Origin of the sequence: Streptomyces lydicus (assembly GCF_000717345.1) — a bacterium.
GTDB classification, from domain to species: Bacteria; Actinomycetota; Actinomycetes; order Streptomycetales; family Streptomycetaceae; genus Streptomyces; species Streptomyces lydicus.
Window position 1 is genome coordinate 113,216 of record NZ_JNZA01000031.1, and the last position, 53,312, is coordinate 166,527.

The following is a 53,312-nucleotide window of genomic DNA, read 5'->3' on the forward strand; positions in this document are numbered from 1 at the left end:
CGCTGGTACTGCACTACCTGGAGGACTGGGGGCCGGCGCTGGCCGAGCTACGGCGAGTGCTCAGGCCCGGCGGCCGGCTGATCGCGTCGGTGGAGCACCCTTTCGTGGCCTACACGATCGAGGATCCCCGGCCCGACTACTTCGCGACCACCAGCTATACCTTCGACTGGACGTTCAACGGGCAGTCCGTCCCGATGCGGTTCTGGCGCAAGCCGTTGCACGCGATGACCGATGCCTTCACCACCGCCGGCTTCCGCCTCTCTGTCCTCAGCGAGCCGCAGCCGGACCCGGCCGCCCGTGAACTGTTCCCCGACGGCTTCGATGACCTTTCGACCAAGACCTGCTTCCTGTTCTTCGTCGTCGAGGTACCGCCGTCGGCCGCGGGCTAGGGGCTGTCGTTTGGATCATGCCGGGCTCGCGGGGTCTGGCACCGCACCTCGCCGCGTTGTCGTCGGTCGCCAGGGCTCCGCCCTGACTCCCTTCACGGCAGGCGGCTGCTGGTCGAACGTGTCCGTTGCGGACGGCCTGTGGCCCACGTCGCCGCCGAAATGGGCGTATCGTGGCCCACGGCCCACAAGTGGATGCGACGGTGGCTGGCAGAAGGCGACGCCGGCCTGCAAGACCGCTCCAGCCGACCGCATAAGACCCCACACCGCACGGCGCCTGACGTCGAAGACCGTATCTGCACGCTGCGACAAACCCGCAAGTTGGGTCCGGCCAGGATCGGCCCGATCCTCGGTCTGCCGGCCTCGACCGTGCATCGGGTCCTGACCCGCCGTGGCCTGCACCGGCTGGCCTGGCTCGACCGGCCCACCGGCGAGCCGATCCGTCGCTACGAACGAGCCCGGCCCGGCGAGATGGTCCACGTCGACATCAAGAAACTCGGCAACATCCCCGAGGGAGGCGGCTGGCGCACGGTCGGCAGGACCGCGGGCGCCCACAACAAGCAGGCCACCACCGACCAGCGCAAGGGCTGCAAGCCGGTGATCGGCTACAGCTACATCCACTCCGCCGTCGACGACCACTCCCGCCTGGCCTACAGCGAAGTCCACATCGACGAACGCAAGGAAACCGCGATCGCCTTCTGGCGCCGGGCCCAAGCCTTCTTCGCCTCGCATGGGATATCCGTCGAGCGCGTCCTGACCGACAACGGCTCCTGCTACAAGTCCAAGCTGTTCACCCGGACCCTCACCGCGGCCGGCATCGCCCACAAGCGCATCCGGCCCTACCGGCCACAGACCAACGGCAAAGTGGAACGCTTCAACCGCATCCTGCTCGACGAATGGGCCTACATCCGGCCCTACACCAGCAACACCGAACGCACCGCAGCCCTGACAGACTTCCTCCACACCTACAACCACCACCGCAGCCACACCGCACTCGGCGGCAAGCCACCCATCACCCGCGTGAACAACCCTGCGTGTCAATACACCTAGGGCTCGTTGCGGGGCCGGGGGCGCGAGCGGGGGTGGTCCTGGTCTTCGGCGAAGGAGAGGCCCTCGGCTTTCAGGGCGTCGTGCAGGATGTGCAGGGCCTTGGGGCCCATGCCGTGCAGCTGGCGCAGTTCGGATTCGCTGACGCCGGCCAGCTGGGAGAGGCGTAGATAGCCGGCCCGTTCCAGCGCCCGGCGGGCGGGGGCGCCGATCCGCGGGGGGATGCCGTCCGAGGGTTCGCCCGTCTCCGCGCCGTCCGCCGTCACAGGGCCTCCTCGTCGTCCGTCCGCGCGCCCCCGCCTTCAGCCTGACACCCCCGCGGCGGCGCCGCGCGCAGGGGAACGCTCATGGGACGTTCTCCGGCTGGAAAGATCCCCTTGGCTCCCTGAACGCACGGCACGCCGACAACAGCGGTATGCGTGTCGTCATCGTCACCGAATCCTTCCCGCCCGATGTCAACGGCGTCGCCCACTGCGCCCTGGAAACCGCCCGGCACCTCGTACGGCGCGGGCACGAACCGCTCGTCATCGCACCGCTCGGTGGCGGCGCGCCCGGCGCCGCGACGTGGGAGAGCCCCTGCCCCGTCGTCCGGGTGCCCTCGATGCCGCTGCCCGGATACCCGCAGGTGCGGATCGCGCTCCCCGGGCGCCGGCTCTCCGGGGCACTCGCCGAGCACCGTCCCGACGTGGTGCACCTCGCCAGCCCCTTCGTCCTCGGAGCCCGCGGCATGGCGGCCGCGGCCCGGCGCCGGGTGCCCGCGATCGCCGTCTACCAGACCGATCTGGGCCGCTACGCCCGTACCTACCTGGGAGGCGGCGCGGCCACGGCCTGGCGGCGCATCCGGGCGGTGCACGCGGCCGCCGACCGCACCCTCGCGCCCTCCAGCGCGGCGCTGCTGGACCTGAGCGAGCACGGGGTGCCGCGGGTCCACCTCTGGCCGCGCGGCGTCGACTCCCGGCGGTTCCACCCGGGGCGGCGGGACCCCGTGCTGCGCAGTTCGCTGGCCGCGGGGCGAGAGTTGCTGGTGGGGTACGTGGGACGACTGGCGCCGGAGAAGGACGTCCGGCTGCTGGCCGAGACCTCCCGGCTCCCCGGCGTGCGCACCGTCGTCATCGGTGAGGGGCCCAGCGCCGCCGGGCTGCGCGCCGCGCTGCCCGAGGTCCGCTTCCTCGGCCGCCGCACCGGCGACGAACTCGCCCGCCTCTACGCCTCGTTGGACGTCTTCGTGCACACCGGGCCGTACGAGACCTTCTGCCAGACCGTGCAGGAGGCGATGGCCTCCGGCGTGCCGGTGGTCGCGCCGCGGGCCGGCGGACCGGTCGACCTGGTCGACCACGGGCGTACCGGCCTGCTGGTGACACCCGGCGACGGCGGCGCCTTCCGGGACGCGGTGCGCTTCCTCGGGGGCAGCGCGGAGCTGCGCGCCCGCTACGGCGCCGCGGGCCGCCGGGCCGTCGCCGACCGCACCTGGGAGGCGGTCGGCGACCAGCTCCTGGGCCACTACCAGGCCGTGCTCGCCGACCGGACGGCGGTGGCGGCATGAACCGGCGGGAAGAGGCCGGCGCGGGCCTGCGGATCGTCCGGATCGCCAACTTCGTCACCCCGGCCTCCGGCGGGCTGCGCACCGCCCTGCGGGAGCTCGGCGCCGGCTACCGGGCCGCCGGGCACGAACCGGTGCTGATCGTGCCCGGACCGCCGGGCCGCACCGGGACCGGCGGCGCGGGCGGGATACGCGACGAACTCACCGCGCAGGGACGGGTGATCACCCTGCCCGGGCCGGAGCTGCCCGGCAGCGGCGGCTACCGCATGCTGACCGACCGGCGGCAGCTGCAGCGCCTGCTGGCGGCGCTCGCCCCCGACCGGCTGGAGGTCTCCGACCGGACGACGCTGCGCTGGACCGGCGAGTGGGCCCGCCGGGCCCGGGTGCCCGCCGTGATGGTCTCGCACGAGAGCGTCGACGGGGTGCTGCGCACCTGGGGCGTGCCGCAGCCGCTCGCCCGGGCCGCCGCCGACCGGCTCAACCGCCGTACCGCGCACGCCTACAGCCGGGTGGTGTGCACGACCGAGTGGGCGGCGGCGGAGTTCACCCGGGCCGGTGCGCGCAACGTCGTACGGGCGCCGCTCGGCGTCGACCTCGCCGCCTGGCACCCGGACTGCCGCAGCGCGGAACTGCGCCGCCGCTGCGCGGGCCGGGCCGAGCACCTGCTGCTGATGTGCTCCCGGCTGTCGCAGGAGAAGCGGCCCGGGCGGGCGCTGGACGCCCTGGCCGAGCTGCGCCGGCGCGGCGTCGACGCGGCGCTGGTGGTGGTCGGTGACGGGCCGCTGCGGTCCCGTCTGGAGGCGCGGGCGCGCGCCGAGCGGCTGCCCGCGGCGTTCCTCGGGCACCTCGCCGACCGCGCCCGGGTCGCCGCGCTCCAGGCCAGCGCCGACCTCGCGCTGGCGCCCGGACCGGCCGAGACGTTCGGGCTGGCCGCCCTCGAGGCACTGGCCTGCGGCACCCCGGTCGTCGCCAGCGCGGCCTCGGCGCTGGCCGGACTCGTCGGCAGCGGCGGCGACACCGCGCTGGACGACGGGCCCTCGTTCGCCGACGCCGTCCAGCGGGTGCTCGCGCGGCCCGGGCCCGCGCGGCGCGGCGCCGCCCGCCGGCGTGCGGAGGGGTACGGCTGGCAGCCGGCCGTCGAGGCGTTCCTCGCGGCGCACGACGCGCCCGTGGCGCTCGGCCGGCCGGCTGCCGCGCCGGTCCCGCCGCACCCGGCCGGCCCCCGGAGCGGGAGGTGACCATGGCGTCCGAGGGAGTGGCGGCACCCGACTCCGGGGCGGCCGGTGGCGCCGCGGGCCCGTACCGCTTCGTCGCGCTCGGCGATTCGCTGACCGAGGGGCTGGGCGATCCCGTACGGGGCGGCGGCTGGCGCGGCTGGGCGGCCCTGCTCGCCGACGCGCTCGGCGAGACGCCCGGCAGCGTCGCGCTGGTCAACCTGGCGCGGAGCGGGGCGCTGGCGGCGGACATCGCCGAACGGCAGCTGCCCGCCGCGCGCGAGCTGACGCCGCGGTACGTCTCGCTGGTCGTCGGCGCGAACGACACCCTGCGGGACGCCTTCGCCATCGAACGCGTCGCGGCCGCCCTGGACCTGGCGCACGGCGCGCTGAGCGCCGACGGGGCCGTGGTGCTGACCGCGTGCCTGCCCGATCCGGGGCGGATGCTCGGGCTGCCCGCGCCGCTGGCCCGTCCGCTGGCGCGCCGGATGCGGGCCGTCAACACCGTGGTCCACGCCGTCTCCGCCCGCTACGGGGGCGTGCATCTGCACCTGGCCGACCACCCCTGGGTCACCGACCGCGGCTCGTGGAGCGTGGACCGGCTGCATCCCAGCGAGCGTGGCCACCGGCTGCTGGCCCGCGCCTTCCACGCGGCGCTCGCCGACACCGGCCTGCCCGTCGGGCGGCCGCCCGCCCTCACCCTCGACGGCCGGCCCCCGAGCCGCGCCGGGTCCGCCCTGTGGATGGCGACCAGGGGCACGCGCTGGGTCGCCGCCCGGTGCACGGATCTGCTGCCCGGCCTGCTCGCCCTGGCCGTCAAGGAGTGCCGGCACGGTCTGGCGGGCACCGGGCGGCTGCTGGACGCCGCCGCCGACCAGGCCACCCGCGGCGCGCTCACCGCACTCGGCGCGGACCGCCTGCCGAAGGACCCCGCCACCCCGCCGGCCGCCGACCGTGTGCCCGAAGACATCGCCACCGCGCCGGGCGCTGCGACAATGACAGGGTGACGACCGGACGCTGGGAGTTCTGGATCGACCGCGGCGGCACCTTCACGGACGTCGTCGGCCGGCGCCCGGACGGGCGGCTGGTCACCGGCAAGCTGCTCTCCCATCACCCCGAGCGCTATCGGGACGCGGCGGTGGCCGGCATCCGGATGATGCTGGGCCTCGGGCCCGACGAACCGGTGCCCGCCGAGCGGGTCTCCGTCGTCAAGATGGGCACCACCGTCGCCACCAACGCCCTCCTGGAACGCACCGGCGAACCGACCGTACTGCTGATCACCGAGGGCTTCCGGGACGCGCTGCGGATCGCGTACCAGAACCGGCCGCGGATCTTCGACCGGCACATCGTGCTGCCCGAGGCGCTCTACGACCGGGTGATCGAAGTGCCGGAGCGGATCGGCGCACACGGCGAGCCGGTCCGGCCGCTGGACCCCGAACGGGTCCGTGCGGCGCTGCTGCGGGCCCGGGCCGACGGGCTGCGCAGCGCCGCCGTCGTCCTGCTGCACGGCTACCGCCACGCCGACCACGAACGGGCCGTCGCCGAGCTGGCCAGGCGCGCCGGCTTCACACAGGTCAGCTGCTCGCACGAGGTCAGCCCGCTGATGAAGCTGGTACCGCGCGGCGACACCACCGTCGTCGACGCCTACCTTTCCCCGATCCTGCGCCGCTACGTCGACGAGATCGCCGCCCAACTCCCCGGCATCCGGCTGATGTTCATGCAGTCCAACGGCGGGCTGCGGCAGGCCGCGCACTTCCGCGGCAAGGACGCCGTGCTGTCCGGGCCGGCCGGCGGCGTCGTCGGCATGGTCCGCACCGCCGCCGAGGCCGGCGACGGCCACGACCGGGTGATCGGCTTCGACATGGGCGGCACCTCCACCGACGTGTCGCACTACGCCGGCGAGTTCGAGCGGGTCTTCGGCAACGAGGTCGCCGGCGTGCGGATGCGCGCCCCCATGATGAACATCCACACCGTCGCGGCGGGCGGCGGCTCCGTCCTGCACTTCGACGGCCGCCGCTACCGGGTCGGCCCCGACTCGGCCGGCGCCGACCCCGGACCGGCCTGCTACCGGCGCGGCGGCCCGCTCACCGTCACCGACGCCAATGTGATGCTCGGCCGCATCCAGCCCGCCCACTTTCCCGCGGTGTTCGGGCCGGACGGCGACCGGCCGCTGGACGACCGGACGGTCCGCGACCGGTTCACCGAGCTGGCCGCCCGGGCCGCCGCCGAGACCGGCGACGACCGCGGCCCCGAGGAGGTCGCCGCCGGGTTCCTGGAGATCGCGGTGCTCAACATGGCCAACGCGGTCAAGAAGATCTCCGTCCAGCGCGGCCACGACATCACCCGCTACGCCCTCACCAGCTTCGGCGGCGCCGGCGGCCAGCACGCCTGCGCGGTCGCCGACGCCCTGGGCATCGACACGGTCCTGGTGCCGCCGCTGGCCGGGGTGCTCTCCGCGTACGGCATCGGTGTCGCCGACGCCACCGCGATGCGCGAGCAGGCGGTCGAGGCCGAGTTCACCGACCCCGCGGCCGTCGACCGGGTACACGAGGTGTGCCGCACGCTCGCCGGGCAGACCCGCCGCGAACTCCTCGACGACGGCGTGCCCGACGCCTCCGTCACCACCCGCGCCCGGGTGCTGGTCCGCTACGCCGGCACCGACGCCACGCTCGGCGTGCCGCTCGCCGACGCCGAGGCCATGGCCGCCGCCTTCGAGGAGGCGCACCGTGAGCGCTACGCCTTCACCATGGACAAGCCGCTGGTCGCCGAGGCGGTCTCGGTCGAGGCGCGAGGCGAGGCCGGCGGGGCCCGCGGCTACGAGGTGCCCTCCGGCGGCCGGGAGGGCGAGCTGCGGCCCGCGGCGACGGTCCGGATGTACGCGGGCGGCCGCTGGCGGGACACCGGCCTCTACCGGCGTACCGACCTGCGCCCCGGCGACACCCTCACCGGCCCGGCGGTCATCGCCGAGGAGGACGCGACCACGGTCCTCGACCCCGACTGGCAGGCGGCCATGGGCGACCGCGGCCACCTCGTCCTGACCCGGACCGAGCCGCGCACCGGCCGGGTCGCGGTGGGCACCGAGGCCGACCCGGTGATGCTGGAGGTCTTCAACAGCCTCTTCATGGCCATCGCCGAGCAGATGGGCGTCCGCCTGGAGAACACCGCACACTCGGTCAACATCAAGGAGCGCCTCGACTTCTCCTGCGCGCTCTTCGACGCCGAGGGCAATCTGATCGCCAACGCCCCGCACATCCCGGTGCACCTGGGCTCCATGGGGGAGTCCATCAAGGAGGTGCTCAGGCGGCGCCGCGACGACATGCGGCCGGGCGATGTGTACGCGGTCAACGACCCCTACCACGGGGGCACCCACCTCCCGGACGTCACGGTCGTCACCCCCGTGTTCACCGCCGAGGGCGACGAACTGCTCTTTCTGGTGGCCTCGCGCGGCCACCACGCCGAGATCGGCGGCATCACCCCCGGCTCGATGCCCGCCTTCAGCCGGACGATCGAGGAGGAGGGCGTCCTCTTCGACAACTGGCTGCTGGTCCGTGACGGGAAACTGCGCGAGCAGGAGACCCGCGCCCTGCTCGCCGCCGGCCCGTACCCCTCCCGCGCGCCGGACGCCAACCTCGCCGACCTGCGCGCCCAGATCGCCGCCAACGAGAAGGGCATCCACGAACTCCGCCGGATGACCGAGCAGTTCGGCCTGGACGTGGTGCGCGCCTACATGGGGCACGTCCAGGACAACGCCGAGGAATCCGTACGCCGGATCCTCGCCGGGCTGTCCGACGGCAGCTGCCGCTACGAGACCGACAGCGGCGCGGAGATCCACGTCGCGCTGACCGTCGACCGCGCCGCCCGCAGCGCCGTGCTGGACTTCGCCGGCACCTCCCCGCAGACGCCGGGCAACGCCAACGCGCCCAGCTCGGTGGTGATGGCGGCCGTGCTGTACGTCTTCCGCACGCTGGTCGGTGAGGACATCCCGCTCAACAGCGGCTGCCTCAAGCCCCTCCAGGTCCGCATCCCGGAGGGCTCGATGCTCGCCCCCGCCTACCCGGCGGCCACCGTCGCAGGAAATGTGGAGACCTCCCAGGCGGTCACCGGCGCGCTCTACGCCGCCCTCGGCGTCCAGGCGGAGGGCTCCGGCACGATGAACAACCTGACCTTCGGCAACGACCGGGTGCAGTACTACGAGACCGTCGCCAGCGGCTCGGGTGCCGGAGACGGCTTCGACGGCGCGGACGCCGTGCAGACCCACATGACCAACTCCCGGCTGACCGACCCCGAAGTGCTGGAGTGGCGCTACCCCGTCCGCGTCGACAGCTTCGCCATCCGGGACGGCAGCGGCGGCCGCGGCCGCTGGCACGGCGGCTGCGGCGTCGAACGCCGGCTGCGCTTCCTGGAGCCGATGACCCTGGCCCTGCTGACCAACCACCGCCGGGTCCCGCCGTACGGCATGGCGGGCGGCGCCCCGGGTGCGCTCGGCGCCAACTCCCTGGAACGGGCGGACGGTTCGCACGAGGAGCTGCGGGGCTGCGACACCGCGGAGGCGGGCGTGGACGACGTCCTGGTGATGCGCACCCCGGGCGGCGGGGGGTACGGGGCGCCGGACACGCCCTAGGTCTGTCCGCCCTGCCGCAGGCGCAGGAACCGTACCGGGGTGCCCGGCACCGCCTGCGCCGCGGGCGCCAGGAAGCGTTCGGGGACGACGCCGACGACCGGGTAGCCTCCGGTGGTGGGGTGGTCGTGCAGGAACAGCACCGGCTGGCCGTTGGGCGGGACCTGAAGGGCGCCCAACGGCATTCCCTCGCTGGGGAGTTCACCGGGGCGGGCGCGTTCCAGCGGCGGGCCCTCGGTGCGCAGCCCGATGCGGTTGCCGGCCGGGGAGACCCGGAAGCGGCCGGTGGTGAGGGTGCGCAGGCCGGCCTCGGTGAACCACGCGTCGCGCGGGCCGGGCAGGAACGGCAGGAGCAGCTCGGTGACCGGGCCGGCGTGCGGGACGGCGTCGGCGGCGGCGGGCGGGCCGTGCGGCGCGCCCAGCGGCAGCACGGCACCGTCGGTGAGCGGGTCGGGGCCCAGCCCGGAGAGCAGGTCGGTGGAGCGGCTGCCGAGCACCTCCTCGGCCTCGATGCCGCCGGCGAAGGCGAGATAGGAGCGCAGCCCGTGGGTGGCGGGTCCGGCGTCCAGGACGGCGCCCGCCGGGACGTGGCACGGGGCGCCCCAGGGGGCGGGGCGGCCGTCGACGGTCACCGGGCAGGGGGCGCCGGTGACCGCGACGGTGGTGGCCCGGCGGACCCGTACGGCGCAGCCCGTCAGCATCGTCTCCAGCGTGGCGGCCGACTCGGGGTTGCCGACCAGGCGGTTGCCGAGGCGGTGCGCGGGCGCGTCGAGGGCGCCGGAGCGCGGCACCCCGAGGTGGGCGTGGCCGGGCCGGCCGAGGTCCTGGACGATGGTGAGCGCGCCGGCCCGCACCACCGAGAAGGCGCGGTCGCTCACCGGGCGGTCTCCACGGGGACGAAGCGGACGCGGGTGCCGGGCGCGAGCAGTGCCGCGGGTTCGCGGCGCGGGTCCCACAGCACGGCGTCGGTGGTGCCGATCAGCTGCCAGCCACCGGGGGAGGAGCGCGGGTAGACCCCGGTGTACGGGCCGGCCAGCCCGACGGAGCCGACCGGGACCTTGGTACGGGGGGTGTCCCGGCGCGGTACGTGCAGCGGCTCGGGCAGCCCGGTCAGATAGCCGAAGCCGGGCGCGAACCCGCAGAAGGCGACGTGGAACGCGGTGCCGGAGTGCCGCCGGACCACCTCGTCGGGGGTGCTGCCCCACAGGGCGGCGACGTCGGCGAGGTCCGGGCCGTCGTAGCGCACCGGGATCTCCACGGTGGGCCGGCCGGCGGCGGTCAGCGGCGGGATGTCCCAGGTGGCGAGCTCGGCGATCAGTCCGCGGGGGTCGGCCAGACCGTCGAGGAAGACCGTGCGGGCGGCCGGCACGATCTCGCCGCGTCGCTCCGACGGGGCACCGCCGCCGGCCCACGGCAGGGCGTCGGCCGCGGCCCGGCGCAGCAGCTCGGCGTGCAGCGCCTCGACCTCCTCGGCGTCGTCCAGTTCGATCAGCAGCCCGTGTTCGCCGACCGGCAGCGGCCTCATGCGAAGCTCCGCAGGCGCACCCCGGCCGCGGTCAGCTCGGACCGCACCCGCCGGGCGAGGCCGGCCGCGCCGGGGGTGTCGCCGTGCAGGCACAGTGAGCGCGCGGCGACCGCGATCCGCCGGCCGCCGAGGGAGGTGACGGCCCGGTCGCGGGCCATGCCGACGGCGCGCTTGACCACCTCGTCCGGGTCGTGGACCACCGCGCCCGGATCCCGGCGCGGGACGAGGGTGCCCTGGTCGGTGTAGGCGCGGTCGGCGAACGCCTCGGCGACGACGGGGAGTTGTGCGTTCCGGGCGGCCTCGTGCAGCCGCGAACCGGGCAGGCCGAGGACCGGCAGCGCGCCGCCCGCGGCACGGACGCCGGCGACGACCGCACCGGCCTGCTCCGCGTCGTGCGCACAGCGGTTGTAGAGCGCGCCGTGCGGTTTGACGTAGGCGACGCGGGTGCCGGCGGCGCGGGCGAAGACCTCCAGCGCGCCGATCTGGTAGGTGATCTCGTCGGCCAGCTCGTCCGGCGGGACGTCCATGGCGCGGCGGCCGAAGCCGGCCAGATCGCGGTAGGAGACCTGGGCGCCGACGACCACGCCGCGCTCGGCGGCCAGCTCGCACACCCGGCGCATCGTGGCGGGGTCGCCGGCGTGGAAGCCGCAGGCGACGTTGGCGCTGGTGACGACGGACAGCAGGGCCTCGTCGTCGGTGAGCTGCCAGCGGCCGAAGCCCTCGCCGAGGTCGGCGTTGAGGTCGATGACGGGAGCATCCGCACAGTCCACGGCGTCCACCGCGTCGGTCATGTCGGTCCGTTCCAGAAGTGCTCGGTGCCGGGCGGGCGGGCCGGGTGCGGGGCACCGCGGCCCGGGTTTTCGGGCGGGGGCGGACGGGAACGTTCGGGCCGGCCGGCCCTATCCGTAGTGACTCTCCCCCGAGGGCCATCGAGCCGACCGGCGTTGGGGACAACGTAGAGGATCGTTCAACGATCCGACAAGAGGTCTGCGCCGTTCGGTGGGAGCTCCGTTGTTTTGTCCCCTCAGGTGGGATTGACTTCCGCTCGATACGGCACCCGGACGGCCCGACCCGGCCGCCCGGCACGGTACGAGAGCGGGGAGCGGCGGCATGGCCGGCGGAGTGGCGAAGAACGATCAGCGGCGGCTCGCCGAGGTCGCGGGACTGGAACGGGACCGCGCCCTGCTGGGCCGCGCCAGCACCGCCGAGCGGGTCGCCGACATCCTGCGCGACCGGATCGCCGAGGGCTACTTCGCGCCCGGCGCCCGGCTCTCCGAGGAGAGCATCGGCGGGGCGCTGGGCGTCTCGCGCAACACCCTGCGGGAGGCGTTCCGGCTGCTGACGCACGAGCGGCTGCTGGTGCACGAGCTGAACCGCGGGGTCTTCGTGCGGGTGGTGACCGTCGAGGACCTGGACGACATCTACCGGGTGCGCATGCTGGTGGAGTGCGCGGCGGTCCGGGGCCTGGGGAAGGGGCCGTACGACGACCGCGTGCGCGAGGCCCTCGCGGCGATCGAGGCCGCGGTGCAGGCCGGTGAGGCCGCCTCCGGTGAGCGGGCCTGGCAGGACCTCTCGACCGCCAACATCCGCTTCCATCAGGGCATCGTGGCCCTGGCGGGCAGCCCGCGCACCGACGAGCTGATGCGCGGCGTGCTGGCCGAGCTCCGGCTGGTCTTCCACGTCATGGCCGACCCCCGGCGGTTCCACGCGCCCTATCTCACCCGCAACCGCCAGATCGTCGAGGCGCTGCAGGCGGGCGATGCCGCCGAGGCCGAACGGCTGCTGGGGTCCTACCTGGAGGACTCGCGGGTCCAGTTGTCCGGGGCGTACGCCCAGCGCATCGCGGAGCAGTGACCGGGGTTCCGGGGAGCGGATGCGGAAGGTTTCAGGATTCCCCTTGGCAGACCTCTTGTCGGATCGTTGAACAATCGCCTAGCCTCCGCTGCATCTCCTCACCCCTCTCCCCGGACCCGTAGGGGTCCCGTACGCGGAAGGCGGATCCATGATCGTCCTCCTCGGCGTGCTCGTGGTCGTGCTCGGCTTCGCCACGAAACGCAATCCCCTCCTGGTCGTGGGGGTGGCGGGCATCGCCACCGGCCTCCTGGGCGGACTCTCACCCGGCAAGGTGCTCGCCGCCTTCGGCGAGGGCTTCGCCGGCAGCCGGGCGGTGACCATCTTCGCGATCACCCTGCCGGTCATCGGCCTCCTGGAGCGCTACGGCCTCCAGGAGCAGGCCCGCAACCTCATCGCCCGGTTCGGCCGGCTCACCACCGGCCGCTTCCTGGCGCTCTATCTGGGCCTGCGGCAGATCGGCGCCGCGGTCGGACTGACCAACGTCTTCGGGCACGCCCAGACCGTCCGGCCGCTCGCCGTCCCGATGGCCGAGGGCGCCGCCGAGCGCAAGTACGGGGCCCTGCCGGACCGCACCCGCGAGAAGGTCCGGTCGTTCTCCGCCAGCGCGGACAACATCGGCCTGTTCTTCGGGGAGGACGTCTTCCTCGCCGTCGGCTCGATCCTGCTGATCACCGGCTTCGTCAACACCACCTACGGCACCCACCTCGAACCGCTGCACCTCGCGCTGTGGGCGATCCCCACCGCCGTGTGCGCCTTCGTGGTCCACGGCTGGCGACTGCTGCGCCTGGACCGCCAGTTGGAGCGCGAGCTGCTCACCGCCGACGTCCAGCCCAGTGCCGCAGTGGAGGCAGCCCAGTGATCAAGGCAGAGTGGTTCTACTGGCTGGTCGGCCTCAGCTTCCTGGTGATGGCCTCTCAGATGGTCACCGACCGCAGCAACCCCAAGCGCTACGGCACCGGCGCCTTCTGGGGCCTGATCGGCGCCGGCTTCATCTACAGCAGCTGGGTCGTCACCAAGCAGGCCCCGGCCGAGCCGCTGGGCGTCGCCGTCCTCGTCATGGCGGCGCTGGCCGGCTTCGGCTTCACCGGCCGCGGCACCCCGCGCACCACCACCACCGAGGAACGCGCCGCCAGCGCCGCCCGGTTCGGCAACCGGCTGTTCGTCCCCGCGCTCACCATCCCGGTCGTCGCCATGGCCTGCGCCATCGGCGTCAAGCACCTCTCCTTCGGGGGCGAGCCGGTCCTCCAGCAGGGCAGCGAAACGATCCTGGGCCTGGGCATCGGGGCCGTCGTCGCCCTCGTCGTCGGCATGGTCATGCTGCGCGAGAAGCGGCTCTCGGTCCCCGTGCAGTCCGGCCGTTCCATGCTGGAGGCGATGGGCTGGGCGATGCTGCTGCCGCAGATGCTGGCCACGCTGGGCGCCATCTTCCAGGTCTCCGGAGTCGGTGACCAGGTCGGCAAGCTCACCACGTCGGTCCTGCCGAAGGACTCCCTCGTGATCGCGATCGTCGTCTACTGCGTCGGCATGTTCGCGTTCACCATCATCATGGGCAACGCCTTCGCCGCCTTCCCGGTGATGACCGCGGCCGTCGGCTGGCCCGTCCTGATCGGGCACTTCCACGGCAACGCCGCCGCGGTCCTGGCCATCGGCATGCTCGCCGGCTTCTGCGGCACCCTCGTGACCCCCATGGCGGCCAACTTCAACATCGTCCCGGCCGCCCTGCTGGAGCTGAAGGACCAGTACGGGCCCATCAAGGCCCAACTGCCCACCGCGGGCGTCCTGCTGGGCTGCAACATCGTGATCATGACGCTGTTCGCCTTCTGAGGCGGGCCGCATCCGGGCGGACGGCCCCGCCGCCGGCGCCCCGCCGTCCGCCACACCCTCCTGCGCACGCCCCCGTCTGTGCCCTTTCGCACCCCGCACCAAGGATGACCGTATGACCCGGGTACTGCTGACCGGATTCGCCCCCTTCGACGGGGAAAGCGTCAATCCCTCCTGGCAGGCGGTCCGCGCCGCCGCCGACGAACCGCCCGCCGGAATCGAGGTGTCCGCCGCCGAACTGCCCTGCGTCTACGGCGCGTCGGTGGCCGTGCTGCGCGCCGCCATCGAGGAGGCCCGCCCCGAGATAGTCGTCTGCGTCGGCCAGGCGGGCGGCCGCCCCGACATCACCGTCGAACGCGTCGCGATCAACGTCGACGACGCCCGGATCCCCGACTCGTCCGGCGCCGAACCGATCGACGAGCCGATCGTGCCCGGCGGCCCCGCCGCGTACTTCGCCACCCTCCCCGTCAAGGCGTGCGTCGCGGCGGTCCGCGCCGCCGGACTGCCCGCCTCCGTCTCCAACACCGCCGGCACCTTCGTCTGCAACCACGTCTTCTACGGCCTCGCCCACCTCCTCGCCACCGAACTCCCCGGTGTCCGCGGCGGGTTCGTGCACGTCCCCTACGTGCCCGAGCAGGTCACCGACCGCTCGCAGCCCTCGCTCCCGGCCGCCGCGGTCACCCGTGCCCTCCACGAGATCATGGTGGCGGCCGCGCACACCCGGACCGATGTCCGCCTCGCCGGCGGGGCGCTGCATTGAGCGGCGACGGCCAAGGCGCGCGGGCCACCGGACTCGCCGAGCACGCCGGCCGGTTCGCCGCCCTGGCACTGGCCAACGTCACCCGCGCCTACCCCTACGCCCCGATGCACCTGCTGGCCGGCCCCGAGGACCTGGTGCCGCCGCAGACACTCCACCCCGCCTTCCACGGGTCGTACGACTGGCACTCCTCGGTCCACATGCACTGGCTGTTGGTGCGGCTGCTGCGCCGCTGCCCGGACCGGGTCCCCCGGGACGCGGTCACCGGCGTCCTCGACGCCCGCCTCACCCCCGCCCACCTCGCCGCCGAAACGGCCTACCTCCGGGCCCATCCGTCCTTCGAGCGGCCCTACGGGTGGGCCTGGCTGCTGGCGCTGGCCGCCGAGTGCCGGACGCTCGGCGGCGCGGCGGGGGAGCGCTGGTCGGCGGCGCTGGCCCCCGCTGCCGAGGCCGTCGAGGCGCTGCTGCTCGGCTGGCTGCGGCGGGCCACCTATCCGGTGCGCCACGGCACCCACACCAACAGCGCGTTCGCGCTCGGCCTGGTCCTGGACTGCGCGGCGGCGGCCGGCCGCCCCGCCCTCGTCGCGCCCGTCACCGGGACCCTGCGGCGCTGGTTCGCCGACGACCACGACGCGCCCGCCCACTGGGAGCCCTCCGGGCAGGACTTCCTCTCCCCGGCGCTCACCGAGGCCGAGGCGATGAGCCGGGTGCTGCCACCCGCGGAATTCGCGCCGTGGCTTGCGCGGTTCCTGCCCGGGGCCGAGCGCCGGGCCCCCGCCGGGCTGCTCGCCCCGCCCACCGTCTCCGACCCCGCCGACCCCCAGATCGGCCACCTCGTCGGGTTGTCGCTGAGCCGGGCGGCCGCGCTGCGCCGGATCGCCGCGGCCCTGCCCGGCGGCGACCCGCGCACCGCCGTCCTCGAAGCGGTGGCCCGCGACCACCTCGTCGCCGGCCTGCCGCACTGCGTCTCGGGGGACTTCACCGCAGACCACTGGCTCGCCACCTTCGCGGCGCTGGCGCTGGACGGGCCGCCGGCCGGGCACGGGACCTGGCGGCCGACCGCGCCGGACCGCACCGTAAACTGATCCGCCGGCCCCGGCGACCCGTTCGGCTGCCCGCCGTCAACGGACCCACCGGCCGTTCCACCCATGAGCGGATCCGCGCCGTTTCGTCCGTTGTCAGTGCGAGCGCCTACTCTGTGCGACGTGACTTTTCCCGCCCCGGGGCCCGCTGCGCCCCAGCTCAACGGGGTCAACCGACCCGCTCCGGGCCCGGCCGCCGACGAGGGCCTGGCCCGCCGGCTGCGCGCCCTCGCGTGCACCGCGCCGCTGCACGACCTCGACGTGCGCAAGGCCAACCTCGCGGGCGAGTACGGGGTCTACGCGATGGCGGAGGTGGCGCTCGCCGTCATCGACCTCGTCACCCTCAACATGGACTTCGACACCGGCGCCGACCACGAGGAGATAGTGGCGAAGGTGCTCCCCCGGGTGGCCGCCCAGACCCCCGGCCGCCCCGCGGGCGAGCACGAGCGGGTGGCCCGCTGGGTGCTGGAGAACCTCATCAACGTCGGCAGCGTCGACCGCGGCTTCCGTGCCGTGTACGGCACCTTCACCACCGACGGTGAGTACGTCCGCCGCGACTACGACTTCAAGCTGATCGAGGAGGTCCCCGGCGCCGGTGGCAGCGTCTACCTCCGGGCCACCGACGAAGCGGTCAACGTCCTGGTCGGCGCGCTCGACACGGACGTCACCAGCGCCCAGATCGCCGCCGAGGTCAAGCTGGAGGTGCTGATCAACCGCGGCCGGCTGGCCGACGCGCAGCTCGCCGCCGAGCAGGCGCGCTACCGCACCGTCCAGTACGCCGAGACGCTCCGCCGGACCCTGGACGCCACCCGGCGCAACGTCCGCGCGGTCGACTGGCTGGAGACCGTCCCCGACATGATCAACGAGGCGCTCGACCACGTCGCGGACCGCTACCGCCACGAGAACGCCATTCTCACCAACATCCGCAAGGCCCGCGACGAGACGGAGGAGCCGGAGCACAAGCGGCGCGCCGCCGAGCTCGTCGACATCGTCAAGGACTGCATCCGCCGCCACACCCAGCTCCAGTCCCGGCTGCTGGAGGCCGGCCCGCTCTTCCGCGCCGAGCAGGACCGGCAGGCGTTCGCCACACCCGTCGCCCGCGCCGGACTCGACCTGTACGGCCAGCTCGTCGCGCCCCTGCTGCCGCTCCCCGCCGAGCAGGCCCTCCGGGTCACCGACGCCTTCTTCGCCCAGGGCACCGGCCTGCGCACCCCCGCCGCCGTCCGCGTCGGCGACCTCGTGGAGATGCTGCTCACCCCGCCCGTGGAGCGCGAGCACCTCGGCGCCGAGATGCCCGAGCCCGACCTGGTCGCCACCCCCGCCGACAGCCGCTTCAGCGAGGCGCAGTTCGACGCCGCCACGGCGCTGCTCGACCTGCCCGCCGACGCGCCCCGCAGGCTCTCCGGCCTGCTGGCCGAAGCGCGCCGCAGCGACCCCGAACTCCCTTACCTCGTCGCCCTGTTGGCGGTGCACGCCGCCAGCCCGCCGGTGGGCACCGCCTACCGCCAGGGCGAACAGCAGCTGCTCTTCGCCGTCGACGACGGCACGGAGCTGGCGGACCCCGAGTTCGGCGGCGCCGACCTCATCGTCGGCACCGCCCTGCTCGACGCGGCCGGCATGGCCGCCGACCGCTCGGAGGTGGCCTGATGCGCCGGCCCGCCCCACCGATACCCGTCCGGCCGCCCGGCGTCCGCCGTCACCGGACCGCGCCCCACGACCTCCCGCCCGCGCACCGGCGGGAGTGCACCCCGACCGTCCCCCACAAGGAGCCTGCCCCGTGACCCAGTACGACGCCGACGAGGTGCCGCAGCCGGACCCGGCGCCCGGGAGCGGCGAGCCGGGCCGGGGCCTGCCCACCGCCGACACCGAGCCGGCGCGGCCGTTCACCGAGCGCACGGCCCCGCTCGACCAGGGGAGGGCCCCGGCCGTCACCCCGGCCGACGCCGCCGACGCGGCCCGGCTGGTCTCCTTCGGCCTCCAGCCCAAGCTGCTGCCGGCCCGCGACGCCGAGTACGGCGAACTGCTGCGCCGCTACCGCGACGAGCCCGCCTTCGCCCGGCTCGCCGACGCCGTCGCCGGCGGCCTCGGCCTGGTCGTCCTGGAGGTCTCCACCCGCGCGGGGATGGCCGTCACGGCCGCCGAGGACTCCGTCTTCGCCGTCCGCATGGGCGACTACGCCCGCCGCGCCGCCGCCGACTCCGCCGACCGCTTCCTGCACGGCCTGGCGCACCTCGCGGTCGCCGCGCTGGCGTTCCCCCGCCCCGAGGACCTCGCCGACGACGGCTACATCGGCCGGATCACCGTCAACGGCGTCGACGCCTTCGTACGGCAGGCGTGCCGCCGCCTGGAGGAGCGCGCCGAGCAGGACGGCGAGAACACCGACCCGGTCACCGACGCCCCGGGCCTGGAGGCCGCCTGGCGGATCTACGCCCGCCGCAGCGCCACCGGCGCCACCAAGGACGCCCGGCGGCTGGCCGGTTCGACGACCGGCATCATCGCCAAGGCCGTCACCTTCCTCGTCGACTCCGGCTTCCTCCAGCGCACCGGCGACGACGCCGGCGGCGCCTACCGCACCACCGCCCGCTACCAGCTCCAGGTCCGCGACATGGCCGGCACCGCCGCCATGGCCGAGCTGCTGGAGCTGGGCATCGTCCCGGTCGCCGACGGCAGCGCCTCGCTGCTCCCCGGCGAGGAAACCGACGACCTCGACCTGGTCGCCGACGCCGGCCTGCCGTTCCACTCCGGCTGACCCGCGCCCACCACCGCACCCCCCACCGCCCCACCGCCACGACAACGAGAGTCCGCCATGTACGAGCTGTCCAGGGTCCGCCTCTACTCCATCGGGCCCGCCGGTGCGCGCTACGCCGACACCGTGCTGGACCTGCGCGGTGTCGGCGCGCCCGTGCCCCGGCCGGCGCCGGCGCAGGCGGACTTCTTCGAGGACGAACCGGTCGGGCCGCCGCGCCGCCCCGCCCCGGCCGGCGTGCTCTTCCTGGAGAACGGCGGCGGCAAGTCCGTCCTGCTCAAGCTGATCTTCTCGGTGATGCTGCCCGGTCACCGCAACACCCTGGGCGGCGCCAGCTCCGGCGTGCTGCGCAAGTTCCTGCTCGCCGACGACTGCGGCCACGTCGCGCTGGAGTGGCAGCACGTCCTCACCGGCGAGAGCGTGGTCGTCGGCAAGGTCAGCGAGTGGCGCGGCCGGCAGGTCTCCAACGACCCGAGGAAGTTCGCCGAAGCCTGGTACAGCTTCCGTCCCGGGCCCGGTATGAGCCTGGACGCGCTGCCCGTCGCCGAGGCCACCGTCGTCCGCCCGCGCCAGGAGGGCGGCGAGGGCAGCTCCGGTGCCCAGGGCCGCCGCCGCACGATGAAGGGCTTCCGCGACGTCCTCACCGAGGCCGGGAAGAACTACCCCAATCTGGACGTCGTCTGGGAAGAGATCCACGAGCGCTGGAACGAGCACCTCGGCGAGCTGGGCCTGGACCCGGAACTCTTCCGCTACCAGCGGGAGATGAACGCCGACGAGGGCGAGGCGGCCGGCCTGTTCGCGGTGAAGAACGACTCGGACTTCACCGACCTGCTGCTGCGCGCCGTCACCGACACCCGCGACACCGACGGCCTCGCCGACCTCGTCCACGGCTTCGCCCACAAGCTCGGCCGGCGCGCCGAACTGACCGCCGAGCGGGACTTCACCGCCGGCTCCCTCGACCTGCTCTCCCGCATCGCCGACGCCGCCGAGCAGCGCGAGCGGGCCCGCGAGGTGCACGCCGGCGCCGAGCGCCGCACCCGCGCCCTGGCCCAGCGGCTGCACGCCCGGGGTACCGAGGAGCGCGGCCGCACCGCCGAGCTGGCCGAACAGGTCGCCGCCGCGGCCCACCGCGTCACCGACGCCGGGCAGGTCCGCGAGCGCCGCTCCCTGGTCGCCGCCGAACTCGCCTACCGGCACGCCTCGCTGGCGCTGGCCGCCGCCGAGAAGGGTGCCGCCGCCCAGCGCCGGGAGCTCAACGACGCCCGTACGCTGCACAGCGCCTGGCAGGCCGCCGAGATCGTACTGCGGCACCGCGCCGCCGCCGACCGCTCGGCGCGGGTCGCCGCCGCCATCCGCGAGGCCGAGCGGGACGCCGCCCCGGCGCTCGCCGCCCGCGCCACCGCCGCCGCCGACCTGGTCCGCGCCCTGCACGCCGCGGCCGAGGCCGGCGAGCGGATCGCCAACGAGGAGGAGGAGCGGTCCGCCGCCCTCCAGGAGGCCGGCGAGTCCGCGCACCGTGACGCGACCACGGCCGCCACCCACGCCCAGCGCGCCCGCAGCGAGGCCGAGCACCTCAAGCAGCGGCTCGCCGAGGTCGCCGAGGAGACCGCCGAGGCCGTCCGGGCCGGCTGGCTGGACGACAGCGCGCCGGACGCCGACCCGGCCCGGGCCGCGCTCGCCGCCTCGGACGCCGAGAAGACCGCCGTCGAGGCGTGGGACTCGGCCCGTGAAACGGCGCGGCAGGCCACCGACCGCGCCCGCGAGGCGACCTCCCGGCACTCCGCGGCGGAGCTGGCCGCGGCCCGCGCCGAGGACGCCGCCGAGGCCGCCGGCCGGGCGTACGAGGCCGAGCGCCGGGCCGCCGAGTCCATCGGCGCCGAACAGCGCCTCGCCGACCTGCTCGGACTGCCGCAGTCCGAGGCGAAGACCCTCGGCGTGCCCGGCCCGCGCACCGCCACCCCCGGTACGGACCAGGGCGCCCCGCGCCGCTCCGCCACCGCGGGGCCGCTGACGGCCGAGGAGCTGGACCGCAACGCCGACGAGCTGCGGGACCTGCTGGAGGGCGGCGTGTCCGCCGCCGAACGGCAGCTGTTCGAGCTGCGCACGGCCGCCGCCGACGACGCGCGGATCCTGGGCGCGCTGGGCGACGGCGGTCTGCTGCCGCCCGGGCCCGATGTGCTGGCCGCCGTGGAGTACCTCGGCGAGCACGGCGTCCCCGCGCTGCCCGGATGGCGCTACCTCGCCCAGTCCGTCGACCCCGCCGACCACGCCCGGGTGCTCGCCGCCCGCCCCGAGCTCGTCGACGGCGTGATCATCACCGACCCGGAGACCCATGCCCGGGCCCGCGAGGTGCTCGGCCAGGCCGCGCTGCTGCCGCGCTCCGCGGTCGCCGTCGGTACCGCCGCCGCGCTGCTCGCCCCGACCCCGGCCCCCGACGAGCGGGACTCCGGTGTCTTCCTCGTGCCGCCGAACCCGGCGATGCACGACGAGTCCGCCGCCGACGAGGAGCGCCAGGCGCTGCGGGCGCGGGCCATAGAGCGCGACGAGGAGATCCGCGCGCTGGCCGCCCGGCTCGCCGGTGACCGCGCGCTGGCCGCCCGCCTCGGTTCCTGGCGCGCGGGCTGCCCGGCCGGCCGGCTCGCCGAGCTGGCCGAGGCCGCCGAGGAGACCCGTACGGCCGCCGACGAGGCCGCCGCCGAGCTGGCCGAGTCCCGTGCGGTCCGTGCCGAGGCCGACGAGGTCGCCGCCGAGGCCACCCGGGTGCGCGACGAGCGGCAGGAGACCGCCCAGCGCGCCCGCCGCGCCGCCGACCTGCTGGCCGGGCTCGCCCACCGGCTGCGCGAGCGCTCCTCCTGGCAGTCCCGGCTGCGCGAACTCGCCGACGAGGCGGCGGAGTTCGAGGCCCGCGCCGAGGAGTGCGTGGACCGCGCCCGGGCCGCCGACGAGGACCGCAGGGCCGCCCAGCGCGCCGCCGACGACGCCCGGCGCACCGCCCGCGCGCTGCGCGCCGAGCGCGCCGAGATCGCCGGTGTGCCGGACGACCTCGGCGAGGCCCCCGACGGCGCGAACGCCTCGCTGCCCGCCCTGCGCGAGGCGTACCGGGCCGCCTCCCAGCTCTACGAGAAGGTCGGCGTCGGTGCCGATCTGCGGGCCGAGCAGGCCCGCGCCGAGGGCGACGAGTCCGCGTCCCTGGCCGAGCTGAACCGCCTCACCAACAAGGTGCGTACCCGCGCCGAGGCCCTGCTGGAGAGCCCGGACGCCGCCGACGGCCCGTCCCGGCAGGCCGCCGCGGCCCGCGCCGAATCGCTGGTGCAGATGCTGGAGAGCCGGGCCTCGGCCGCCAGTGAGCAGCTGGGCCGGCTGCGCGGCGAGGCCGAGCGGCTGGCTCCCACGGACGGCGGGGCGCACACCGAGCTGCCCGAGGAGCTGGTGCCCGCGGACGCCGACCGCGCCAAGGAACTGCTGCGCACCGCCTCCGGTGAACTGGCCACCGCCACCGACGCGTTGGAGAGCACCCGGGCACAGCACGAGGAGCTGCTGCGCGCCCACCGCGCGGCCGAGGACGCGGCCGGCGGCTTCGACGAGACCGCCGCCCTGCTGCGCGATCTGCTGCGCGACCACCAGGACTCCGAGGAGGGCGCCGACGAGCGGATCGAGCCGTACGCCGGCTCCCTCGCGGAGGCCCGGCAGGCCGCCGCCGAGTCCCGCCGCTCGCTGCGCGGCTGCGCCGCCGACCTCTCGACCGCCGAGTCCGCGGTCCGCGAGGCCGCCGACGTCCTCGTACGGCACGCCAACTCCTCGCGCTACGAACAGGTCCGCACCCCCGCCCGGCAGCAGATCAGGGAACTGCCCGCCGCGGCGCTGCCGGACCACGCCGCGAAGTGGGCGGAGGCGTTCGCGCCCCGGCTGCGAGTGCTCACCGATGAACTGGCGCAGTTGGAACGCAACCGCGACTCGATCGTCGACCGGCTGCGCGGCCTGGTGGAGTCGTCGCTGACCACGCTGCGCGCCGCCCAGCGGTTGTCCCGGCTGCCGGAGGGGCTGGGGGAGTGGTCGGGGCAGGAGTTCCTGCGGATCCGTTTCGAGGACCCGGACCAGGCCACCCTCACCGAGCGGCTGGGCGAGGTCATCGACGAGGCGACCCGCGCGGCGGTCAGGAAGAACAGCGATCTGCGGCGGGACGGGATGTCCCTGCTGCTGCGCGGGGTGAGCGCGGCGCTTCAGCCGCGCGGGGTGGCCGTGGAGATCCTCAAGCCGGACGCGGTGCTGCGCGCCGAGCGGGTGCCGGTCGGGCAGATGGGCGACGTCTTCTCCGGGGGCCAGCTGCTGACCGCGGCCATCGCCCTGTACTGCACGATGGCGGCGCTGCGCAGCAACGACCGGGGCCGGGACAAGCAGCGGCACGCCGGCACGCTGTTCCTGGACAACCCCATCGGCCGCGCCAACGCCACGTACCTGCTGGAGCTTCAGCGCGCCGTCGCCGATGCGCTCGGCGTGCAGCTGCTGTACACGACGGGCCTGTTCGACACCACCGCGCTCGCCGAGTTCCCGCTGGTCATCCGGCTGCGCAATGACGCGGACCTGCGGGCCGGCCTGAAGTACATCAGCGTCGAGGAGCACCTGCGGCCGGGCCTGCCGCAGCAGGACCCGGCCGGGGAGGCGGTGCACGGTCAGATCACGGCGACCCGGATGTACCGGCGCCCGGAGGAGCCGGCGACCGAGGAGGCTGTGGACGAGACCGCCGGGTGAGGCACCTGCGCGGGGAGCGCACCGGGTCGCCGTGGGCCGGGGTCACAGCGACACCACCGACCGCAGGACCTCCCCGCGCCGCATCTTGGCGAAGGCCGTTTCGAGGTCGTCGAGCGTGACGGTCTCGCTGACGAAGCGCTCCAGATCGAGCTTGCCGCGCAGGAACAGATCGATCAGCACCGGGAAGTCGCGGCGGGGCAGGCAGTCGCCGTACCACGAGGACTTCAGCGCGCCGCCACGGCCGAAGAGGTCGATCAGCGGCAGCTCGATCTTCATCTCGGGGTCGGGCACACCGACCTGCACCAGGGTGCCGGCCAGGTCCCGCATGTAGAAGCCCTGGCGGTAGGTCTCGGGGCGGCCGACCGCGTCGATGACGACATCGGCGCCGTGCCCGCCGGTCAGGCTGCGGACCGCCTCGACCGGGTCCGTGCCACGGGAGTTGACGGTGTCGGTGGCACCGAACCGCTCGGCGGCGTCCAGCTTGCCGTCGTCCAGGTCGATGGCGATGACCCGGCGCGCCCCGGCGATCGAGGCGCCGGCGATGGCGGCGTTGCCGACGCCTCCGCAGCCGATGACGGCGACGGTGTCGCCGCTGCCGACGCGTTGCGGGAGTCGAAGCAGTACCAGGGCCGGCCCCGGCGGCAGGAGCGGCAATTGCCGCAGGGCGCCCGCCAGGCGAGGACCACGTAGTCGCCGGGGGCCGGCTCGGCGACATCGGGCCCGACGGCCTCGACGACACCGGCGGCCTCGTGCCCGAGGAGATAGGGAAACGCGTCGCCGATCGCGCCGTCGCGATAGTGCAGATCGGTGTGGCACACCCCGCACGCCTGGACGGACACGAGCACCTCGCCCGGACCGGGATCCGGTACGAGGATCGGCAGCACCTCGACGGGCGCGCCCTTCTTGAGGGCGACGACGGCGCGGGCTTCGTGCGGCATGTCTCACTCCTAAACAGCGCCTGCGGTGCGGCAGGGGCGGGCGACGCGCGTGCGGTGGCACGGATGCCTGTGAGGGGTGGGAGTGGTGCGCTGAGCTGGGAGCGGGGACGGTGGTGGAGGGCGCTCCACCACCGTCCCCGGTGTTGCCTATAACGCGCTAGGTTGCGCGATAGGAGACATGCTGGAAGTCCGTCAGCAATCCGTCAAGGGGCGGTTTTCCGCAACGCGGTTCACCCTCCGTACCCCATCCGGCGGGACAGCTCCACGGCCGCCCGGGCGGCCCGCTCGGCGAGTTCGGGGAGCCGCTGCCGCGCCATCCGGTACGCCGGTCCCGAGACGCCGATCGCGCCGATCACCTGGCCGTCGTGGGCCCGCACCGGCGCCGCCACCGCGTTCAGTCCGATCTCCAACTCCTCGCTGGTGCAGGCGAAACCGTCCTCCAGCGCGGCGGTCAGCTGCGCGCGCAGGCCGGACGCCGTGGTCAGGGTGTTCTCGGTGAAGCGCGCCAACTTGCGGGTCGCCAGGCTCTCCCGCCGCTCGTGCGGCAGGTGTGCCAGCAGCACCTTGCCGCTGGCGGTGGCGTGCAACGGGGTGCGCCGCCCCAGCCAGTTGTACGCGGTGACCGCGGCGGCGCCCCTGGCCTGCATGATGTTCACCGCGGCATCGCCGTCCAGCACCGCGATGTTGGCGGTCTCCCCGGTGTCGTCGGCCAGCGCCCGGCACACCGGCTGGCCCTCCTGCGAGATGTCCAGCCGGATCGCGGCGGCGCCGGCCAGCCGCAGCACCCCGGCGCCCAGGTAGTACTTCCCGCGCTCCCGCTCCTGCTCGACCAGCCCGCGGTGCTCCAGCACCCCGAGGATCCGGAACGCGGTGGACTTGTGGACCCCCAGCTCCTCGGAGATCTCCGTCACCCCCGCCTCGCCCAGCTTGGCCAGGATCTCCAGCACGCTCACCGCCCGGTCCACGGACTGGACGGATCCCGCCCCGCCGCGCCGCTCCTCGGACCGGTCGTCCGCAGTCCCGCTCGTGTTCGACATGGGTCTTCGTGTCACCACCCGTAGGCCCCCGTCGGGCGTGTCCGAGGGCAACTCCCGGGAAGCCCTTGACGGCCCGCACTCCGCCTTGGATTCTGTTGCGCATCGCGCTCTGCGATGCGTTATTCAGAACACATGATACCGATCAGCGCGAGGGGGGCCAGATGATTCCCGTCTGCCGCATCGAGGACCTGCCCGAGGGTGAGTCCGTACGGATCGAGATCGACGACGCCACACCGGCCATCGCGGTGTTCCACGCCGAGGGTGGTTTCTACGCCGTCGACGACACCTGCAGCCATCAGGACGCCTCGCTCTCCGAGGGTTGGGTCGAGGGCTGCTTCGTCGAGTGCCCGCTGCACGCCGCCCTGTTCGACCTGCGCACCGGGGCCCCGACCTGCCTGCCGGCCCGCCGCCCGGTCCGCACCCACGAGGTGAGCGTCCTGGACGGAATGGTCCATGTCCGCCCCGCCGTACGGGAGGAAGCGGTGGCGTAAGCGATCCCGGCCGGGCGTCCGGGAGCCCCTCAGGCCGCCGCGCGGTCCACCGGCGACCGGCCGCCGCGGGACTCCCGCCGCTCCTGGCGCCGGGCCCGGCGGCGTTCGCGGCGCAGCTCGCGGGCGGTGCTGCTGGGCTGGGACCGTACGCCGTGACGCTGGATCCAGACCTGCCGGGTCACCCAGACGTCCAGCACGCCCCAGGTGGCGACGACGGTGCTGGCGACCGTGCTGAGGACCGCGGGGAACGCGTACCAGGAGCCCGCCAGGGTGCACAGGAACGCCACCATGGCCTGAATCAGCGTGAGCGCCACGATGATGACGGCGCGCACCGCGGCCGTGCGCACCGGATCGGGCATGCGAGTCCGCTCCGCCGGCTCTTCCTGCCACAACGGCTGCCTGCCGGTGTCCATGAAAGCGTCACACTCCCCGCACTCTCCCCGTGTGTCCGGCTGTTTGGTGGCTGCCCGGTTTTCGCCGGGTACATGCCCATGTCGTCGGACCCCGTCGCCTTCCATGGTCACGTACCGAAGGTGGGCCGGATGCCGCGGGGTAGAGCAGTTCCGGCCAACTGTGCGGGTGTGCTGCCGGAGGAGGGCAGGGCGCTTCCACCGGGACTGACGGGTGGATTGTCCGGGAATCGGTGGACAACTCATGACGATCCGTCGCGGGGGCTTTTCCCGACGTCACGAGAGCACTTCGGCTCGGTCACCCGGCAGTAGTAGGCTCGCGCCGTTTGTTGACGGAACACCGCCCCCGTGCGCCGGGGTTGACGTAGGGGAGGCCATGCGCTTTCGCGGGAAGTCGGTCCGCCGGAAGATCGTGGCGCTGCTGCTCGTTCCGCTGGTGTCCCTGACGTCCATGTGGGCGTTCATGACCTATATCACCGGGCGTGAGGCCAACCAGCTGCTGGACGTCGGCAACGTCGTACGGAGCCTGGGCTATCCGGTCGAGGACGTCATCCAGGCACTCCAGCGCGAGCGCCGGCAGAGCCTGCTCTACCTCGCCGACCGGCGCGGCGCCGACGCGCTCGGCGCCCTCCACGGCCGGAGCCGGGACACCGACGACGCCGTCACCCGGCTGGAGGCCGACGCCGACACCCGGGACGTCCGCGAGGACCTGGCCGGGGACGCCGGCGACCGGCTGGCGGGCATCCTCAAGGCCCTGGGCACACTCCGCTCGCTGCGCTCCCAGGTCGAGCACAACACCGTCACCCGCGACGAGGCCATGGAGGGCTACAACTCCCTGGTCGACCCCGCCTACGACTTCCTCGCCGCGCTCCACGCCCTGGAGAACGTGGAGATGGACAAGCAGGGCCGCGCGCTGGTCAACGTCACCCGCGCCCGCGAGGCGGTCTCCCGCGAGGACGCCCTGATGTCCGCCGTGCTCGCCTCCGGCACCATGAGCAAGCGCGATCTGCGCGCGCTGTCCGACCGGGTCGCCGAGCGCCGCGTGCTCTACGGCATCAGCCTGCCCATGCTGCCCGCCAAGGACCGCGGTCTGTACGAGGACTACTGGCGCTCCGCCAAGGCCCGCGAACTGTCCTCCTACGAGGACCGGGTGATCGCGGCCGGCGCGGACGCCGGACCGCGGGTGATCAACGCCGAGCGCTGGACGACCGCGGCGGACAAGGTGCTCGGCGACCTCCAGCGGATGGGCAAGGACGCCGGTGACCGCTATCAGGAGCGCGTCGCGCCGGTCGCCACGCACATCCTCCTCAAGGCCGCCGTCGCCGGCGTCCTCGGCTTCGTCGCGCTGCTGGTCTCGATCATCGTCTCGTTCCGCATCGGCCGCCGCCACGTGCGGGACCTGACCCGGCTGCGCAAGACCGCCCACGAGGTCTCCGGGGTACGGCTGCCGAGCGTCATGCGCCGGCTGGCGGCCGGGGAGACCGTCGACGTGGAGACCGAGGCCCCCCGGCTCGAATTCGGCCCGGACGAGACCGGCCAGGTCGGCCAGGCCCTCAACACCCTTCAGCGCGCCGCGATCGAGGCCGCCGTCAAGCAGGCCGACATGCGCCGCGGCGTCTCCGAGGTGTTCGTCAACCTCGCCCGCCGCAGCCAGGTCCTGCTGCACCGCCAGCTCACCCTCCTCGACGCCATGGAGCGGCGCACCGAGGACACCGACGAACTCGCCGACCTGTTCCGGCTCGACCACCTCACCACCCGTATGCGGCGGCACGCCGAGGGCCTGGTCATCCTCTCCGGCGCCGCGCCCTCGCGGCAGTGGCGCCGTCCCGTCCAGCTCATGGACGTGGTGCGCGCGGCGGTCGCCGAGGTCGAGGACTACGAGCGGATCGAGGTGCGCCGGCTGCCGCGGCTCGCGGTGGACGGCCCGGCCGTCTCGGACCTCACGCACCTGATCGCCGAACTCCTGGAGAACGCCACCGTCTTCTCGCCGCCGCACACCGCCGTACAGGTCCTCGGCGAGCGGGTCGCCAACGGCTACACCCTGGAGATCCACGACCGCGGGCTGGGCATGGCCCCCGACCTGCTGCTGGAGGCCAACCTCCGGCTCGCCGAGACCCCCGAGTTCGAACTGTCCGACACCGACCGGCTCGGCCTGTTCGTGGTGAGCCGGCTCGCCCAGCGGCAGAAGGTACGGGTCTCGCTGCAGCCCTCGCCGTACGGGGGCACCACCGCCGTGGTCTTCGTCCCGGGGGAGATCCTCACCGAGACCACGGCCGGCGGCCGGGACGACGGACCGGCCGACCCGCTGGCCGGCGGCCCGCCCGGTGACGAACTGGAGCACGCCGCGGGCAAGTTGGCCGCGCTCGCCCAGGCGCCGGTGCCGCTCCCGGTGCGCGGGCGGCCCGGACCGGGCCGCCCCGACGGTCCGATCGAGCTGGAGGCGCCGCTGGGCCCGGACGAGCTCGGGCCGCACGAGGAGGAGGAGAACCTCTTCCGGGGCCGGGAGCGGGGCCGCGACGCCGGCCGCGACCGGGAGACCGGCCGGGAGCGGGGCCGCGACGCCGGCCGGGAACGCGAACGGGGCCGCCGCGGGTCCGCCGGGCAGGCGTCCGCACCGCGCAGTATCGCGCCGGTGCCGTCGGTGTCCGACGGCGAACAGCACCAGCAGACCCGGGACCAGGCGCCCGGTGGCGGGCTGGCCCCGCTGCCCCGCCGCCGCCGGCCGCCGGTGCTGGTCTCCGACCACGGCCGGACGGTCGACGCCGGTGACGGTGCGGGGCAGGACCGCAAGCCGGCCGCCGAACGCCCCGCCGCCACCCCCGACGAGAACTCCGGCGACGCGACGACGCCCCGGGAGACACCCCCGGCGACCACGCCCACGGGGCTGCCCCGCCGGGTCCGGCAGGCCAGCCTCGCACCGCAGCTCAAGGCCGACGCCACCGCGCCGTCCGGGTCCGGGCGGCCGGCCGCGCCGTCCGTGGAGGACGACCGGGACGCCGAGGCGGTCCGGGCCCGGATGGCCTCGCTCCAGCGGGGCTGGCAGCGCGGCCGCCGCGAGAACGGCGAGGACCCGCAGGACAGCCCGGCGGACCCGCCGTCCGCCGCACGGACAGCCGACGCAACGACGGCCGACACGACGAAGGCCGACGCCACGCCGGCCGTCGACACCACAGACCCGGATGCCCCGGGCCCAGCCGCGCACGGCGGCGACGGCACGGGCACCGCAGCACCACCAGGAACCACATCAGGAGGGGACGGTCCATGACCGCACCGCAGGCAGCAGCTTCCACCGCATCGGGCTCGGCGCAGGGAGCCGGTGACCTGAACTGGCTCCTGGACGAGCTGGTGGACCGGATCGGCTCGATCCGGAAGGCCCTCGTCCTCTCCAGCGACGGGCTGGCCACCGGCGCGTCCAGGGACCTGACCCGGGAGGACGGCGAGCATCTGGCCGCGGTCGCCTCCGGGTTCCACAGCCTGGCCAAGGGCGTCGGCCGGCACTTCGACGCCGGGCAGGTCCGGCAGACGATGGTGGAGCTGGACGACGCGTTCCTGTTCGTCAGCGCGGCCGGCGACGGCAGCTGCCTGGCCGTGCTCGCCGACGCGGACTCCGATGTCGGGCTGATCGCGTACGAGATGACGCTGCTGGTCAAGCGAGTGGGCGCGCACCTGGGCACCGCGCCCCGGTCCGGCCTTTCCACCTGAGCAGACTACGGTGACGCCATGACCGAGCAGGACGGCCGGAGCCGGGAGGCGGCTCGCTGGTTCGACGACGAGGCGGGCCCCGTCGTCCGGCCGTACGCCATGACGCGCGGGCGCACCCGTACCGCCGCCGAGGGGCGTCTCGACCTGATCGCGCAGGTGATCGCCGAGAGCCGGGCGGAGCGGGCGGCCGACGACCGGACGCTGTCGCCGGAGCACGTCGAGATCGTCGAGCGGTGCCGGGAGGCGCCGCTGTCGGTCGCCGAGCTGGCGGCCGAACTCGATCTGCCGGTCGGCGTCGTACGGGTGCTGATCGGCGATCTGCTGGACGCGGACCTGGTCCGGGTCAGCCGGCCGGTACCGCCGGCCGAGCTGCCCGACGAGCAGGTGCTGCGCGAGGTGATCGACGGCCTGCGCGCGCTGTGACCCGCCAGTGCGGCCTCGGGGCTCAGGTATCGCCGTCGCCGGGCTCCTTCCTGCGCGGCGGCGGCCACGGCCCGGCCGAGGTGTCCGACTCCAGCCGGGAGACGGCGTGGCTCAGCTCGGTGACCACCCGCTGGATCTCCCGGTGGGTGGTGCGCCGCTCGGTGACCAGCGCGGCCAGCAGCAGCGCGGTCAGCGCGGTGATCCCGTTGAACGCCTGCAGGGTGACCATGTTGGTGAACAGGTCGTGATGGGCGAACGGCCCCCACCGCTCGGCGGCCGCCACGATCGCGATCGTCGAGACCAGGAGGGCACACGGCGCCGCCCCGGCCCGCTCGAAGCGGAAGGCGGCCCAGATCAGGCACGGTGAGACGAGGAAGAGCAGATTCATCGGGCTGCTCACGGCGAGCTCGGTGACGGCGAAGGTACAGCCGCCCAGCAGCGCCGCCTCCGCCCACCGGTAGGGGCGGATGCGCTCCCGGGGCGGCCACCGGGCCGCGCTCAGGACCAGCAGCACCGGCGTGATGACCAGTACCCCCATCGCGTCGCCGGTCCACCACACCGCCCAGGTGGGCCAGAAGTCCGCCGCCCTCAGTGCCCCGGAGAGCACCAGGACGCCGCTGCCGACCGTCGCGCTCATCAGCATCCCGGTCAGTGCGCCCAGGCACACCAGCGCCACGGCGTCGTGCAGCCGGTCCATCCGCACCCGGAACCCGGTCCGGCGCAGCAGCTGGTAGGAGAGCACCGGAGCCGCGGTGTTGCCGGCGACGATGACGAGGACCACGAGCGGCGACGGCCCCAGCGAGACGTTGACCAGAAAGGCACCGAGCGCGATGCCCGGCCACACCCGCGTGCCGAACAGCAGCAGCGCCGTCAGGGCGATACCGGTCGGCGGCCACAGCGGGGTGACCTGCCCGCGGACCAGTTCCTGGAGGAGGCCGAGCCGGGCGGCGCCGTAGTAGGCGCCGGCGACCACGAGGATCTGGACGACCGTGGTGCCGTGCCGTACCGGCCACGCGCGTTGCTCCACCGCATCCTCCGCCCGTCGCGTCCCGCGGCTACCGGTAGGGACCGCCGTCGTGCCGGAGCACCAGAACGGCCGCGTCGTCGGTGTGCCCGGTCAGATCGGCCACCGCGATCACCTCGGCGGCCAGCTCGTCGGCGTCCGCCTCGTAGGCCGCGCCGACCAGGCGGGTCACCTGCGCCAGCCCCTCCGCGATCGGGTACGTCGGCCCCTCCACCACCCCGTCGGTGATCAGGACGAACGCGCCCCGACGGGTCAGCCGGCGGTGGGTGACCGGGTACCGCTGGTCGGGGAACACGCCCAGCGGCAGGCCACCGGGGTCCAGTTGCACCTCCGCGCCGTCGGCGGTGGCCCAGACGGCCGGCACATGGCCGGCGCGGGCGCCGGCCAGCTCGCCGCTGACCGGGTCGAAGCGCAGGAAGGTGCAGGTCGCCAGGAGGTCGGAACTCATCGACAGCAGCAGGTTGTTGGCCCGCCCCAGGATGTCGCCGGGGTCGGTGGTGACGCCCGCGACGGCGCGCAGGCCGGTGCGGACCTGGCCCATGAAGGCGGCGGCCTCCACGTCGTGCCCCTGGACGTCACCGATGGCGAAGCCGAGGGAGCCGTCCGGCAGCGCGAACGCGTCGTACCAGTCGCCACCGATGTCCAGGCCGGTCTGCGCGGGTACGTAGCGGGCCGCGGTCTGCAGCCCGGGGAGGGCGGGCAGGTCCGGCGGCAGCATGTGCCGCTGAAGCTCCACGGCCAGCGCCACCCGCGCCTGCTGGAGCTGGATCCGTTCCATGACCTCGCCGGTGAGCTGGCCGAGGAGGCGCAGAAGCTCCTCGGAGGGCGGGCCGGCGGTGGTGCGGCGTCGGTTCATTCGGCATCCCGCTCCGCATGGCCGATTCCGGTAGGGCGACTCGCTGCTGACCTCTCACATTACGCCGGTTGCGCGGCACCCGGCCCGGTCTGTTGAGCATTGCTCAATATGGGTCTAGGCTCCGGACAGCACCTGATCGACGTGAGGAGAGACGCCGCCATGCCTCTGGACGCGAACCCGGCGACCCCCATCGACCACCTGGAGATCCAGGTCGGCCCGCACACCTACGACGCCCTGGCCTGCGGCCCCGCCGACGGGGAGGTCGTCCTGCTGCTGCACGGCTGGCCCGAGTTCGCCGACTCCTGGAGCGCGGTGCTGCCCGCCCTCGGCGCGGCCGGCTACCGCGCCGTCGCTGTCGACCAGCGCGGCTACTCCCCGCGCGCCCGCCCGCCCCGGATCGCCGACTACGCCGTCCCCGAACTCGTCGCCGACGCCCTCGCCTTCGCCGACTCCCAGGGCGCCGGCCGCTTCCACCTCGTCTCGCACGACTGGGGCGGCATGGTCGCCTGGGCGCTGGCCGGCGCGCACCCCGAGCGGCTGAAGTCCCTGACCGTGCTGGCCACCCCGCACCCGGACGCGCTCAACCGCGCCGCCGCCGAGGACAGCGACCAGCACCACCGTCTCGACTACGTGCGCTTCTTCCGCCGCGACGACGGCGCCGCGGAGGCCGCCCTGCTCGCCGACGGCGCCGCCCGGCTGCGCGCCGCGTACGGCGGCAAGGTCCCCGAGGCGCTCGTCGAGGGCAATGTCCGCAGGCTCTCGGAGCCGGGCGCGCTGACCGCCACTCTGAACTGGTACCGCGCCCCGGAGTCCGTCATCTCGGTCCCGGCCGGCCGGATCACCGTGCCCACCCTGTTCCTGTGGGGCAGCGAGGACGTGGCCCTGGGCCGCGTCGCGGCCGAGTCGACGGGGGAGTGGGTGGACGGCCCGTACCGCTTCGAGGCCCTCGACGGCGCCAGCCACTGGCTCCCCGAAGAGGTTCCCGCCGAGGTCACCCCCAAGATCCTCGACCACCTCGGCCGGCACGCCTGACAACCGGGCGCCGGGCCCCGCCGGGGTCCCGGCGCCCGCCGCTCGGCGGCGCCCCAGGTTCTAGACTGCGGGCATGCCCGGCAAGCGAGCCACCCGCCTCACCCCCGACCAGCGCCGGGAGCAGCTGATCGGCATCGGGCTGGAGATGCTCGCCGACCGCTCGCTGGACGAGCTGTCCACCGACGAGGTCGCCCGGCGCGCCGGGATCTCCCGGGGGCTGCTCTTCCACTACTTCGATTCCAAGCGCGACTTCTACCGCGCCGTGGTCCGCGCCGCGTGCGACCGCTTCACCGCCGCCACGGAACCGGACGGCGCGCTGGAACCGGTCGCCTGGATGCGGGCGTTCATCGCCGGTTTCGTGGCGTACGTCCTGGAACACCGTCAGGTCTACCTCGCCCTGGTGCGGGGGGCCGCCGGCAGCCACCCCGCGGTCACGGACATCGTCGGCGAGACCCGTGAGACGCTCGCCCGCCGGCTCCGGGACGGACAGCGCCGGCTCGGCGTGCCGGACGCCCCGCGGCAGGAACTGGCCCTGCGCGCCTGGATGGCGTTCGCCGAAGAGGCCGTCATCACCTGGCCGGTGGACGACTCCGGGGACGGCGCGGCCGGCGCCCGCGACGAGCTCTGCGCCTTCATCGAGGCCAGTTTCGTCGGCCTGCTGGGGCTGCTCGACCGTCCCGGGTCCCTCGCGGCCCGCTGAGCGGCCGCCGGGGCCGGCAGAGGCCGGCCGGGAGCGGCCGGCCGGGCGTCGGGCCGGGTCAGCGGGGACGCCGCCCCGCCCGTGGCTCAAGCGTGATGCATCTCAAGTGGGCGCCGTGCTGAGCACGTTGTACGGTGCCTGTGCGCCTGCCCGCCTCGTCCGCCGACGCTCGGCGGACAAGCGTGCGCTGCGCCCGCACACCCGGCAATTCAGGAGAAGAGAACCATGGCCTTCGGGCGTTCCGATCGTCGCCGCCGGACCGCCGCCGTCGAGCCGGTGACGCTGAAGATCCTGGTGGCGGGCGGCTTCGGAGTGGGCAAGACCACCCTGGTCGGCGCGGTCAGCGAGATCAAACCGCTGCGCACCGAGGAGCGGTTGACCGAGGCGGGCCGGCCGGTGGACGACCTCGACGGGGTGGAGGCCAAGACCACCACGACCGTCGCGATGGACTTCGGCCGGATCACCCTCCACGACGAGCTGGTCCTCTACCTCTTCGGCACCCCCGGCCAGGACCGCTTCTGGTTCCTGTGGGACGAACTGGCGCGCGGCGCGCTCGGCGCGGTGGTGCTCGCGGACACCCGCCGGCTCGCCGAAAGCTTCGCCGCCATCGACTACTTCGAGCGGCGCGGGCTGCCGTTCACGGTCGCGGTCAACTGCTTCGACGGCGCCGACCGCTACCCGCCGGAGGCCGTACGGGACGCCCTGGACCTGGATCCGCAGGTTCCGGTGATGCTCTGTGACGCCCGCGAGCGGGGCTCCGCCCGCGATGTGCTGGTCGCCGTCGTCGAGCACGCCATGCAGACCGGCCCGCGCCGGCGGGAGCCCGCGCTGCCCTGACCCGGTGTGCGCAGGTGCGGCCCGTACCCCGCCGTCCGGGATACGGGCCGCACGTCTGCGGCACTTCGGCCGTCCGCCCCTACGAGGCCGCCGAGCCGTCGTCGGCCAGCCAGCCGAAGCTCCGTTCCACGGCCCGGCGCCAGTGGGCGAACTCGCGGTCGCGGACCGCCGCGTCCATCCGCGGCGTCCACTCCGTGTCCCGCTGCCAGTGGGAGCGCAGCTCGTCGAGGTCCTGCCAGACGCCGGTCGCCAGGCCGGCCGCGTACGCGGCGCCCAGGCAGGTGGTCTCCGAGATCACCGGCCGGATCACCGGCACCCCCAGCACGTCCGCCTGATGCTGCATCAGCAGGTTGTTGGCGGTCATCCCGCCGTCCACCTTGAGCTGGGTGATGCGTACGCCGGAGTCCTGGTACATGGCGTCCACGACCTCGCGGGTCTGCCAGCTGGTCGCCTCCAGCACGGCGCGCGCCAGATGGGCCTTGGTGACGAACCCGGTCAGCCCGGTGATCACCCCGCGGGCGTCGGAGCGCCAATAGGGCGCGAACAGGCCGGAGAACGCCGGGACGACGTACGCCCCTCCGTTGTCGGGGACGCTCGCCGCCAGCGGCTCGATCTCGTCGGCCGAGGCGATGATGCCGAGCTGGTCGCGGAACCACTGCACCAGGGCGCCGGTGATGGCGATGGAGCCCTCCAGGCAGTAGACCGGGGCCTCACCGCCGAGCTGGTAGCCCATCGTCGTCAGCAGCCCGTTCTTCGACGGCACCGGGCGGTCGCCGGTGTTCAGCAGCAGGAACGAGCCGGTGCCGTAGGTGTTCTTGGCCTCGCCGACGCCGTAACACGTCTGCCCGAAGACCGCGGCCTGCTGGTCGCCGAGCGCGGACGCCACCGGCACCCCGCCGAGCTGCCCCACGGCCGTGCCGTACACCTCGGCCGACGACCGGATCTCCGGCAGCATCGCGGCCGGCACGTTCATCGCCGACAGGATCGCCGGATCCCACTGGAGGGTGGACAGGTTCATCAGCATGGTGCGGCCGGCGTTGGTCACGTCGGTGACGTGCACACCTCCGTCGGTGCCGCCGGTCAGGTTCCAGATCAGCCAGGAGTCGATGGTGCCGAACGCGATCTCCCCGCGCTCGGCGCGCTCCCGCAGCCCCGGCACCGAGTCCAGCAGCCAGGCCGCCTTCGGCCCGGAGAAGTAGCTGGCCAGCGGCAGTCCGGTGGCGTCCCGGAAGCGGTCCTGGCCGTCCGTGCCGCCGAGTTCCGTACACAGCTGGGCGGTCCGGGTGTCCTGCCAGACGAGGGCGTTGTGCACCGGCTTTCCGGTGGCCCGGTCCCACAGGACCGTCGTCTCGCGCTGGTTGGTGATGCCCAGCGCGCTGAGCCGGTCCGCCCGCAGGCCCGCCTTGGCCAGCGCGCCCGCCACCACGGCCTGCACCTTCGACCAGATCTCGGTGGCGTCGTGCTCCACCCAGCCCGGTTTGGGGAAGATCTGCCGGTGCTCGCGCTGGTCGACGGCGACGATCGCCCCGCCGTGGTCGAAGATGATGCAGCGGCTCGACGTGGTGCCCTGATCGATCGCGGCTACATATTTCTCGGTCTTCCCGGTTCGCTCCGTCATGCCGTCACGCCTCCTTGGGTCCTGGCTGGTGGGTGTGCGCGGGCCCGCCCGGGGGTTCAGAACACGCAGTTGTGGACCAGACCCGCGAGCACCGCGCCGATCAGCGGCCCGGCCACCGGTATCCAGGCGTAACTCCAGTCGGACGAGCCCTTGTTGGGGATCGGGAGCAGGGCGTGCACCAGGCGCGGGCCGAGGTCGCGGGCCGGGTTGATGGCGTAGCCGGTCGGCCCGCCCAGCGACAGCCCGATGCCCACCACCAGCAGCGCGACCAGCAGGACGTTGATGCCGGAGCCGTAGACCCCGGCCCGTGCGCCCGGCACCTGGCCGATGCCGATGCCCTGGTTCTGGCCGAAGAACAGCAGGGGCAGCACCAGGCCCACGGTGGCGATGATCTCGGTGACGAGGTTGGCGACCGGCTTGCGGATCTCCGGGCCGGTGGAGAAGATCCCCAGCGTCGGCTGGGCCTTGCCGCGCTCCGCGTTGGCGGCGAACTGTGCGTAGTACACCGCCCACGCCAGCACCGCGCCGAGCGCCGCGCCGACCATCTGCGCCAGTACGTACAGCGGCACCTTCGACCACGGGGTGCCGCCCGCGACCGCCGAGCCGACCGTCACCGCGGGGTTGAGGTGCCCGCCCGACAGCGGCGCCGCGGTGTACGCGCCGGCCAGTACGCCCATGCCCCAGCCGAAGGCGATCACGACCCAGCCGGCGGCCCTGGCCTTGGAGTAGTGCAGGGTGACGGCGGCGCACACGCCGGCGCCGAAGAGGATGAGTATGGCGGTGCCGATCACTTCACCGACGAAGATGTCCCCATTGGAATACATGGCGGCTCCTTGGCCCTGGCCCGGGGACGTCCCCCGGTCCTCCGTGCAGGGTGCGTGCCACCGGCGGGCAGCGGGCAGCCGCTGCCACCGGCCGGGGTGCCTGAGTGCGGCGGTGCCGACTGGCACGGGGAAGTGTTCACCCGGGGTGAGGGCCCGTCAAGGTCGCCAGCGGCAACGGGTGTTGGGCGCGCGCAGGGCTCGGCGGGCGGCACCGGCGCCCCCTCGCCGGGCCGTCATCCCCGGGCCGGGACGCCGTGCTGACCGGGCGGTGCGGGGTGCGGGGGAGCGGCCGGGCCGGGCACCCGCGCAGCAGTCCCGCGCCGGATCTCGGTGCGCTGCGCGCCGGGCCGGCCCAGCACCCAGCTCGCCCCCGGCAGCGCCTTCGCCTCCTTCTTGAGCGGGGCCAGCGCCGCCGCGGCCTCGTGGTGCCCGGCGACGCTGCCCGGCGGGCACACCGCGGTCGCGAGCGACAGCGTCACCGGCCGCCCGCCGGCCGACCAGGGGGCGTCCAGCAGCGCCGCGGCGAACGGCGCCAGCCCGTCCGGCTCGGTCAGCACCAGGAAGTCGTCACCGCCGATGTGGCCCACCCGGGAGGCCGGCTCGCCCGCCGCGACCCCGGCGAGCGTCCGGCCCACCGCGCGGATCAGCTCGTCGCCGGCCGCGAACCCGGCGCCGTCGTTGACCTGCTTGAACCCGTCGACGTCCAACCAGCTCAGGGCGAAGCCCCGGCCCTCCGCGATCCGCCGGTCCACCTCGCCGTTGACCTCGTCCGAACCGGGCAGCCGGGTCAGCGGATTGAGCCGCGCCGCCTCCTCCACCCGGCTCTCGGCCAGCGCCCGCACGATGTCCGCGAGGTGCACCACGCCCATGCACCGGCCACGCTCGTCCACCACCGCCACATCGTCCCCGGCCCGGTCCCGGCCGCCCTCGGCGATCACGTCGAGCACCTGCCAGGCGGTGGCGTCCGCGCCGACCGTACGCGGCCGGTCCGCCAGCCGCAGCGCCGGCCGGTCGGCGTACAGCGCATGCCCGTACCGGCCGGACAGCGACAGCAGGAAGCGGTCCCGGTCGATCGCCCGGACCGGCACCCCGTCGGAGTCCACCAGCAGCACCCCCGACACCGCGGGAAAGCCGGTGAGATGACTGCGGACCGCGCCCGCCGACGCGGACATCGGCAGCAGCGCCGCGGGCTGCAGGAACTGCGCCACCGGCGGCCCGGACGGCGGCCGGTGCGCCACCGCGGGCCGGCTCACCGCCGGGGGGAGCGCCGGTGGCAGATACACCTCGGTGGCCGGCCGCCGCGCGGGCGGCGCGAACAGATAGCCCTGCGCCAGCTGCACCCCGGCGTCCCGCACCGCCGCGTACTGGCGCTCGGTCTCCACGCCCTCGATGGCCAGCAGCCCGCCCACCCGCTCGCACAGCTGCCGGACCGCGGCCACCACGGCCTGCCGGCCCCGGTCGGTGTCCAGCCGCGCGCACAGCGACGCGTCGAGCTTGACCAGGTCCGGTGCGAGCTCGCCGAGCAGCCGCAGCGGCAGATCCCCGTCCCCGACCCCGTCCGCGCAGATCCGGTAGCCCTCGTCGCGCAGCACCGCCACCGAATCCAGCAACGCGGCGTGCGGGACGTGGGTGAACGGCCCGCCGATGTCGAGGGTGATCTCCCACGGCCGCCGGCCCACCTCGTGGACGGCCTTGCCCAGCGCCGGCAGCCGCGGCAGTTCGGCGACCGTCGCGGCGCAGACGTTCAGGTGCAGCGGCAGCAGCGTCTCCTGGTGAGCCGCCACCCGCACGGCGAGCGCCGCGAGTTCGGCGTCCAGTTCGGGACAGCGGTACGCGCGGGCCAGCACGTCGGACTCGCCGGGCTCGGGGCGGGCGAGTATCTCCAGCGCCGCGACCGAACCGGTCGAGAGGTTCACGACGGGCTGGAAGGCGAATCGAAGCTGGTCCGTCCAGGGAGGCACGGGCAGCAGCATGCCCCTCCGCGCGCCTGAACCGGGTCTGATTAACGCACTGTTCACGCATCCTTCCGGAGCGTACGGGCGGCAGCCGCGCGAGGCACACAGGACGTTCGACCGGGACTCGGACGGCGCCGCCCGACGCGCCGCCGTGGCCCGGCCGCGGCCGGACCCGCGCGGCGTCCCTCCCCTTTTCCGTCTGGACGCCGTACCCGGCCGGTGCTATGTTGCTCTCATTCCGAGAAAGACTCGGAATGAGAATTACTTGCGAGGGGGTGGCGGTCGTGGACGCGGACCGGCAGGGCGGCGGCGCGGATGACGGCGCCGAGCGCGCCTTCCTCGCGGCGTACGACCCGCGGGAGTTCCCCGCCATCGCGGTGACCGTCGACATCGTCGCGCTGACCCTCCGCGGGGGCGTCCTGCACGTCCTGCTCGTCGAGCGCGGCGGCCGCCCCTTCCAGGGCGCCTGGGCGCTGCCGGGCGGCTTCGTCCGCGCCGGGCGGGAGTCGCTCGACGAGGCCGCGGCCCGCGAACTCGCCGAGGAGACCGGGCTGGACGCCGCCCAGCTGGAGCGCGTCCACCTCGAACAGCTCGGCTCCTACGGGGACCCCGGCCGCGATCCGCGGATGCCGGTCGTCACCGTCGCCTACCTCGCCTTCGCCCCCGACCTCCCCGAGGCGCGCGGCGGCGGCGACGCCTCGGCCGCGGCCTGGATCCCGGTCTCCCGGCTCGATCTCGGTGCCGCGACGGAGGGCGGAGCGGCCCGGGGGAGTGTTCCGCGCGGTCCCGGCGAACCGGACGCGGCCCGGCCGCGTCCCCAAGAACAGGGCCCTGGGCACGGGACCGACGGGGGTGGCTCCGTGCCCGGGCCCGCGGACGACACGACGCCGGCGGAGGACGCCGGCCCGGCCCCGTTGCCGCTCGCCTTCGACCACGCCCGGATCGTCGCCGACGGCCTAGACCGCGCCCGCGCCAAGATCGAGTACACCCCGCTGGCCACCGCCTTCCTCGGCCGGGAGTTCACCATCGTCGAACTCCGCGGCGTCTACGAATCCGTCTGGGGCAGCCCGCTGCACGCCGGGAACTTCCACCGCAAGGTGCTCTCGGTCCCCGGATTCGTCGAGTCCACCGGTGCCACCGCCGCCCGCGGCGGAGCCCGAGGCGGCCCCCGCGCCCGCCTCTACCGCGCGGGCGACGCCCGGCTGCTGCACCCGGCGCTGCTGCGCCCCGACCGGGAGGACGGCGTGCGATGACCACGCCCACCGCCGCCGGGGCCCCGCGCACCCGCGCCGCCGCCCGCAGCGCACTGGCCGCCGCCCACCGGCCCGCCGACCTCTTCCCCGACGACGCCGACGCCGCCCGCAGCTACCGCCGGCTCGCCCGGCTGCTGCACCCCGACACCGCGCCGCCCGCCGAACGCCCCGCCGCCGAGGCCGAGTTCGCCCGCCTCGACGCGCTCTGGCGCCGCCGGACCGCCGCCCGCCCGGCCGCCGCGGTCCTGACGACCCGGCACCGCACCTACACCCTCGGCCCGACCCTGGCCACCGGCGACCTCGCCGTCCTGCGCGAGGCGTCGTACGAGGAGCGCGGCACCCGGCGGCGCGCCCTGCTGAAGATCCCGCGCACGGTCACCGACAACGACCTCCTGGAACGCGAGGCGGACGCGCTGGCCCTGCTGGCCCGGCACGGCGAGCGCCGCCACCGCGGCTACGCGCCCCGGCTGCTGGAGTCCGTCCGCCACCGCGACCCGGACACCGGCGCCGAACGCCGCGTCAACGCCCTCGTCCCGCTCGACGGCTTTCACACCCTGGCCGAGGTCCGCGCGGCCCACCCGGACGGCCTCGACCCGCGCGACGCCGCCTGGATGTGGCGCCGGCTGCTGGTCGCCCTCGGCTGGGCCCACCGCGCCGGCCGGGTGCACGGCGCCGTCCTCCCCGAGCACGTCCTCATCCACCCCGCACTGCACGGTCTCGTCCTCGTCGACTGGTGCTACAGCACCGCACCCGGCGACCCCGTCCCGGCACTCGTCGAACGGCACCGCGCCCACTACCCGCCCGAGGTCACCGGCCGCCGCCCGGCGACCGGGGCCACCGACCTCCACCTCGCGTCCCGCACCATGGCCGCGCTGATGGGGGAGCGCACCCCGCAGCCGATGCGCGCGTTTCTGCGCGGCTGCACCCTGCCCGCGCAGGCCCGCCGCCCGCACGACGCCTGGCGGCTGCTGGCCGAACTCGACGACCTGCTCCACCGCCTCTACGGGCCGCGCACCTTCCGGCCGTTTACCCTGCCGGGCCCGCGCCCGCACCCGTAGCCGGCACCCGCTCACACCACACACCTCAGGGGGAATCACCATGGGCAGCGGAACCTGGTCCACCAACGTCTACGGCGCCGCGGCGAGCTACCGCGCCGCCGCCGGCACCAGCGCCTTCGACTACAGCGACCGCACCACCCGCTCCGCACCCCGCCACACCTGGGCGGCGCACCCCTCGCTCGACCCGCACGGCCTCACCGTCCGCGAGAGCCGGGACTCCGACGAACACCCCACCTCCCTCGCCGTCTCCGTGCTCTTCGACGTCACCGGCTCGATGGGCGCGGTGCCGCGGGTGCTCCAGACCAAGCTCCCCGAGCTGTTCGGCCTGCTGCTGCGCAAGGGATACGTCGAGCACCCGCAGATCCTCTTCGGCGCCGTCGGCGACGCCACCTGCGACCGGGTGCCGCTCCAGCTCGGCCAGTTCGAGTCCGACAACCGCATGGACGACGACCTCGGCAACATCCTGCTGGAGGGCGGCGGAGGCGGCCAGATGACCGAGTCGTACGAGCTGGCGCTGTACGCCATGGCCCGCCACACCAGCCTCGACTGCCACGAGAAGCGCGGCCGCCGCGGCTACCTCTTCCTCATCGGCGACGAGATGCCCTACGGCAAGGTCAAGGCCCGCGAGGTCCGCGCCGTCCTCGGCGACCACCTCACCGAGGACCTGCCCCTGCCGGTGCTCCTGGCCGAGCTGCGGCAGAAGTTCGAGGTGTACTTCATCGTCCCGGCCGGGGCCGCGCACGTCGGCAACAGCGCCGTCCTCGGCACCTGGCGCAAGCTCCTCGGCCAGAACGTCATCGAACTCGACGACCTCGACGCCGTCTGCGAAACCATCGCCCTGACCATCGGACTCGGCGAGGAGGCCATCGACCTCGCCGCCGGGCTCGACGACCTCGCCGACATCGGCTCGGACGCAGGCGCCAGCGTCGGCAGGGCACTGGCCACCCTCGGCGGCGGCCGCGGCACCGTCGCCCGCTCCTCCGCCCCGCTCCTCGACGCCGCCGACGCCGGCCCCGGCGGCACCACCCGCCTGTGACCATCGAGGAGCATGCCGCGCACACCGTCGTCGTCGACCTCGGGTACGGCGACGCGGGCAAGGGCACCGTCGTCGACCGGCTCTGCGCACACCGGGAGGGCGCGGCCCCGGTCACCGCGGTCGTCCGCTTCAACGGCGGCGCCCAGGCCGCCCACAACGTCGTCACCGCCGACGGCCGGCACCACACCTTCGCCCAGTTCGGCTCCGGCACCTTCAGCGGCGTACCCACCCACCTGTCCCACCTGATGCTGGTGGACCCGCTCGCGCTCGCCGCCGAGGCCCGCCACCTCGCCTCCCTCGGCGTCCCCGACCCGCTCGCCCTGCTGACCGTCGACCGCCGCGCCCGGCTCACCACGCCCTACCACGCGGCCGCCAACCGGGCCCGGGAACGCGCCCGCGGCACCGCCCGGCACGGCTCCTGCGGCATGGGCATCGGCGAAACCGCCGCCTACGCCCTCGCCCACCCCGCCGACGCCCCCACCGCCGGCGACTGCACCGCCCCCGCGACGCTGCGCCGCAAACTCACCCTGCTCCGCGACCGGCTGACCGCCGCCCTCGGCCCGCTCGACGCCCCGCCCGTCGACGCCTGCCTGGACGCGTTCGCCACGTTCGCCGCCCACGTCCGGCTGGTCGACGGCGCGCACCTGACGCGGCTGGTGCGCACCGGCCGGCTCGTCCTCGAGGGCGCCCAGGGCGTCCTCCTCGACGAGTGGCACGGCTTCCACCCCTACACCACCTGGTCGACGACCACCTTCGCCGGCGCCGAGCGGCTGCTCGCCGAGGCCGGCCGGCCGCGCAGCGCGCTGCGCCTGGGCGTCGTGCGGACCTACACCACCCGGCACGGGCCCGGCCCGCTCGTCACCGAGGACCCGGCACTGCTCCGCGCCCTGCCCGAGGCCCACAACGGCCACGGCCGCTGGCAAGGCCCCTTCCGCGCCGGTCACTTCGACGCCGTCGCGCACTCCTACGCCGTCGAGGTCTGCGGGGGAGTGGACGCCCTCGCCGTCACCCACCTGGACGCCCCGGGCCGCTGCGGCGGCGCGCTGCGCACCGTACACGCCTACCGCACCGCCGACGGCCTCCAGGACCGCCTCCGCACCGCCCCGCCCGGCGACCTGACGCGCCAACAACGGCTCACCGAAAGCCTGTTGACCGCCCGCCCGGCCGATTGGCGGTCACCGGGCACCGACCCGCGCGCCTGGTGCGACGCGCTCGCCCGGACGCTCGGCGCCCCGGTCGCCATGGAGTCCTACGGACCCACCGCCGCCGACAAGACCGTCCGGCCGCTCACCGGACGGGGAAGTCGAAGTAGGTGTCCGGGAAGGGCTCCGGCTGGAACGTGAAGTGCCACCACTCCTCGGGCAGGTTCACGAACCCGGCCCGCTCCAGGCCGCTCTTGAGCAGCAGCCGGTTCCTCAGCTGCCGCCCGTGGATCCGCGGGTCGAGGGTGTGCGCGAGCGTGTCGAAGCAGTCGAAACCGGTCCCCATGTCGAGGGAGTTGTCCGGGAAGCGCTCGTCCTTCGGCCCGTAGCAGGACGTCAGCGGCTCCCCGGGCACGTACGGACGGGTGGGCACCGCGGGCAGCCGCACCAGGGTCAGATCGACCGTACTGCCCCTGCTGTGACCGGACTTGGCGGCGATGTAACCGTCGTCGAAGAGCTTCGCCTTGTCCTCACGCGGATAGAACTCGCCCTTCATGCCCTGATCGCCGAGGTCCTTCGCCCACCGCACGAAGTGGTCGACGGCGCGCTGCGGCCGGTAGCAGTCGTACACCTTCAGCGAGAAACCCCGCCGGAGGAACGAGCGCTGCGCCCGGTGCAGCGCCCGCGCGGCCTCCCGCGTCAGCAGGCACGTCGGCCTGCGGTAGCCGTCCACCGGCACACCCATGAAGTTGTGCGGCGTGTAGTAGCGCATCTCCTGGAGGATCGTGGGATCCACCGCGCGCAGCGCGACGAACCCCGCGGGCGCCTCGCGCGGGGACGGCGGACGCCGGGCGGCCCCCGCCTCGGCGCCCGACGGCAGGGTGACGACGGTCAGCAGGGCGGCGGCGGCAACGGCCAGGCCGCGCAACGTGGCAGCGAGTCTCGGCATGGCCCTCGTCTACCAGGCGCGGCCCGCGCAGGGGAAGACCGCGGCGGCTACCCGCCCGCCAGCCCCCGCACCCGCACCGGATACCCCACCGCGCCGCCGTCCCGCCGCTCCACCACCACCCGGCCGCCCGCCCACCGCGTGGTGAAGCGCTCGACGGTCGGCCGCTGCCAGCCGTCCCCGGCGTCCGGCACCACCAGACCGGTACCCCCGCGCCCGGCCGCCGGCGCCCACACCTCCAGCTCCGTCCCGCCGTCCCCGCCCGCCACCGGCAGCACCGCACCGGCCCGCGCCAGCACCGGAATCCGCGACAACGGCGCCTCCACCCACACCTGCCCGGGACCGTCGTACGCCCGCCCGGTTGCGGTGTCGTACCACCGCCCGCGCGGCAGCCGCACCGGCCGCCGGGTCACCCCCGCCGCCAGCGCCGGCGCCACCAGCAGCGCGTCCCCCAGCAAAAAGGCGTCCTCGCAGTCCCGCAACGCCCGGTCCCGCGGCGCACTCCACCACACCGGCCGGACGTAGGGCGCGCCGGTCAGCCGCGCCAACTGGCCCAGCGTCCCGAAGTACGGCAGCAGCCGCTGCCGCTCCCGCAGCGCCGCACGGGCGTGCTCCAGCACCTCGGCGCCGAACTCCCAGGGCTCCCGCCGCCCCGCCCAGATCGCCGAGTGGGTGCGGAACAGCGGCAGATACGCGCCCAGTTGGAACCAGCGCAGATACAGCTCCTCGGACGGCACCGCGGAGAACCCGCCGACGTCCGGCCCGCCGTACGGCACCCCGCACAGCCCGAGACCCAGCACCAGCGACAGTGACGCCCGCAGCCCCGGCCAGCCCGTCGCCACGTCCCCCGACCAGGTGCCCCCATAGCGCTGCATCCCCGCCCACCCCGAACGGGAGAAGAGGAACGGCCGCTCACCCGGCCGCAGTTCGCACAGCCCCTCGAAACCGGCCCGCGCCATCGCCAGACCGTAGACGTTGTGCGCCTCCCGGTGGTCGCCGCCCCGGCCCTCCAGCGCGTGCCGGGCCGCACGCGGCAGCGTCTGCGCACCGAACGGGGCAAACGAGACCGGCTCGTTCATGTCGTGCCAGAACCCCGAGAAGCCCTGCGCCAGCCGCTCGCCGTACAACCCGCCCCACCACTTGCGCACCCGCGCCTCGGTGAAATCCGGGTACACCGACTCGCCGGCCCACACCACCCCGCGCACCTCCCGCCCCCGGTCGTCCCGTACGAACGCGTCGGCCGCCGCCCCGCCCTCGTACACCGGGTCCCCCGGCGCCGCCTTCACCGCCGGATCCACGATCGACACCAGCCGCACCCCCTCGGCGCGCAGCTCCCGGGCCAGCCCCGGCAGATCCGGGTAGCGCTCCCGGTCGACGGTGAACACCCGGTGCCGGTCGTAGTGGTCGATGTCCAGATGGACGGCCGACAGCGGAAGTCCCCGCTCCCGATAGCCGGACACCACCCGCCGCACCTCCTCCTGGCCGCCGAACCCCCAACGGGCGTGCTGATGACCCAGCGCCCACTGCGGCGGCAGCGCCGGCGCACCGGTCAGCGCCGTCCACACCTGGAGCACCCGGGCCGGTGTGCCGGCCAGCACCCAGTAGCGCAGCGGCCCGCCGTCCATCCGCAGCTCACACGCGCCCGGCCGGTCGTGCCCCGAGCCGGCGCCCTCCGTGCCCTCCCGCAGCAGCACCCGGCCGTCCCACGAGTTGTCGTGGAACACCAGATGCGTACCGGCGTCCGCCACCACCAACTGGACCGGCATCGTCAGCGACAGCGGATCGTCCCCCGGCACGAACGCCCCGCCCGGATCGGTGTTCCACAGCCGGTACGTGCCGTCCCGCAGCCGCGGCCCGTGCGCCCGCCCGCCCAGCCCGAAGAACCGCGCGTCGGCCGCCACCTCCGAACGCTGCACCCACCGCGACCCGCCACCCCCCTCCGGCCGGCCGCCGTCCCCGCCCGCCTCCGCGCCCGGCCCGTCCGTACGGTCCCACCAGCGCGGCGGCAGCTCCCGCCGCAGCACCGCCCCGCCGGGCGTCCGCACCTCCACCGCGCCGTGCCGGGACACCACGACCAGCACCCGCTCCGAGACCACCCGCCAGCCGCCCTCCGTATCGGGCTCCAGCACCGCCCGCGCGTCCGGCTCCGGACACGCCCCGGCCAGCGCGTACGAGGGCTCCGGCTCCGCCCCGTCCCAGCCGCAGAACACCGCGCCGCCCGACGCGACCCGCACCCGCAGCGACGACCGCGCGAAGTGGATCACCCCGCCGCCCGGCTGGGACTCCGCCCCGCGCGCCACCCCCGGCACCCTCGCCCGCTCCGTGCCGCGCCGCGGCAACGCCCTGGCATCCGCCCTCCGTGCCCGCCACGCCGCGCGCACGGACCGCAGCCCCTGCGCCGGCCCGACCGCCCTGACCACCCGTACCGACCGCACCAGATCACGCCCGTCCATGCCGGTCAGCCTGCCATTGACGCCTGGTCGGGCGGGCATCGTTCAACTGCCGTTCACCTGCGCAGGGTCACCCTCGGCCACGCCAAGGCCCGCGGATCGCGACCCGGTGGCCGGATCCCGCCGGGCGCCCCACCGGCGACCCGCCCGCAGGGGCATCGCCACGTGCCCGCACCACACCGGACACCCCCCGAATGTGGGCAGCCGACCCTGGTGCACAAGTCGATCACATGGCATCGTCCAGGCAAGCCGTGTCACGCGCACACGTCGGGCCGGGGGACCCCCGCCACGGTGCGCACACGACGCCCACGACGCGTACCGACCGGGAGCCGCACATGACCACCGCACCGCAGTCCGCCCAGCCGGAACCCCTCTGGCAGCCAGGACCGGACCGTATCGCCGGCGCACAGGTCACCCGCTTCCACACCTGGGCCGCCACCCACCACGGCGCGCCCGCCCCCACCCCCGGCGACCCCGCGGCGAGCTACGCCGCCCTGCACCGCTGGTCCGTCGAGGCACTCCCCGTCTTCTGGCAGGCCGTCGCCGAATGGTTCGACGTCCGCTTCACCACCCCTTACGAGACCGTCCTCGCCGACCGCGCGATGCCCGGCGCCCAGTGGTTCCCCGGCGCCACCCTCAACTACGCCGAACACGCGCTGCGCGCCGGCGAGGACCCGGCCCGCGCCGACGAGCCCGCGCTGCTGTACGTCGACGAGTCCCACGAGCCCACCCCGGTCACCTGGGCGGAGCTGCGCACCCAGGTCGGCTCGCTGGCCGCCGCACTCCGCCGCCTCGGCGTCCGCCCCGGAGACCGCGTCAGCGGCTACCTCCCCAACGTCCCGCAAGCCGTCGTCGCCCTGCTCGCCACCGCCGCGGTCGGCGGCGTCTGGACGTCCTGCGCCCCCGACTTCGGCGCCCGCAGCGTCCTGGACCGCTTCCAGCAGATCGAACCGGTCGTGCTGTTCACCGTCGACGGCTACCGCTACGGCGGCAAGGAGCACGACCGCCGCGACACCGTCGCCGAACTCCGCGCCGAACTCCCCACCCTGCGCGCCGTCGTGCACATCCCGCTGCTCGGCACCCCCGCCCCCGAAGGCGCCCTGAACTGGTCGGACCTGACCTCGCAGGACACCGAACCGGTCTTCGAACAGGTTCCCTTCGACCACCCCCTGTGGGTCCTGTACTCCTCGGGCACCACCGGCCTGCCCAAGGCCATCGTCCAGTCCCAGGGCGGCATCCTGCTCGAACACCTCAAGCAGACCGGCCTGCACTGCGACCTCGGCCCCGACGACCGCTTCTTCTGGTACACCTCCACCGGCTGGATGATGTGGAACTTCCTCGTCGCCGGCCTGCTGGTGGGCTCCACGATCGTGCTCTACGACGGCAGCCCCGGATACCCCGACATCGCCGCCCAGTGGCGGGTCGCCGAGGCCACCCGCGCCACCGTCTACGGCACCTCCGCCGCCTACGTCATGGCCTGCCGCAAGGCCGGCATCCACCCGGCCCGCGACCTCGACCTCTCAGCCGTCCACTGCGTCGCCACCACCGGCTCCCCGCTCCCGCCGGACGGCTTCCGCTGGCTGCACGACAGCTTCGCGGAGAGCGGCGCCGACCTGTGGACGGCCTCCGTCAGCGGCGGCACCGACGTCTGCAGCTGCTTCGCCGGCGCCGTCCCCACCCTCCCCGTCCACATCGGCGAACTCCAGGCCCCCTGCCTCGGCACCGACCTCCAGGCGTGGGACCCGCAGGGCAAGCCCGTCACCGACGAGGTCGGCGAACTCGTCGTCACCAACCCCATGCCGTCCATGCCCACCCGCTTCTGGAACGACCCCGACGGCACCCGCTACCACGACAGCTACTTCGACATGTACCCCGGCGTCTGGCGGCACGGCGACTGGATCACCGTCACCCCGCGCGGCAGCGTCGTCATCCACGGCCGCTCCGACTCCACCCTCAACCGCCAGGGCGTGCGGATGGGCTCCGCCGACATCTACGAGGCCGTCGAACGCCTCCCCGAGATCCGCGAATCCCTCGTCATCGGACTGGAACTCCCCGACGGCGGCTACTGGATGCCGCTCTTCGTCCACCTCGCCCCCGGCGCCGCACTCGACGATGCCCTGCGCGACCGCATCAAGCGCACCATCCGCGAAGAGCTCTCCCCGCGCCACGTCCCGGACGACATCATCGAAGCCCCCGGCGTGCCGCACACCCTCACCGGCAAGCGCATCGAGGTCCCCGTCAAACGCCTCCTCCAGGGCACCCCCCTCGACAAGGCCGTCAACCCCGGCTCCGTCGACGACCTCGAACTCCTGCGGTTCTACGAGCAGATCGCCCGCGACCGCGCCGCAGGGGACGGCTCCGCACAGTAACGCCCCCGGCGCCGGATCCCGTAAGGCCCCCGCCTCCGATCCGGCGCCGGAATCCGCAGGTCAGCGGCTACCGGACCGTCCCGCCGCCGCCCTTCGGCAGGCCCGTTGTCAGACCCCCCGGTTACTCTCAGTGACAGGTGGTGTGTGGCCAGCACACCGCACACGAGAGCTCACCCAGGGGGAGTCATGACAGCCACGTCCCGGCACACCGACCGCACCGCCCACCGCGCACTGCGCCGCGAAGTCCCCAGCACCGCCGCCGTCCTCGCCGACGAACGCGACTTCACCGCCATGCGCCGCTACCGCACCTTCCCGTTCGACGACCACGACAGCTACCTCCGGCAGATGGAGAGGCTGCTGCGCACCCTCACCGCACAGGGCGTCCTCACCACCCTCAGCCTCTTCGACCCGGCCGCCTACGTGACGTACTGCGCCGAACTCGACCTGGACCCCGACCGGCCCGAGAGCCGCACCCGCTACGCCGCCGAAGCCGCCCGCACCGGCGCGACCGTCACCTACGAAGGCGAGCCGCTGAGCAGCCTGCTCCCATTACTCGTCGAGGAAGCGGACCGCCGGGCGGCCTGGGACCACGCCACCGCCCTCCTGGCCCGCACCGGGAACTGCGCGGAGTGCGGCACGGACCTCGCCCGCGCCGCCTTCGCCCGCGCCACCCACGCCGTCCAGCAGCTCCTCGCCTCCCTCGGCGACGGCAGCCACCACCTCGTCTGCTCCATCGCCGCCGACGGCCCTCCGCTCCTCGCGGTGCTGCACGCCACGGCCCGTGACGGCGCACCGCCCGGCCTCACCGAAACCGAGACCCTCGGCTTCTGCACCGTCCTCGCCACCGGCCTCGCCCTGCGCGCCCCCGGAGGCATCGTTGCCCGCAGCACCACCGCACCCACCGACCGCGCCACCACCGCCGACGGCGACCGCGACACGGTCCGCGGCTGGTCCCTGCGCGACTCCTGGCTCCGGCCCCTCAGCACCGCCGAGGTCTTCACCGCCTACTGCACCGACGCCGACACCGGCGAGCCCGTCCCGCCCGAGCACGGCGTCGACTACGCCCCCGGCCTCCCGCTCACCCCACCACCCGGCACCCACGACCACCACTGACCGGCGCCGCCCGCAGACACGGAACGGCCGCCCCGCCACAAAGGCGGGACGGCCGTCCACCACTCCTGCGACGCAGCGCGCCGCGCGGAATCACTCCCCGGAAAGCACCGCCCGCGCCGCGGCCCGGGCGTCATCGGCGGTGTCCGCGGCCCGCGCCGCGGCCGCCGCACGCTCACACTGCGCCAGCGTGTGCTTCGCCAGCGTCGCCCGCACATACGGAATCGACGCCGCACCCATCGACAGGCTGGTGACACCGAGCCCCGTCAGCACACACGCCAACTCCGGATCGGAGGCCGCCTCACCACACACACCACAGCTCTTGCCCTCGGCCTTGGCCGCCTCGGCCGACGCCGCGACGAGATCCAGCAGCGCCGGCTGCCAGGGATCCTGCAGCCGCGACACGGCCCCCACCTGACGGTCGGCCGCGAAGGTGTACTGCGCCAGGTCGTTGGTCCCCAGCGAAAGGAACTCCACCTCCTGCAGGATCGACCGCGCCCGCAGCGCGGCCGACGGAATCTCCACCATCGCCCCGAACTTCGCCCGCAGCCCGGCCTCCCGGCACGCGTCCGCGAACGCCTTGGCGTCGATGCGGTCCGCCACCATCGGCGCCATGACCTCGAGGTAGACCGGCAGCCCCTCGGCCGCCTTCGCCAGCGCGGTCAGCTGCGTCCGCAGCACGTCCGGGTGGTCGAGCAGCGTACGCAGCCCCCGCACACCCAGCGCCGGGTTCGGTTCGTCGGCCGGCGTCAGGAAGTCCAGCGGCTTGTCGGCGCCGGCGTCCAGCACCCGCACGACCACGCGGCCCTCCGGAAACGCCTCCAGCACCTTCCGGTACGCCTCGACCTGCTTGGCCTCCGCCGGCGCCTGCTTGCTGTCGTCCAGGAACAGGAACTCGGTCCGGAACAGACCGACGCCCTCCGCCCCGGCCTCGACCGCCGCCGCCACATCACCGGGACCGCCGACATTCGCCAGCAGCGGCACCTTGTGCCCGTCGGACGTGGCGCCCGGCCCGGACGAGGCGGCCAGCGCCGCCTTCCGCTCGGCCGCGGCCCGCTCCAGCTCCGCCCGCTTCTCGGCGCTCGGCTCCACGAAGATCTCACCGGTGCTGCCGTCCACGGCGATCACCGTGCCCTCGACCAGCTCACCCGCGCCCGGCAGCGCGACAACGGCCGGCACACCCAGCGCCCGCGCCAGAATCGCGCTGTGGCTGGTCGGCCCGCCCTCCTCGGTCACGAACCCGAGCACCAGCGTCGGGTCGAGCAGCGCGGTGTCGGCCGGCGCCAGGTCCCGCGCGATCAGCACATACGGCTCGTCGCTGTCCGGCACACCCGGCATCGGCACACCCAGCAGCCGCGCGACGATCCGGTTCCGCACGTCATCGAGGTCGGCCACCCGCCCCGCCAGGTACTCCCCGGCACCCGCGAGCAGCGCCCGGTACGCCGCGAACGCGTCATAGACACCCCGCTCGGCGGTGCTGCCGACGGTGATCCGCCGCTCGACGTCCGCCATCAGCTCGGGGTCCTGCGCCATCAGCGCCTGGGCCTCCAGCACGGCCTGCGCCTCACCGCCAGCGAGATTGCCGCGCGCTATCAGGTCGGCGGCGACAGCCTCCACGGCCTGGCGGGCACGCCCCTGTTCGCGCTCCGCCTCGTCTGCCGGAATCTGCTTGGCCGGCGGCTCCAGAACCGCCGTCCCCATGTGCCGCACCTCGCCGATCGCCACCCCGTGGCTCACGCCGACGCCTCGCAGCGTTGTCTCCATTGCACCCGTCTCCGTTTGATGCGACGGCCGGGCCGCCGCGGTGGATGTCGTACCTGCCGTTCGGGACGGCGCCCGGCTACTGCCAGGAGAAGAGCTGGTCCCCGGCCTTCACGTCGCCGTCCTCCCGGACGTCGCCGAGCGAGTCCGCGCTGGCCTCCAGCGCGACGACCGGGCAGACCGGAGACTTGCCGGCGGCCTCGACCGCCGCCGGGTCCCAGCGCACGATCTCCTGGCCACGGGTGACGGTGTCACCCTTGTTCACCAGCAGCTCGAAGCCCTCACCGTTGAGCTGAACGGTGTCGATACCGAGGTGAGTGAGCACGCCGTGCCCCTCCCCGTCGACAACGACAAACGCGTGCGGGTGCAGCGATACGAGAACACCGTCCACGGGCGACACGGCGGCAGACGGCTCACGAACCGGGTCGATGGCGGTACCGGGACCCACCATCGCTCCGGAGAACACCGGGTCGGGCACGGCCGCGAGTCCGATGGCGCGTCCAGCAAGCGGGGACGTCACGGTGGTCATGGGAAGCCTCCCAGGGGTGGAGATTCATCAGGCCGCCGTCACTACCTGTCCTGGACGGCGCACCGTTGAGAAGCGTAAGTCATACGAACTGACGGTTCCGCATGAGAGACGCCGGTTGCGCGCCGCGAGTCCCGCCGAATCGATTTGCCTCGCCCACAGCAGAGCGGTACTGTCTGAGACCTGCCCCGGACAGCCAGACCGCAATCAACTGCGGTCGGTTGAGTTGGGCGGCACTCCTAAGCGTCTTGATCGCGACTCAAGAATTGTGCGCTTCTGCATGTCTGCAGAAAGGCGGCGGTTCGAAAGCCGAAAAGGGCCTGATAGAGTGTGAAACACCGAAGGGAAGCGCCCGGAGGAAACCCGAGAGGGAATCCAAAGGAAGCGTCCGTTCCTTGAGAACTCAACAGCGTGCCAAAAGTCAACGCCAGATATGTTGATACCCCGTCCACCTCGGTGGATGAGGTTCCTTTGA

42 protein-coding genes and 1 pseudogene (1 of these 43 cut by a window edge) are annotated in these 53,312 nt (G+C 74.5%); 27 read left to right on the plus strand and 16 right to left on the minus strand.

From position 1 onward, the window contains the following. On the plus strand, positions 1–389 hold the 3' portion of the coding sequence (locus OO62_RS26470; protein WP_033270089.1) for a class I SAM-dependent methyltransferase. Its footprint begins 376 nt before the window's first position; the window shows 389 of its 765 coding nt (coding positions 377–765); its start codon lies beyond the left edge, outside the window; the stop codon is at positions 387–389. 105 nt (positions 390–494) lie between these two features. Further along, on the plus strand, positions 495–1,436 hold the full coding sequence (locus OO62_RS26475) for an IS481 family transposase (RefSeq protein WP_051733609.1): 942 nt from the start codon (positions 495–497) through the stop codon (positions 1,434–1,436). Here the strand turns inward: OO62_RS26475 and OO62_RS26480 are convergent. Continuing rightward, positions 1,433–1,699 carry a helix-hairpin-helix domain-containing protein gene (locus tag OO62_RS26480; RefSeq protein ID WP_051733610.1) on the minus strand — a complete coding sequence of 89 codons (267 nt, stop codon included), beginning with the start codon at positions 1,697–1,699 and terminating at the stop codon, positions 1,433–1,435. The two genes, OO62_RS26475 and OO62_RS26480, sit on opposite strands and share 4 nt — an antisense overlap. Before the next feature lie 149 nt (positions 1,700–1,848). Between OO62_RS26480 and OO62_RS26485 the strand changes: the two genes are divergently transcribed. The 4 genes from OO62_RS26485 to OO62_RS26500 are packed head-to-tail and all read left to right on the plus strand — an operon-like array spanning position 1,849 to position 8,808. Beyond that, entirely contained in the window at positions 1,849–2,976 is a 1,128-nt protein-coding gene (locus OO62_RS26485; RefSeq protein ID WP_033270091.1) for a glycosyltransferase family 4 protein, read from the plus strand. After that, positions 2,973–4,211 (plus strand): glycosyltransferase, encoded by a 1,239-nt coding sequence (locus OO62_RS26490; RefSeq protein WP_033270092.1) that lies wholly within the window; start codon positions 2,973–2,975, stop codon positions 4,209–4,211. The genes OO62_RS26485 and OO62_RS26490 overlap by 4 nt, the downstream gene beginning before the upstream one ends. Positions 4,212–4,213: 2 nt before the next feature. Further along, positions 4,214–5,194, plus strand: coding sequence for an SGNH/GDSL hydrolase family protein (locus OO62_RS26495; protein WP_078617361.1), 981 nt, complete (start codon positions 4,214–4,216; stop codon positions 5,192–5,194). Beyond that, positions 5,191–8,808, plus strand: a complete 3,618-nt coding sequence (locus OO62_RS26500; protein ID WP_033270093.1) for a hydantoinase B/oxoprolinase family protein — start codon at positions 5,191–5,193, stop codon at positions 8,806–8,808. Before OO62_RS26495 ends, OO62_RS26500 begins: the two co-directional genes overlap by 4 nt. On the opposite strand, the gene OO62_RS26505 is transcribed toward OO62_RS26500, so the two are convergent. Genes OO62_RS26505 through OO62_RS26515 form a run of 3 tightly spaced genes read right to left on the minus strand, consistent with a single transcriptional unit; the run spans position 8,805 to position 11,121 of the window. Further along, positions 8,805–9,683 carry a 5-oxoprolinase subunit C family protein gene (locus tag OO62_RS26505; protein ID WP_033270094.1) on the minus strand — a complete coding sequence of 293 codons (879 nt, stop codon included), beginning with the start codon at positions 9,681–9,683 and terminating at the stop codon, positions 8,805–8,807. The two genes, OO62_RS26500 and OO62_RS26505, sit on opposite strands and share 4 nt — an antisense overlap. After that, positions 9,680–10,330, minus strand: coding sequence for a 5-oxoprolinase subunit PxpB (gene pxpB, locus OO62_RS26510; protein WP_033270095.1), 651 nt, complete (start codon positions 10,328–10,330; stop codon positions 9,680–9,682). The genes OO62_RS26505 and pxpB overlap by 4 nt, the downstream gene beginning before the upstream one ends. After that, entirely contained in the window at positions 10,327–11,121 is a 795-nt protein-coding gene (locus OO62_RS26515; RefSeq protein ID WP_051733611.1) for a LamB/YcsF family protein, read from the minus strand. The genes pxpB and OO62_RS26515 overlap by 4 nt, the downstream gene beginning before the upstream one ends. A gap of 319 nt (positions 11,122–11,440) precedes the next feature. Between OO62_RS26515 and OO62_RS26520 the strand changes: the two genes are divergently transcribed. From OO62_RS26520 to OO62_RS26555, 8 genes are all read left to right on the plus strand, one after another. Next, positions 11,441–12,184, plus strand: coding sequence for a GntR family transcriptional regulator (locus OO62_RS26520; RefSeq protein WP_033270096.1), 744 nt, complete (start codon positions 11,441–11,443; stop codon positions 12,182–12,184). Positions 12,185–12,332: 148 nt separating this feature from the next. Next, positions 12,333–13,043 (plus strand): DUF969 domain-containing protein, encoded by a 711-nt coding sequence (locus OO62_RS26525; RefSeq protein WP_033270097.1) that lies wholly within the window; start codon positions 12,333–12,335, stop codon positions 13,041–13,043. Next, complete coding sequence (locus OO62_RS26530) at positions 13,040–14,008, plus strand: DUF979 domain-containing protein (protein ID WP_033270098.1); 969 nt, start codon at positions 13,040–13,042, stop codon at positions 14,006–14,008. Before OO62_RS26525 ends, OO62_RS26530 begins: the two co-directional genes overlap by 4 nt. Positions 14,009–14,120: 112 nt before the next feature. Continuing rightward, positions 14,121–14,765: a pyroglutamyl-peptidase I gene (gene pcp, locus OO62_RS26535; RefSeq protein WP_033270099.1), complete on the plus strand. Its 645-nt coding sequence runs from the start codon at positions 14,121–14,123 to the stop codon at positions 14,763–14,765. Further along, a complete protein-coding gene (locus OO62_RS26540) occupies positions 14,762–15,847 on the plus strand; it encodes a DUF2891 domain-containing protein (protein ID WP_051733612.1) in 1,086 nt (361 codons plus the stop codon). Before pcp ends, OO62_RS26540 begins: the two co-directional genes overlap by 4 nt. A 120-nt stretch (positions 15,848–15,967) precedes the next feature. Beyond that, entirely contained in the window at positions 15,968–17,491 is a 1,524-nt protein-coding gene (locus tag OO62_RS26545; RefSeq protein ID WP_051733613.1) for a hypothetical protein, read from the plus strand. A gap of 130 nt (positions 17,492–17,621) precedes the next feature. Further along, entirely contained in the window at positions 17,622–18,593 is a 972-nt protein-coding gene (locus tag OO62_RS26550) for a hypothetical protein (RefSeq protein ID WP_078617362.1), read from the plus strand. Positions 18,594–18,650: 57 nt separating this feature from the next. Continuing rightward, on the plus strand, positions 18,651–23,339 hold the full coding sequence (locus OO62_RS26555) for a coiled-coil domain-containing protein (protein ID WP_033270100.1): 4,689 nt from the start codon (positions 18,651–18,653) through the stop codon (positions 23,337–23,339). 42 nt (positions 23,340–23,381) lie between these two features. Here OO62_RS26555 and OO62_RS36600 read toward each other — a convergent pair. Both OO62_RS36600 and OO62_RS26565 read right to left on the minus strand, forming a co-directional pair. After that, positions 23,382–24,277 (minus strand): annotated as a pseudogene (locus OO62_RS36600) (zinc-binding dehydrogenase). 230 nt (positions 24,278–24,507) lie between these two features. Next, positions 24,508–25,314, minus strand: a complete 807-nt coding sequence (locus OO62_RS26565; RefSeq protein ID WP_033270101.1) for an IclR family transcriptional regulator — start codon at positions 25,312–25,314, stop codon at positions 24,508–24,510. A 161-nt stretch (positions 25,315–25,475) separates the two neighbouring features. Here OO62_RS26565 and OO62_RS26570 point away from each other — a divergent pair, with 161 nt between their 5' ends. Beyond that, complete coding sequence (locus tag OO62_RS26570; protein ID WP_033270102.1) at positions 25,476–25,805, plus strand: bifunctional 3-phenylpropionate/cinnamic acid dioxygenase ferredoxin subunit; 330 nt, start codon at positions 25,476–25,478, stop codon at positions 25,803–25,805. 29 nt (positions 25,806–25,834) lie between these two features. Here OO62_RS26570 and OO62_RS26575 read toward each other — a convergent pair whose 3' ends face one another. Further along, positions 25,835–26,323, minus strand: coding sequence for a hypothetical protein (locus OO62_RS26575; protein ID WP_228332622.1), 489 nt, complete (start codon positions 26,321–26,323; stop codon positions 25,835–25,837). A gap of 268 nt (positions 26,324–26,591) precedes the next feature. On the opposite strand from OO62_RS26575, the gene OO62_RS26580 reads away from it, so the two are divergent. Genes OO62_RS26580 through OO62_RS26590 form a run of 3 tightly spaced genes read left to right on the plus strand, consistent with a single transcriptional unit; the run spans position 26,592 to position 30,340 of the window. Next, positions 26,592–29,480, plus strand: a complete 2,889-nt coding sequence (locus OO62_RS26580; RefSeq protein WP_033270104.1) for a nitrate- and nitrite sensing domain-containing protein — start codon at positions 26,592–26,594, stop codon at positions 29,478–29,480. After that, a complete protein-coding gene (locus OO62_RS26585; RefSeq protein WP_033270105.1) occupies positions 29,477–29,917 on the plus strand; it encodes a roadblock/LC7 domain-containing protein in 441 nt (146 codons plus the stop codon). Before OO62_RS26580 ends, OO62_RS26585 begins: the two co-directional genes overlap by 4 nt. 18 nt (positions 29,918–29,935) lie before the next feature. Beyond that, the gene (locus tag OO62_RS26590; RefSeq protein ID WP_033270106.1) at positions 29,936–30,340 is read left to right on the plus strand and encodes a DUF742 domain-containing protein; all 405 of its coding nucleotides are present in this window, start codon (positions 29,936–29,938) and stop codon (positions 30,338–30,340) included. Positions 30,341–30,362: 22 nt separating this feature from the next. On the opposite strand, the gene OO62_RS26595 is transcribed toward OO62_RS26590, so the two are convergent. Together OO62_RS26595 and OO62_RS26600 are read right to left on the minus strand one after the other, a co-directional pair. Beyond that, on the minus strand, positions 30,363–31,367 hold the full coding sequence (locus OO62_RS26595) for an MASE1 domain-containing protein (RefSeq protein ID WP_033270107.1): 1,005 nt from the start codon (positions 31,365–31,367) through the stop codon (positions 30,363–30,365). 28 nt (positions 31,368–31,395) lie between these two features. Then, positions 31,396–32,220 (minus strand): PP2C family protein-serine/threonine phosphatase, encoded by an 825-nt coding sequence (locus OO62_RS26600; RefSeq protein WP_033270108.1) that lies wholly within the window; start codon positions 32,218–32,220, stop codon positions 31,396–31,398. Positions 32,221–32,379: 159 nt separating this feature from the next. On the opposite strand from OO62_RS26600, the gene OO62_RS26605 reads away from it, so the two are divergent. The 3 genes from OO62_RS26605 to OO62_RS26615 all read left to right on the plus strand — a co-directional run bounded on the left by OO62_RS26605 (position 32,380) and on the right by OO62_RS26615 (position 34,789). Beyond that, entirely contained in the window at positions 32,380–33,252 is an 873-nt protein-coding gene (locus tag OO62_RS26605) for an alpha/beta fold hydrolase (RefSeq protein ID WP_078617363.1), read from the plus strand. Between the two features lie 73 nt (positions 33,253–33,325). Further along, the gene (locus tag OO62_RS26610) at positions 33,326–33,952 is read left to right on the plus strand and encodes a TetR/AcrR family transcriptional regulator (protein WP_033270109.1); all 627 of its coding nucleotides are present in this window, start codon (positions 33,326–33,328) and stop codon (positions 33,950–33,952) included. 225 nt (positions 33,953–34,177) lie between these two features. Continuing rightward, the gene (locus tag OO62_RS26615; protein ID WP_033270110.1) at positions 34,178–34,789 is read left to right on the plus strand and encodes a GTP-binding protein; all 612 of its coding nucleotides are present in this window, start codon (positions 34,178–34,180) and stop codon (positions 34,787–34,789) included. A gap of 79 nt (positions 34,790–34,868) precedes the next feature. On the opposite strand, the gene glpK is transcribed toward OO62_RS26615, so the two are convergent. From glpK to OO62_RS26630, 3 genes are all read right to left on the minus strand, one after another. Then, complete coding sequence (gene glpK / locus OO62_RS26620) at positions 34,869–36,407, minus strand: glycerol kinase GlpK (RefSeq protein WP_033270111.1); 1,539 nt, start codon at positions 36,405–36,407, stop codon at positions 34,869–34,871. Between the two features lie 56 nt (positions 36,408–36,463). Further along, positions 36,464–37,231 (minus strand): MIP/aquaporin family protein, encoded by a 768-nt coding sequence (locus tag OO62_RS26625; RefSeq protein WP_033270112.1) that lies wholly within the window; start codon positions 37,229–37,231, stop codon positions 36,464–36,466. Between the two features lie 233 nt (positions 37,232–37,464). Then, positions 37,465–39,192 (minus strand): GGDEF domain-containing protein, encoded by a 1,728-nt coding sequence (locus OO62_RS26630; protein ID WP_106974902.1) that lies wholly within the window; start codon positions 39,190–39,192, stop codon positions 37,465–37,467. A 248-nt stretch (positions 39,193–39,440) separates the two neighbouring features. Between OO62_RS26630 and OO62_RS36605 the strand changes: the two genes are divergently transcribed. From OO62_RS36605 to OO62_RS26655, 4 genes are read left to right on the plus strand one after another with little or no spacing between them, the layout of a single operon-like run. Continuing rightward, positions 39,441–40,439 carry an NUDIX hydrolase gene (locus OO62_RS36605; protein WP_078617364.1) on the plus strand — a complete coding sequence of 333 codons (999 nt, stop codon included), beginning with the start codon at positions 39,441–39,443 and terminating at the stop codon, positions 40,437–40,439. Continuing rightward, the gene (locus tag OO62_RS41395; RefSeq protein ID WP_033270148.1) at positions 40,436–41,497 is read left to right on the plus strand and encodes a J domain-containing protein; all 1,062 of its coding nucleotides are present in this window, start codon (positions 40,436–40,438) and stop codon (positions 41,495–41,497) included. The genes OO62_RS36605 and OO62_RS41395 overlap by 4 nt, the downstream gene beginning before the upstream one ends. Before the next feature lie 40 nt (positions 41,498–41,537). After that, positions 41,538–42,533, plus strand: coding sequence for a hypothetical protein (locus OO62_RS26650; RefSeq protein ID WP_033270114.1), 996 nt, complete (start codon positions 41,538–41,540; stop codon positions 42,531–42,533). Further along, the gene (locus tag OO62_RS26655; protein WP_228332390.1) at positions 42,530–43,876 is read left to right on the plus strand and encodes an adenylosuccinate synthetase; all 1,347 of its coding nucleotides are present in this window, start codon (positions 42,530–42,532) and stop codon (positions 43,874–43,876) included. Before OO62_RS26650 ends, OO62_RS26655 begins: the two co-directional genes overlap by 4 nt. Here OO62_RS26655 and OO62_RS26660 read toward each other — a convergent pair. Both OO62_RS26660 and OO62_RS26665 read right to left on the minus strand, forming a co-directional pair. Further along, complete coding sequence (locus tag OO62_RS26660; protein WP_033270115.1) at positions 43,821–44,624, minus strand: M15 family metallopeptidase; 804 nt, start codon at positions 44,622–44,624, stop codon at positions 43,821–43,823. The two genes, OO62_RS26655 and OO62_RS26660, sit on opposite strands and share 56 nt — an antisense overlap. 47 nt (positions 44,625–44,671) lie before the next feature. Then, positions 44,672–47,074, minus strand: a complete 2,403-nt coding sequence (locus tag OO62_RS26665; RefSeq protein WP_033270116.1) for a glycoside hydrolase family 31 protein — start codon at positions 47,072–47,074, stop codon at positions 44,672–44,674. Between the two features lie 332 nt (positions 47,075–47,406). Here OO62_RS26665 and OO62_RS26670 point away from each other — a divergent pair, with 332 nt between their 5' ends. Together OO62_RS26670 and OO62_RS26675 are read left to right on the plus strand one after the other, a co-directional pair. Next, complete coding sequence (locus tag OO62_RS26670; RefSeq protein WP_033270117.1) at positions 47,407–49,440, plus strand: acetoacetate--CoA ligase; 2,034 nt, start codon at positions 47,407–47,409, stop codon at positions 49,438–49,440. Positions 49,441–49,626: 186 nt separating this feature from the next. Then, positions 49,627–50,553, plus strand: a complete 927-nt coding sequence (locus OO62_RS26675; protein ID WP_033270118.1) for a hypothetical protein — start codon at positions 49,627–49,629, stop codon at positions 50,551–50,553. A gap of 90 nt (positions 50,554–50,643) precedes the next feature. Here OO62_RS26675 and ptsP read toward each other — a convergent pair whose 3' ends face one another. Beyond that, entirely contained in the window at positions 50,644–52,314 is a 1,671-nt protein-coding gene (gene ptsP / locus OO62_RS26680; protein WP_033270119.1) for a phosphoenolpyruvate--protein phosphotransferase, read from the minus strand. Between the two features lie 76 nt (positions 52,315–52,390). Further along, the gene (locus OO62_RS26685; RefSeq protein WP_033270120.1) at positions 52,391–52,840 is read right to left on the minus strand and encodes a PTS sugar transporter subunit IIA; all 450 of its coding nucleotides are present in this window, start codon (positions 52,838–52,840) and stop codon (positions 52,391–52,393) included. Positions 52,841–53,312 lie beyond the last annotated feature (472 nt).

What these genes read in the sequence shown, in the direction of transcription:
- OO62_RS26600 (WP_033270108.1), bottom strand. Translation starts at nt 32,220, where the DNA reads ATGAACCGACGCCGCACCACCGCCGGCCCGCCCTCCGAGGAGCTTCTG.
- OO62_RS26515 (WP_051733611.1), bottom strand. Translation starts at nt 11,121, where the DNA reads ATGACCGACGCGGTGGACGCCGTGGACTGTGCGGATGCTCCCGTCATC.
- OO62_RS26650 (WP_033270114.1), top strand. Translation starts at nt 41,538, where the DNA reads ATGGGCAGCGGAACCTGGTCCACCAACGTCTACGGCGCCGCGGCGAGC.
- OO62_RS26675 (WP_033270118.1), top strand. Translation starts at nt 49,627, where the DNA reads ATGACAGCCACGTCCCGGCACACCGACCGCACCGCCCACCGCGCACTG.
- OO62_RS26610 (WP_033270109.1), top strand. Translation starts at nt 33,326, where the DNA reads ATGCCCGGCAAGCGAGCCACCCGCCTCACCCCCGACCAGCGCCGGGAG.
- OO62_RS26590 (WP_033270106.1), top strand. Translation starts at nt 29,936, where the DNA reads ATGACCGAGCAGGACGGCCGGAGCCGGGAGGCGGCTCGCTGGTTCGAC.
- OO62_RS26660 (WP_033270115.1), bottom strand. Translation starts at nt 44,624, where the DNA reads ATGCCGAGACTCGCTGCCACGTTGCGCGGCCTGGCCGTTGCCGCCGCC.
- pxpB (WP_033270095.1), bottom strand. Translation starts at nt 10,330, where the DNA reads ATGAGGCCGCTGCCGGTCGGCGAACACGGGCTGCTGATCGAACTGGAC.
- OO62_RS26490 (WP_033270092.1), top strand. Translation starts at nt 2,973, where the DNA reads ATGAACCGGCGGGAAGAGGCCGGCGCGGGCCTGCGGATCGTCCGGATC.
- ptsP (WP_033270119.1), bottom strand. Translation starts at nt 52,314, where the DNA reads ATGGAGACAACGCTGCGAGGCGTCGGCGTGAGCCACGGGGTGGCGATC.
- OO62_RS26525 (WP_033270097.1), top strand. Translation starts at nt 12,333, where the DNA reads ATGATCGTCCTCCTCGGCGTGCTCGTGGTCGTGCTCGGCTTCGCCACG.
- OO62_RS36605 (WP_078617364.1), top strand. Translation starts at nt 39,441, where the DNA reads ATGAGAATTACTTGCGAGGGGGTGGCGGTCGTGGACGCGGACCGGCAG.
- pcp (WP_033270099.1), top strand. Translation starts at nt 14,121, where the DNA reads ATGACCCGGGTACTGCTGACCGGATTCGCCCCCTTCGACGGGGAAAGC.
- OO62_RS26605 (WP_078617363.1), top strand. Translation starts at nt 32,380, where the DNA reads ATGCCTCTGGACGCGAACCCGGCGACCCCCATCGACCACCTGGAGATC.
- OO62_RS26625 (WP_033270112.1), bottom strand. Translation starts at nt 37,231, where the DNA reads ATGTATTCCAATGGGGACATCTTCGTCGGTGAAGTGATCGGCACCGCC.
- OO62_RS26585 (WP_033270105.1), top strand. Translation starts at nt 29,477, where the DNA reads ATGACCGCACCGCAGGCAGCAGCTTCCACCGCATCGGGCTCGGCGCAG.
- OO62_RS26520 (WP_033270096.1), top strand. Translation starts at nt 11,441, where the DNA reads ATGGCCGGCGGAGTGGCGAAGAACGATCAGCGGCGGCTCGCCGAGGTC.
- OO62_RS26615 (WP_033270110.1), top strand. Translation starts at nt 34,178, where the DNA reads ATGGCCTTCGGGCGTTCCGATCGTCGCCGCCGGACCGCCGCCGTCGAG.
- OO62_RS26495 (WP_078617361.1), top strand. Translation starts at nt 4,214, where the DNA reads ATGGCGTCCGAGGGAGTGGCGGCACCCGACTCCGGGGCGGCCGGTGGC.
- OO62_RS26570 (WP_033270102.1), top strand. Translation starts at nt 25,476, where the DNA reads ATGATTCCCGTCTGCCGCATCGAGGACCTGCCCGAGGGTGAGTCCGTA.
- OO62_RS26685 (WP_033270120.1), bottom strand. Translation starts at nt 52,840, where the DNA reads ATGACCACCGTGACGTCCCCGCTTGCTGGACGCGCCATCGGACTCGCG.
- glpK (WP_033270111.1), bottom strand. Translation starts at nt 36,407, where the DNA reads ATGACGGAGCGAACCGGGAAGACCGAGAAATATGTAGCCGCGATCGAT.
- OO62_RS41395 (WP_033270148.1), top strand. Translation starts at nt 40,436, where the DNA reads ATGACCACGCCCACCGCCGCCGGGGCCCCGCGCACCCGCGCCGCCGCC.
- OO62_RS26485 (WP_033270091.1), top strand. Translation starts at nt 1,849, where the DNA reads ATGCGTGTCGTCATCGTCACCGAATCCTTCCCGCCCGATGTCAACGGC.
- OO62_RS26580 (WP_033270104.1), top strand. Translation starts at nt 26,592, where the DNA reads ATGCGCTTTCGCGGGAAGTCGGTCCGCCGGAAGATCGTGGCGCTGCTG.
- OO62_RS26555 (WP_033270100.1), top strand. Translation starts at nt 18,651, where the DNA reads ATGTACGAGCTGTCCAGGGTCCGCCTCTACTCCATCGGGCCCGCCGGT.
- OO62_RS26565 (WP_033270101.1), bottom strand. Translation starts at nt 25,314, where the DNA reads ATGTCGAACACGAGCGGGACTGCGGACGACCGGTCCGAGGAGCGGCGC.
- OO62_RS26575 (WP_228332622.1), bottom strand. Translation starts at nt 26,323, where the DNA reads ATGGAAGGCGACGGGGTCCGACGACATGGGCATGTACCCGGCGAAAAC.
- OO62_RS26665 (WP_033270116.1), bottom strand. Translation starts at nt 47,074, where the DNA reads ATGGACGGGCGTGATCTGGTGCGGTCGGTACGGGTGGTCAGGGCGGTC.
- OO62_RS26670 (WP_033270117.1), top strand. Translation starts at nt 47,407, where the DNA reads ATGACCACCGCACCGCAGTCCGCCCAGCCGGAACCCCTCTGGCAGCCA.